The organism is Embleya sp. NPDC005971 (genome assembly GCF_040629175.1).
Taxonomy (GTDB): Bacteria; Actinomycetota; Actinomycetes; order Streptomycetales; family Streptomycetaceae; genus Embleya.
Map to the genome: position 1 here is coordinate 1 of NZ_JBEXUX010000019.1, position 56,978 is coordinate 56,978.

Here is a 56,978-nt window from a genome sequence, read left to right on the forward strand (position 1 = left end):
ATTCCTCACGCACGATGTCGCCGACTAACACCGCCCGCAGAGCGGGCAGCAGGTCGGCGAACCGGCTCAGGAGCGGTAGCGGGCCATCGGTCGACGGGGCCGGGGGCCCGCCGACCCGCGCCGGCCGGGCCGCGCCCGCCGAACACCACCGAACCCCCAGAACTCACAGGGAAGTCACCATGACCACCACCCCGACCACCGATCTCGCCTACCTCACCGCGACCGAGGCCCTGGCCGCCTTCCGCACCCGCGAGCTCTCCCCCGTCGAACTGCTCACCGCCGTCCTGGACCGGGCCGCCGCCGCCGAGCCCGTCGTCAACGCGGTCGTGGAGTCCCTGCACGACCAGGCGTTCGCGGCGGCGCGCGAGGCCGAGCAGCGCTACCTCGGCAAGGGTCGCGGCGAGGTTCGCCCGCTGGAGGGCATCCCGGTCGCGGCCAAGGAGGAGCACCCCATCGAGGGGCATTCGATCCGTCAGGGATCGCTGCTGCTCGTCGACGAGGTCGCCACCGAGACGCACCCGGTGATCCAGCGGATCACCGACGCGGGCGGCATCGTGCACATGCGCACCAGCACGCCCGAGTTCTGCGCCGCCGGGTTCACCAGTTCGAAGTTGTGGGGGGTGACCCGTAATCCGTGGAACCCCGAGTACTCGTGCGGCGGTTCGTCGGGTGGTTCGGGTGCCGCGCTGGCCGCCGGATACGCGCCGCTGGCCAGCGGCTCCGACATCGGCGGTTCGATCCGCATCCCGGCCTCGTTCAACGGTGTCGTGGGGTTCAAGCCGCCGTTCGGCCGGGTGCCGGCGATGCCGCCGTACAGCCTCGACCAGTACTGCCACGACGGCCCGATGGCGCGCACGGTCGCCGACTGCGCGCTGCTGGAGAACGTCATCGCGGGGCCGTGGAAGGGCGACGTCGTGTCGCTGCGTCCGAAGCTGGTACTGCCCGAGCAGTACGCCGGCGCGCGCGGCGCGGAGGGCCTGCGGATCGCGCTCAGCGTCACCCTCGGCGACCACCCGATCGACCCCGAGGTGGCCGCCAACACGCGCGCCACCGCCGAGGCCCTGCGCGCCGCGGGTGCGGTGGTCGAGGAGGTCGAGCTGAGCTGGACCCGCGAGTTGGTCAACCGGGCCCTGATGGCCCACTTCGCCGCGATCATGGGCGCCGAGGCGGGCGAGGCGATCAATGCCGCGCCGGACCTGGTCAACCCGTACCTGCGGGCGTTCCACGAGAAGGCCGCGGCCTGCCGGACCTCGTTCGCCGAGGGGCTCGCCCTGGAAGGCGCCATCTACGCCGAACTGGGCGAACTGCTCGACGGGTTCGACGCGTTGATCTGCCCCACCACGGCCATCCCGGCGTTCGTCGCGGACGACGACTACACCGAGACCAAGGTCGTGGTGGACGGCGTCGAGCTGGACTTCTACCTGGACGCGGCGCTGACCCCGCCGTTCAACATCTGCAGCCGGGTCCCCGTCCTGGCCGTGCCGTCGGGCTTCGCGTCCAATAGTGTGCCCACCGGTGTGCAGATCGTCGGCAAGACGTACGACGACGAGATGGTCTTCCGCGTCGGCGCGGCCCTCGAAGCGGTCCGTCCCTGGGCCTACACCCCGAACCGCCGCCCGACCCTCTGACGGGATCCCCGGTGCCCGCCCGACCACACCGGGCGGGCACCGGCGGGCTCACCCGGGCGCGGCCAGGACCGAGCGCAGGGTCGCGGCGATGGTGTCCCCGGCCGCGGCGGGATCCAGGCGGCCGGCGTCGACCTCGTCCGCGGCGGTGTGGATCACCCCGTAGTAGGTCGCGGTCAGCCACGCGGCCGGGAGGTCGGTGCGGACGGCACCCTCGTTCCGACCGCGCGCGACGAGTTCGTCGACCCGGGTCAGGACCCGGGCGTGGTGTCGGCGCAGGCTTGCCTCGCCCAGTGCCTTGAGGGCCGCCCGCCGCAGGCCGCGGGTGCGGTCCAGCACCTGCCAGCCCTCGCGGGCGAGTCGCACCAGTGCCTCGTCGGCCGACCCGGCGGTGCCCTCGACGTCGTCGAGCAGCGCGTGCATCTCGCCCAGCACCTGCCCGATCGTGGCTTCCAGGAGCACGTCCCGGGAGCCGAAGTGCCCGTACAGGGTCACCCGTCCGACGCCGGCGGCGCGTGCGATGTTCGTCATCGTGGCGTCCGGGTCGCGCCCGAAGGCGCCGAGCGCGGCGGCGAGGATGGCGGCGATGTTGCGTTCGGCGTCGGCTCGTCGCCGTACGGCCGGTGGTGATGTCGCACCCATGGTGGTCAACCCTACTGTCGAAGTCGTCCCGCCCGCGTGGCCGCGGTGCCGGCCCGGTGGCGAGGGTCAGTGCACGTGCCTCGGGCCGTCGGAGGCGGGCGGCCTGCCCGCGGGCACGAGTACCCATGCCACGAGCGCCGCGACCGCGGCCGTGCCCGCGCAGCCGAGGAACGCGTCGGTGTACCCGCCGACTCCACCGGCATCGCCGCCCGCGAGGCTGGGTGCGGCGATCGCCGAGACCAGGGCGACGCCCAGCGCGCCGCCGAGTTCGTGGAAGGTGTTGACGAGGCCCGAGGTGATGCCCGCCTCGTGGTGCCGCACCCGGGACATCGCCGTGGTGGTCGCCGCGACGAAGGCGGGTCCCAGGCCCGCCGCCGCCAGGGCCAACCCGGGGACCACGTCGGACGGTCCGCCGTGCTCGGGCAGCCGGCTCAGCCACAGGGCCCCGGCCGCGGCGATCGTCAGACCGCCCGCTCCCACCGGCCGGGCACCGACCCGACCGACCAGCAGGCTCCCGACATGGGCACCGACGGCCACCGCGACGGCCACCGGCAGGAAGGCCGCCCCGGTCCGCAACGGGCCGAAGCCCAGGGCGTGTTGCAGGTAGAGCGAGCCGAGGAAGAACAGCGGGATCAACAGTCCGCTCGCCACGAGCATCACGAACGCGCCGGAGACCACCGGTCGGCGGGTCAGCAGGGCCAGGGGCACCAGGGGGTCGGTGCGCGTGCGCTCGACGAGGACGAAGAGCGCGTAGCCGACCGCGGCCCCGGCCAGTGACGCCAACGTCCACGGCGACGTCCAACCGAGATCGCCCGCCCGCGTCACACCCAGGATCAACGCCGCCGTTCCCGCCGTGGCCGCGAGCGCTCCCGCCGGGTCCGGGCGGGTTCGCGCGGCGACGGGCGGCGCGACGGGGATCACCGACCCGGCCAGGGCCAGCACGAGCGCGCCGATCGGCACGTTGGCGAAGAAGATCCATTGCCAACCCGGGCCGGCCGTCAACAGCCCGCCGACCAGGACGCCGGCCGCCGCCCCGCTCCCGCCGATCGCCGCCCAGACGCCGAGTGCGCGGTTGCGTTCCGGGCCGTGGAAGGTGACCGTCACCAGCGCGAGCGCCGCCGGCGACAACAGCGCGGCCGCAGCGCCCTGCGCGACGCGGGCGCCGAGCAGCACCGCGCCGTTCGGGGCGAATCCGGCGGCCAGCGACGCGGCGGTGAAGACGGCCAGGCCCAGCAGGAATCCGGTCCGCCGGCCCAGCGTGTCCGCGATCCGCCCACCCAGGATCATCAGGCCGCCGAACGCGAGGGCGTAGGCGGTGACCACCCAGGTCAGCGGCTCCCGCCCGAGTCCCAGGTCCGCGCCGATGCTCGGCAGCGCGACGTTCACCACCGTGACGTCCAGGATCAGCATGAACTGTGCGACGCACACCAGGACCAGCACGAACCAACGCCGGGGCACCGGCGGGTCCTGCGCCTCGACCCGCGGATGCGCGTGGGTGTGCGGGTCGGGCACGTGGTGCGCGCCGACCGTGGACGGGCTGTCGTGGGACATCGTTTCGCTCCTCGAAGTGCCGGCCCGAGCGGGCGAGCCGGCGACCGGGTCCGGCCGCCGACACCCGCCGGACATCTCGTACAGGCGTGTTCGAGTAAGCGAAGCGCATCCAGGAAAGCGGTACAACTGTGTTCGAGTTACCTACGCCGAGCGCGTCTCGGGGCGGGGCGGATCGTGCGGGATCGTGCCGTCCCACTCGTCCAGCGGGGCACAGTGCCATCGCCAACCGGTCTGCCGGGCGCAGCCGGGCAGGTCCCGCCGGCCGTTCGCCCACAACAGCGTCTCCCAGGGGTCCGGGTGCGCCGGGGCCCACGGGAACAGCCGTGCCGCGGTGGCCCGCGCGAGGTCGCCGGCCGGCGTGAACTCCACCTCCAGGCCGCGCAGGGCGTCGTACGTGTGCACGAGCATCTCGTCGCAGGCCATCGCCGCGAAGCCGGAGGCGTCGGCCGCGCCGAAGGGGTGAAAGCCGCGCGCGTCGGCGGTGGAGCCCTCGATCACGCGGCCCAGCACGGTCGCGAACGTGTCCAGCGTGCGCACCAGGTCGGCGGGCGGCGTGGCGGGCCGGACCCCGAGGTCCATGGTGCTCAATTCCCGGGCCCCGCCCGCCAGATCGGTGGCATACCAGAGCAGGGTGTCGCCGACGTGCGCGACGGCCTGGGCAACCGTCCACGTCATGCCGGGGACCGGCCGATCCCAATCCCGCCCGACCTGACCTTCGAGGGCTGTCCGGCAGGTTTCCGTCACGACCGAGAGCGTCTTCGCATCCATGGCGTGATTATCTCGACACGGCGCGCGATTTCGGCGCGAAGCCCTTCCCGCGTCGGCATCACTCGTTGGAGCCACTCGGCTCGCGAGGGGTGCGGGACTCGGGTCTGCTGTGGGGTGGGCCGGGTGTCGTCCTCGGTTCCGGAAGGGCATGTGATGACGCCGAAGGCGGATACCAGGGTGCGCGATGCGGTGGGAGCGTCGCCTCGGGAGCGGGCCGATCGGGGGCGGGCGGCGCGGGCGAAGGCGCCCCGCTCCAGTCATGGCGAGTACGCGCCGGTTCGGCGGCGGCCGGATCCGATCGACGTGATCGAGGCGCAGTCGGCGTCGCGGGTGCCGGAGTTGGTGCCGATTCGCTATGGGCGCATGTCGGAGTCGCCGTTTCGGTTCTATCGGGGTGCCGCCGCGATCATGGCCGGGGATCTCGCGGGTACGCCCGCCTCGGGGCTTCGGGCGCAGTTGTGCGGTGACGCGCACCTGATGAATTTCCGCTTGTTGGCCTCGCCCGAACGGCAGCTGCTGTTCGATCTCAACGACTTCGACGAGACCCTGCCCGGTCCGTGGGAGTGGGACGTGAAGCGGTTGGCCACGAGTCTGGTCATCGCGGGGCGGGAGAACGGCTACACCGATGAAGAGCGTGCGCACGTGGTCGCCGCGACCGTTCGCACCTATCGGGAACAGATGCGCCGGTTCGCCGGGATGCGCAATCTCGACGTGTGGTACGCCAAGGCCGACGCGGACCTGCTCCAGGCCCTGGCATCGGGACGGTTGCACAAGCGCGGGCGCAAGCGGATGTCCCGGGCACTGGCCAAGGCGCGCACCCGGGACAGCCTCCAGGCGTTCGGCAAGCTCACCCACGAGGTCGACGGTCGGCCCCGGATCGTCTCGTCGCCGCCGCTGATCACTCCGGTCTCCGAACTCCTCCTCCCCGATGGCATGCACAACGCGCTGCGCGAGCGGCTCGACGAACTGATCGACCGCTATCGACGCACGCTGCGCTCGGACCTTCGGCGCCTGCTCGACCAGTACACCGTGGTGGACATGGCCCGCAAGGTGGTCGGGGTGGGCAGCGTGGGCACCCGTTGTTGGATCATCCTGCTGATGGGGCGGGACGGCCGGGATCCGTTGTTCCTCCAGGCCAAGGAGGCCGACACCTCCGTGCTGGCGGCGCATGCGGGCGCGAGCGCGTATCCGATGCAGGGCGAGCGCGTGGTCGCGGGTCAGCGCCTGATGCAGGCCGCGGGTGACATGATGTTGGGCTGGATCCGCCTGGATGGCATCGATGGTCGCGAACGCGACTTCTACGTACGGCAGTTGCGCGACTGGAAGGGCATCGCCGAGCCGTCCCTGATGGTGCCGCGCGGCATGCGCGCGTTCGGCGAGCTGTGTGGCGCGACGCTGGCCCGCGCGCATGCCAGGTCCGGGGACCGGATCGCGATCGCGGCCTACCTGGGCGGTGGCGACGTGTTCGACCGGGCCCTGACCACCTTCGCCGAGGCGTACGCCGACCAGAACGAACACGACCACGCGGCCCTGTTGGCGGCGGTGAAATCGGGACGGGTGAGCGCCGAGGACGCGTAGGGCGTCCGGCCGGACGCGAATCGGGGCCGCTGCCCGGCCGGCACCCGATGCCATCGGTCGAACGTCGACGCGCCGCCGCCCCCTGTCGCCCCGTGGTGGGGGCGACAGGGGGCGGCGGGTGAAGGGGGTGGTTACTCCTTCGAAGGGGTGGTCACTCCTTTGCGCCGACCGCGTCGATGGGTTCGATGCGCAGCAGGCGTCGGGTGACCGGGGCCACCGAGAGCGGCGCCAGGAGCAGGGCTGCGGCGCTGATGCCGAGGAGCAGCGGGATCGGGATGTAGGGGGTGCTCTCGCCGAAGGCGCCCTTGCCGAACGGGACGAGCGTGATCATCGCGATGGTCAGGCCCAGGGCCAGGCCGATGACGCCGACCAGGACCGCCTCGCCGCGCATCACCGCGCGCACCTGGGCGTGGGTGCTGCCGATCATCCGCATCAGGCCGAGTTCGCGGCGGCGGGCGGCGGTGGAGACGATCATCGTGTTGACGGCGGCGATGGTGGCGAAGCCGGCCAGGATGATCAGCATCACCTGGTTGGTCCACTTGTTGGTTTCCCGGGCCTGGTCGCGCTCGGCGGCGTAGCCGGCGCGGTCGGAGACCTTGGCGGCGGGGTGTTGCCCGGCGACCTTGCTCAGTGCGGCGTCGGCGGCGGCGGTGTCCGCACCGTCGGCGAAGCGTACGAGCAGGCGGCCGTCCATGGCGGCGTCGACGTGGTGTTCCACGGTGGCGCGCGGGAGGGTGACCGCCGCGGTGCCCAGGCCGCGGTCGTAGGTGGCCACCAGGGTCGGCTTGATCTTGGTGCCGTCGCCGAGGCGCATCTCGATGGGCTTGCCGACCCGTGCCTTGACGACGTCGGCGGTGAGCCGGTCCATCGCGACCGCGCCGCCGGGGGGCTGGGCCGCGCCGGGGCGCAGGGCGGCCAGGTCTCCGTTGCGGACGCCGAGGTCGAGGACCTTGGCGAGGTCGCCGCCGGTGCCGCCGACGGCCTGGGTGGGGTACTTCTCCAGCGCGTCGGAGGTGGACATGACCACGCTGGTGGTCAGGATCGAGGCGACCGCGTCGACGCCGGGGATGTGTGCGATGTCGCCGGCCGTGCGGGCCGGGAAGCCGGGGCCGGTGACCACCCGGTCGGCGGTCAGGGCGGCCTTGGACTGCTTTTCGCTGTAGTGGTCCTGCGCGGCGAACATGAACATGAGCGTGGTCGCGAAGGCGACGGTGAGCGTGATCGGGGTGATCGCGGAGGCGAGGCGGCGCGAGTTCGTGCGGGCGTTGTCGAAGGCGAGTTGCCCGGGGGCGCCGAACAGGCGCAGGACGACGCCGGTGAGCAGGACGAACAGGTGCGCGATGAGCGGGCCGAGCAGGCCGACGCCGAGCATGAACAGCATGATCACGCCACTGGCCGCCGCGACCGCCTGATCGCCGCTGACCTTCATCGCGAGGCCGGAGAGGACCGCCGCGCCGGCGAGCGCGACCAGGCCCAGGCCCAGGCGGAACCAGCCGACTCGGGCCCGCTCGACACCGGCTTCGCCGAGTGCCTCGGTGGGCTTGGTCCGGGCGCTTGCCCGGGCGGCCAGGAGCCCGGCGAGGACCGCGGACAGGATGCCGGCGCCGACCGCGGCGAGCATCGGGAACGGGCTGATCGACAGGCTCACGCCGTGCTCGACCATGCCCCGGTCGACCATCCGGTCGAACCACAACCGGGCGAGCAGGGTCCCGGGCAGCACCCCGACCAGGCCGGCGGCCAGGGCCACGCAGCCCGCCTCGGTGGCGATCATGCGGCGGATCTGCCAGGGGGTGGCGCCCACGGCGCGCAACAGGGCGAAGTCGCGGCGGCGCTGGGCCACGGACAGCGAGGTGGCACCGGCGACGACGAAGATCGAGACCATCGCGACGACGCCGCCGAAGGACCCGCCGACGGCGGTGAGCATGACCTTGGTGTCGCCCAGTGCGGGGTGGTCGACCTCGCCGCGCCCGTCCCCGGTGCGGACCTTGACGTCGGCGTCCTTGAGGGTCTTGCGCAGGTCGCCGGCGACCTTCCCGGTGGAGGCGCCGTCGGCGAGCAGGACGCCGAACGCGGTCACCTTGCCGGGATTCCCGGCGAGTCCGGCCGCCGCGGAGTCGGCGACGTACAGGTGGGCGCCCCGGCCCGGGACCACGGTCGCGACCTTGAGGGTGGTCTCGCCCGAGGGGGTGGTCACCCGCAGCGTGCTGCCGGGGACGATGCCGGTGCCGGCCCGGGCGGCGGCGTCGGTGGTCAGCACCGCCTCGCCGGCCCCGGGGGCGATGCCGACCTGGGTGGTGCCCGCCAGGCGGGCGGCGGACCAGGGGTGGGCGTCGAGGACCGCGGCGGGAGTCTGCGCGGGGAAGGTGAGGTCGGGCAGGACGGTGGCGACACCGGGTACGGCCGCGATGCGCGCGGCCAGCCCGGCGTCGATCCGGGAGCGCTCGGGCAGGGCGACGGTGGCTTCCTCCTTGTCCTCGCCGCTGCCGAAGGTCTTGTGCACGCTGTTCTGGCCGGCGACCACGATCGGCGTGTCCGCGTAACGACCGGGCGGTACGTGGGCGCGCAGGCCGCTTTCCAGGAAGATCCCGCACATCGTCACCAGCGTGGCGGCGAACAGCAGGGCGATGAAGGACCCGGCGAAGGACGCGGGTCGAAAGCGCACGGAGGTACGGGCGAGCCCGTTGCTGCGGAACATCAGGCGGCCCGCCCCTGCGCTCGGGCCGGCTGCGACAGGGCGACCATCCGGGCGGCGACCGCTTCGGGGGTGGGTGCGTGCAGGTGGCCGGCCAGGTGACCGGCGGCGAGGAAGACGACCCGATCGGCGTAGGAGGCGGCGACCGGGTCGTGGGTGACCATGACGATGGTGGCGCCGCTCTCGTCGACGGCCCGGCGCAGCAGCCCGAGCACGTCGGCGGCCGTGGTGGTGTCCAGCGCCCCGGTGGGCTCGTCGGCGAACAGCACGTCGGGCCGGGTGACCAGGGCGCGGGCGATCGCGACGCGTTGTTGTTGGCCGCCGGAGAGCTGCGCGGGGCGACGGTTCGCGTGCTCGTGCAGACCGACCATGGCGAGCACCTCGGCGGCGCGGCGGCGGTCGGCGCGTTCGCCGGCCAGGCGCAGCGGGAGCAGCACGTTCTTCTCGACGGTGAGCGAGGGCAGCAGGTTGAACGCCTGGAAGACGAAGCCCAGGCGGGTGCGGCGCAGCCGGGTGAGTTGGTTCTCGTTCATCGCGGTGAGGTCGTCGTCGCCCAGCAGCACACGACCCGAGCCGGGCTTGTCGAGTCCGGCGGCGCAGTGCAGGAAGGTGCTCTTGCCGGAGCCGGAGGGGCCCATCACGGCGGTGAAGGTGCCCTGGGGGATCTGCAGATCGACACCGCGCAATGCGTGCACCGTCTCCGCGCCGCTCCCGTAGGTCTTGACGACCCCTTCGAGTCGTACGGCGGGCGGGCCGGCGGGGGCGGGTGCCGGCGCCTGAGCGGCGGGTGCGTACGGGAAGGCGGCGGGCTCGCCGTGGTGCGGGGGGAGCCGGTGCGGTACGGACCGGTCCGGGCGGGGGGACGCGGCGGGCCCCGGATTCGCCCGTCGGTCGCCTCGTTTGCCTCGCCCGAACATGGTGCCTCCCGTAAAGATTTCGACCGTCGAGTGATTCGGCGACCACGACGCCATGGGTGTGCGGCGGCGGATGTCCGGGCCGGCCCGGGTGCGGGGTGATCCCGCACTCCGGCAGTGCGTTGGGCACTGGTGGCTCGTCGTGGGTCCGGCCGCGCCGAGACGGCGCGTCGGAAGCCGAATTCGGGGACTCGATCGGTGCCCCGAACCGCCCCCGTGCCTTGTGCTCACAACTGTGCCAGGGCATTCGGGGGCGGCCGTCGTACGGCGGGACGAGAATTTCGGGCGGGGGCGGTACCCGAGTACCGGTACCCGGACCGTGACTCCTTCGGGTCCGTGCCGCGCGCCGCGGTCAGGCCCGGACGGCCGGCCTGAGGATGTCGGCGCACCAGCGGCGGAAGTCGGTCGGCGCGGATTCGGGGGTGCCGGGCACATCGGCGCCGTAGCAGCCCGTCGCGTCCAGGGCCTGCACCATGTCGGCAAGTCCCCGAGCCCATGCCTCACTTGCCCCGTACCGCACCATGGTGGCCCGGTACTCCGCGGCGTCGGTGTGCCGGACGCGGACCGCGGCTTCGAGCACCTCGGAAACCACCTGCGCCATGCCTTCCGGGGACAGTGCGTCGGGTCCGACCACCGGGACGTCCTCCTGGCCGGCCCAGGTGTCGTCGAGCAGCAACCGGGCCGCGGTGTCGGCGACGTCACCGGTGCTGCAGGTGCGCAGGACCCGGTCCGGTGCCAGGGCCAGGAAGAACGTGCCCGCGTCGCGGATCGACTGCACCTGGCCCAGCAGGTTCTCCATCAGGAACGGGGCGCACAACGCCCGGTAGGGCACGCCGGTGGCCTCGATCGCCTCGTCCATGGCGAGCGACGCCGAGATCTGCCCGGCGTTCTCGGCCACGCCGCGGCCCAGGGTGGAGACGGCGACGACCCGCCGGATGCGCCCGTGTGCGATCTCGGCGCACAGCGGCTCGGTGAAGGCGCGGAAGTGGCCCTGCACGCTGTCCGCCCGCGGGCTCGGCGGCACCAGCCAGAAGACGCTGTCCGCGTCCGCGCACGCCTTCGTCAGCACGGCGGGGTCGGCATGCGAGCCCTGGACGACCTCGACGTGCTCGCGTACCCGCGGGGACAGCCGGGCCGGGTCGCGGACGATCACCCGGATTCCCGCGGTGGCGTGCTCGGGGGCGTCGAGAAGACGGTCGAGGACCTGCCGGCCGATCTGTCCGGTGGGGGTGGTGACGACGATCATGAACAACTCCAAGGAGGGAAGGTCGGGGAAGGCCGTGCCGCGCCGGAAGCGGTGCGGGCCGCCGGGGATGTCGTCGAGCCTGCCGCGCCCGGTGCCGGAACTGAAGGATCGTCCGGCTCTCGCTTGTTACCCTCAGGGCAATACCGTGAGGCGATCCGAACGGAGGGCCAAGCCATGGAATCCCGCCCGCTGCGCTACTTCGTCGCCGTCGCCGAGGAGCTCAACTTCACCCGCGCCGCCGAGCGATTGGGCATCTCCGCACCGCCGTTGTCCCGCGCCATCCGCGGCCTGGAGAGCGACCTGGGCGTCGTCCTCTTCGAACGAACCACCCACCGGGTGACGCTGACCCCGGCCGGAACGGTGCTCCTCGCGGAGGCCCGAATCGCCCTGGAAGCCCTCCAGGCCGCCGGTCGCCGGGCCCGGCGCGCGGCGGACCCGGAGCCGAAGCTGGTCCTGGCCGTCAAGGCCGACGGCGACGCGGGACTGCTCGAACCGATCCTGGACCGCTACGCCCGCGAGCCCGGCGCCGTTCCGGTCGCCGTCCGGCTGTGCGGGTGGCACGAGCAACCTCGGCTGCTGCGCTGCGGCGAGGCCGATCTGGCGCTGGTCCACGAGCCGTTCGACCGCACCGGTCTGGACGTCGAAACGCTGATCGCCGAATCGCGCGTCGTCGCGCTCGCCGCCGGCCACCCCTACGCCGACCGCGACCACCTCTCCCTGGCCGACCTCGGCCTGGAGGCCGGCGACCTGGATCGTTTCCTCGACGAGATCCGCCACGAGACCCGCGACCTGGCCCAACTCCTCGCCCTGGTCGGCCTGAACCGGGTCACTCCGCTGCTGCCCGCCTCCGTCGCGGCCCGATACCCGCGCCCCGGCGTGGTCTACCGCCCGGTCCCGGACGCCCCACCGGTGGTCCTCGCCATCGCCTGGCCGCAACAATCGCGCTCCACCGCCACCGCGGCCCTCATCCGCACCGCCGGCACCGTCGCCGCGGGCACGCGCGACCGCGCAGCGGGGCGGTAGCGGTAGCGGTAGCGGTAGCCGACTGGGAAAGCGCCGCGGCTCCGCTTCGTCACGGCTTTCGCAGGATCGGAGCCAGGTCCTTCAGCCAGGCGTCGCGTGCCCGCGCCCACTCGGTCGCGCATCCCTCGGCCCGTGCTCGGGGCAGCAGGCGGGCGCTCGCCGGATCGAGTTCTCGGCCGGGCGCGGATCCGTGCAGGTAGCACAGGTGATTGGCGGCGCGGACAAGATCCGGGGAGTGTTCGTCCTTCCCGTCGTCTCCGCCGCCTCCGGCGTCGGCGGCCGCGGCGAGTTCGTACTCCCGGGCGGCCATCCGCAACTGCCGTTCCCCGTCCGCGCCTTGGCGCAGCAGCAGCAGTGCGGCGAAGCGATCCGCGGCATCCTCCTCGGCCCGCTCGGTCACCGAGAGCCGCAGGACGTCGACGAGGTGGTGGGCGGCCTCGTGGTAGAGGGTCTCCACCAGGACGGCGACCACCTCGTCGTCGGCCGGGCGGTGTCCGGCGCGCTCGAAGAGTTCGCGTTCCTCGGCGATCTGGTCGTAACAGATCACGATGCGCTCGGCTTCCGGATCGTATTCGGATCCTTCTCCCGCGCACGATCGGCCGACGACGAGTACCTGATGATCGAGGTCGACGAAGGCGTCGAGGCGTCCGGCGGCCACCTCCAGCACCTTGCGGTCGCGCAGAAAGGCGGCATTGCCTCGATCCGCGTCGGCGGGTTGTTCGAAGCGGATCACGAAGCCGTGCCGGTTCGGGGGTCCGCTGACGTCCGCGTCGGTGCCGTCGCTCCTCTCGCCCGACGCGGTGCAACCGGCGAGCAGCAGGAGCACAAGCACCCCCACCAGGGCTCGGCCGCGCCCCGGTCCACGATCGCGCTCCGGCGAAATCCACACCGGCAATACCCTCCCCGCCTGCCGACGGCGACGAACCACCCGACGCCATCGGCGTGTACGGGCCATCCGGCTCAGTGGCCGACGGCGGGGCCCTCGCCGATGTACACCGCGACCTCGCCGTCTTCCGGGTCGTAGCGGTCGGACAATCCCTCGAAGCGCATTCCCGCCTTCTCGGCGACGCGCAACGACGCGGTGTTGGCCGGGTCGATCAACGCGACCAGTCGTGGCAGGCGGTGGGCGTGCGCGTAGGAGATCGCCGCCTTGGCGATCTCGGTCGCGTAGCCCTTGCGCCAATGGGCGGCCGCCAGGTGCCAGCCGATCTCGTACTCGTCGACCCGATCGCGAAACGGTCGGACGAACACGTCCCCGACGAAGGTCTCGGCCCCGGCTTCACCCGTCTCGACGAGAACCGCCCAGAAACCGCACCCGACGCCGTGCCCGCTCACCGCGCGCCAGCGCGGGATGTCCTGCGCTATCACCGCGAGGTCGGCGGGCGACTCGTCCCCGGTGAAGCGCGTCACCGCCGGGTCGGCCCACATCGCGAACGCCGCCGGCGCGTCGCCTTCCTCGAACTGCCTTGCGTACAACCGGGTGCTGCGAAACACCACGGGCCCTCGGGGTGCCCTCACCGCGACCATGCGGGCAGTGTAGTGCCGCACCGGGAACGTGCGCGGAGACGCTCGTCGAAACGCCGACCGCGACGGCCGGCCGGGCCACATCGCCCATCGCTCGATCGAAGGCCGGCCGTCGACGGCCCGCGGCGCGAACCGCCCCCGCCTCGGGGCGAGGGCCCGAGCGCCCGCACCCGTCACCCCGCGCGCGCGGCCCCGACCTCGTCCTCGGGCGGCAAAGCGGCGGCGGTCGACTCACGCGGCTTGGACGCCGTGCCGCAGAACGCCGATTCCAGGGTGTCGCCCAGGACCGTGTTCACGGTGCCGTTGTTGCTGGCGTTGGCCATCGAGGTGACGCTGCGGCGGCCGTCCCGCGTGGTGAACGCGTAGGTGTAGTAGCCCTGCATGGTGCCGGTGTGCCCGTAGACCGAGATGCCGCAGGAGAGGTCCCGTCGGCGCAGGCCCAACCCGTAGAAGCGGACGCCCGAGGAGTCGCTGGGCGTCATCTCCAGCATCCGGTCCAGCAGGTCGGCGCGCAGCAGTCGACCCCCGAGCAGCGCGGACACGAATCGGTCCAGGTCGGCCGGGCTGGAGATCATCGCCCCGGCCGACTGGGCCCAGGAGACGGTCTGTTCGGTCGAGTCGACCAACGGCGCCCCCGCCTCGTCCGGGGTTAGGTAGCCGTGGATGCTCTTCCCGGGGATGGTGGTCTCCGGGTGTACGTACATGGTGTCCCGCAGGTGCAGGGGACGGATGATGCGTCGTTCGTACTCCTGCCGCACCGAGCGTCCGGTCACCTTTTCGATCAGGGCGCCGACGACGACGAAGTTGGTGTTGGAGTACTGGTAGGTGCTTCCGGGCACCGCCGTCGCGGGGTGTGCGGTGGACAGGTCGATCAGTTCGCGCAGGCCGAACACCTTGTTGCGGACCGCCTCGAACCCGGGGACGGTCCGGGCGAACATGTCGTTCGAGTAGTCCCACAGCCCGCTCTTGTGCGTCAGCAGATGGCGCACGGTGATCCGAGCGTCCGGCAACACGCCCGGCAGGTACCGATCCACGGGCGCGTCCAGGTCGACCGCGCCCGAGCCGACCAGTTGCATGAGCACCACGGTCGAGAAGGTCTTGGTCACGCTGCCGATGCGGAAGCGGGCGTTCGTGTCCATGCCCGCGCCGGAGGTGGTGTCGCGCACGCCGGCCGTCTGGCGGTGGACGGTGCGGCCGTCGTCGATCCGGGTCATCGCCCCGGGAGCGCCCGCGGCGAGCGTACGGGTCAACACCTCGCGCAGTCCCGCCAGATCCGGCTCGGGCAGCGTCGTCGCACTGCCCGATCGGGTGGTCGCGGCGGTCTCGGCGGCCGACACCCCGGTCGCGGGTCCGACGGTAACGACCAATGTCACTAAGGCGGTTGCTGCGGCAGCACGTGTCACCAGGATGCGTCGCAAGGCATTTCTCCCATGATTTCAGGACGTTCACGGCCGGGACTGTCATGCCCACCGAGCGTGCCTCGACCCGAGGCAACCCGAAGTACACCCGGGCACTCGCTCGGGCCGGCGAAATCCCGTCGCTCCGACGGTAGTCGATCTCCATCAGCCCGCCGACCACACGACACGCCGGACCCCGTCCACCCCCCGACGGACGGTCGGCCGCAACGAACGCGCGAGAGGTCCCGGCCGACGAACTCCCCGAGCCACGCCGGGGAACCGCGGGCCGGCACCTTGTAGCCGCCCCCGCTCGCCCGTACCTTGCCGGGCATGGACATGGAATTACGCCATCTGCGCACCATTCGGGCGATCGCGGATGCGGGCAGTCTGACCCGCGCCTCCGCCGTGCTGGGCCTGGCTCAGCCCGCGCTCAGTACCCAGCTCAAACGCATCGAAAAGGCTTTGGGCGGCGCCCTGTTCGAGCGCGGCCGGGAGGGTGTGACGTTGACTCCGCTGGGCGAGTTGGTCCTGGATCGGGCCCGGGTGCTGTTGCCCGCGGCACGACAACTCCAGGAGGAGGCGGTTCGGTTCGCCAATCGGGGCGAGGTATCCCCCAGGTTCCGGCTCGGCGGCACGCACGGGCCGCTGCTCGGCGGCCTGGTCCACCGCCTCGCCGAGGAACACAGCGCCGACGCGGTCACCACGCACATCTCCTGGTCCAACCGGGAGTTGGCCGCCATGGTGGCGACCGGGCGGTTGGATTTCGTACTGCTGGGCGCGTGCGGCGAGAGCCGCCCGGCGTCCGACGGCGGCCTCGCGTGGCGTGAGGTCGGCACGGATCCGGTCTTCCTGATGCTGGCGCACGATCACCCGCTCGCCGGCGAGCCGGAGGTGGACCTCGCCGCGCTGGCCGGTGAGACGTGGGCGGTGGTGCCCGGCGAAGGTTGCTTCGGCGACTGCTTCTCCACCGCGTGTGCCCGGGCGGGCTTCGCGCCGAAGGCGATCTACGAGACGGACGTGGCCTCGTGCGTGTATCTCGCCCAGGTCGGCCGGGCGGTCGGCCTGTGCCGGGCGACGATGCCGCCGACGCCGGGCATCGTCCGCACCCCGCTGGCCGGCGTACCGCTGTCGTGGCGACATCTGATCGGCTGGCACCCGCACGCGCCCGCCGCGCACACGGCGGCCCTGGTGACCGCCCAGGTGCGCGCGGCACACGCGGCGGCGGTACGGAACGCGCCGCGCTACTCGGACTGGCTCGCCCGGCACGACGGCCGCGGCTACGGTACGGCGAACTGACACCATGTCATCCACCCCGCCGACGCTCGCCCCGCGCTCACCTGACGTGGCGTCAATCCCCATTGCCGACACGGCAGTCGACCTCTCGACGGCGTCGCGTACGAGCACCGCGCCGAACCGCCGCACGCCCGGCCATAACACGGCGACAGGGGGTTGTTGACAGGTACCTCGTCTGATCGCTCGAAGATACGTTTCTGTCGTCCCCACCGACAGGAGTCCCCATGCGCCTCAAGCGTGTCGCGGCCGCGTCCTGTGCCGCCGTGCTCACTGTCCTGACCCTCGCCGGCACCGCCTCCGCCTCCGGAACCGATCCCACTCCCCCACCCGCCGACGACGCCCTCGTCGTTCCCGTCGACCCCGCCCCCGCCGTCCCCGAGGGCCTCGTCGAAGCACTGCAACGCGACCTCGGCCTCACCGCCGACACGGCCAAGACCCGTCTGGCCAACGAATATCGGGCCGCGATCCGGGAGCCGGTGCTGCGCGCACGCCTCGGCGCACACTGGGCCGGCGCCTGGCTCAGCGGCGACAGCGCGCAGTTCGTCATCGCCACCACCGACCGGCGCGACGTCCGAGCCATCGAGGCGAACGGCGCCATCGCCCGCGTGGTCCCGCACTCGCTGGCCGACCTCGACCGGATCCGCGAGGCGCTCGACCGCTCCGCGCTGCGTCGAAGCCCGGTGGACACCCCGCTGTGGTACGTCGACATCGCCACCAACAAGGTCGTTCTCCAGTCCCACGACACCGCTCGCACCCGGGCGTTCGTCGTGTCCAGTGGAGTCGACGCGGCCGGCGTCGAGATCGTGCCCTCCACCGTGCAACCGCGCGCGCTGGCCGACCTGCGCGGCGGCGACGCCTACAACATCAACGGCAACACCCGCTGCTCGATCGGCTTCCCGATCACCCGCGGCACCCAGGGCGGCTTCGTCACCGCCGGCCACTGCGGCCGGGCCGGCGCCACGACCACCGGGAACGGCGCGGCGCAGGGTACGTTCCAGGGGTCGTCCTTCCCCGGCAACGACTACGCGTGGGTCGCCACCAACGCCAACTGGACCCCGCGCGGGCTGGTCAACCGCTACCCGGGCACGGTACCGGTCGCCGGATCCACCCAGGCCCCGGCCGGTTCCTCGATCTGCCGCTCCGGCTCCACGACGGGGTGGCACTGCGGCACGATCCAACAGCACAACACGTCCGTGACCTACCCGCAGGGAACCGTCACCGGCGTCACCCGCACCACCGTGTGCGCCGAACCGGGCGACTCGGGCGGGTCGTTCATCTCGGGCAGCCAGGCCCAGGGGGTCACCTCGGGCGGCTCCGGGAACTGCTCCTCCGGCGGTGAGACCTACCACCAGCCGGTCACCGAGATCCTGCAGACCTACGGTCTGACCCTGGTCACCGACGGCGGCACGCCGCCCACCGGTTGCGCGGGCGCCCAGAACACCTACTCCGGCACGCTCGGCTCGGGCGCGCAGGCAATCCAGCCGAACAACTCGTACTACGAGACCACCGCGTCCGGCACACACACCGGTTGCCTGACCGGCCCGGCCGGCGCGGACTTCGACCTCACCCTGCAGAAGTGGAACGGCTCCGCCTGGACCAAGGTGGCCGAAGGCACCACTCCCGAGGCCGACGAGACGATCTCCTACAACGGCACCGCCGGGCGATACCGCTACATCGTGCTCGCCTACAGCGGCTCCGGCAGCTACACCCTGGGGGTAAGCAAGCCCTGACCGCGACCGGCGGCAGCTCCCGCATCCGACCGCACGGGTACAGGCGTCGACCCGACGCCTGTACCCGTGCTCGCGTACTACCGCGCGGGTCGGGCGATATGCGGCTTGGCGTCGTCGTAGTCGGCGCTGCCCGGCGCCTCGGTCGGGCCGTAGACCAGGTGCAGCACCCCGGTCGGGAACGCCTCGGACGAGATCAGCCGCAGCGGGATCGAGGCGTCGCCCTCGTCGAACAGGCGCATACCCTTGCGCACCGCGATCGGGTGGACCAGCAGGTGCAACTCGTCCAGGAGACCGGTGGCCAGCAGTCGGCGCACGATCGAGACCGAGCCGCTCACCGTGATGTCCGCGCCCGGCTCGTTCTTCAGCGCGGTGACGGCCGCCACCAGGTCGCCGTCGAGCTGCTCCGAGTTGCGCCACGTGAAGGCGAGTCGCTGCCGCGAGACGACCACCTTGCGGACGTCGCCGAGCGCCTTCGCGAAGCCCGCGTCCTCGCCGCCGGCCGCCTCGCGCTCCGGCCACGCGCCCGCGAAGCTGTCGTAGGTCTTGCGGCCGAGCAACACGGTGTCGGCCGCGTCGAACATCGCGCCGACGGCCGCGCCCATCGCATCGTCGAAGTACGGGAAATGCCACTGGTCGGGCGCCTCCACGACGCCGTCCAGGGAGACGAACAGGCCGGCGGTGATCTTCCTCATGACGCTCTCCAGGTGAATCTTGCAGTGGCCGAACCCCCGCGGGGAACCGCGGGGGTGAACCCGTCACCGCATTAGACGCCGGCCACGTCCGGAACTCATCGGTGACGCGACGAGCAATCCCGACAAGCTCACGCCCCGTCCGCGAGCCGGCGGCCGGCGGCGAGGTAGCGGGTGGTCACCCGGTGCTGGATCGCGCGGGTGACCGGGCCGCCCAGGTACGACCACCACGTGCCGGGTCGGCTGAACGCGCGGATGGTGAACCACACGACGTCGTCGGGGCCGCACTCGACCACGAACGCCTCCTCGCCCGACTCGGGGTGCCCCCGCAGCGTGCCGTAGGCAAAGCCGGCCCGGTCGGCTTCGTCGAGTACCCCGACCACCCGACACGGCGCGGCGAACCGCACCGGCCCCAGCCGCAACGTCGACGTCACCTCGACCCCCACCGCGGCCCGGACCGCGTCCGCCCGCACATCCAGACCCGCCCCACGCGACACCTCCCACCCCAGCACGCCGTCCGCCACCCGCCGAAAGACCTCCGCCCCCTCGCCCACCCGCACCCGCCGCTCGACATGGTGATATCCGGACGGCAACGACACGCCATCACGCAAAGTCGCACCGACATCGGAATAAGTCAGAACCTCGGACATACGCCCCATCCTCCGCCCCCGCCACACTCCAGGAAGCCCCGGCCCCACCCACGACAGCCGCCACCGCCGCAACGCCGGACGTTGACGGCCGCCCGAAACCGTGCCACCTGGCCGGGCCGACCGGTGACCGGGCCGCGCACCCGCGTGGTCGTGGGGCGCGCGGCCCGGGACGGATCAGCCGGTCCAGCCTCGGTAGGCATACGTGAGGTCGGCGTCGGGTTCACCCAAGGTGGTGTAGGTGGTGTCGACCTGGGTGTTGTCGGGGTGTAGCGCGAACACGTCCGCGCGGTGGTCGCCGTTGACGTCGCCCGCGGCGAATCCGGCGTTCGCGAAGCCCGAGCCGCCCGGGAGGGAGTAGGTCCGCCTCGGGGCGGTGAAGCGCCCATTGGCGCCCGGGGTGAACGTGTGCACGTCGGAGGACGAGCCGTAGTCGTACATCGCCGCCACGTCCGCCCGCCCGTCGCCGTCGAAGTCCCCGCTGGTCAACCGCACTCGGTTGAACTCCCACGCGCCCGGACCCGCCGACCAGCCTTCCGCCGGCTGCTCGAAGCCGGTGCCGGTGGAGAACGCCGTGTGCCACTGCACTCCGCCGTTGGAGTAGCCGTAGAACCCGGCGATGTCCGCCTTCCCGTCACCGTTGAAGTCACCGGCCACGTACTTCGCGCTGTTGAACCACCAGCCACCCGGTGCGGCCATCCAGCCGAGTTGCGGTGCCGCGAAGTCGCCGGCGGCGTTCGCCGTGAAGGTGAACAGCCCGATCCGGCCGTCGTCGTAGCCGTAGACCGCGCCGACGTCGGTGCGACCGTCGCCGTTGAAGTCGCCGCTCAGCAGGACCACCTTGTTGTAGTCCCAGTTGCCCGCCGGGACACCCCAACTCTCGTGCGGCTGGGCGAATCCCGCCCCCGTGGACAACGCCGTGTGCAGTTGCACGCTGCCGTCCGCGTAGCCGTAGAAGCCGGCGATGTCCGCCTTCCCGTCGCCGTTGAAGTCGCCGGACACGTACTTGGCGCTGCCGAACCACCAACCGCCCGGCCCCGATTCCCAGCCGAGCACCGGCCGGTCGAAGCTGCCGTCGGATCGCCCCGAGGAGCGGTACAGGCCGATCCGGCCGCCCGGGAAGCTCTGCACGACGCCCATGTCGGCGCACCCGTCCCCGTCGAAGTCGCCCCCGAGCACCGCCCGCGCCCCGTCCGGAAGGCCGTTGGCACCGCCGGGGTAGGTGCGCCCGGCGCCGTCGCAGTAGGGCGTCGGGAAAGGCACGTGGTAGACCACCCGACCGGTCATCCGGGGCTGCGCCTCGCCGGCTCGGTAGGGCGATTCGTTCGCGATCCACAGTTGTCCGGTGGACGGGTCGAAGGAGACGTTCTCGATCCCCGCCGGGGTCTGTGCCCAGAGCGACAGGGGCCGGCCCACGCTGCCCCGGTAGATGCAGTTCGGTTCACCGAAGGCGTCGGCCTCGTTCGGGCAACCGCCGGTGACCACGAACTGTCCCGCGCGCATCGCGACGCCGGCCGATTTGCCGAACGGCACGTTGTAGGCGGCCTCGGCCCGGACCGCGCCGGACGCGTCCTGTTTGAACAGCGACGTCGCCGGATCCAGCGGCCAGCGCACCGCGCGGCTTTGCACATCGAGGGTGCGCTCCAGGGTGACCAACGCCGGTGTCGCGCCGCTGTGATCGATGGAACCACTCGCGAAGCACGGCGTCTGGTCGGCGTTCTCGCCGCAGGTCCCGCCCCGATAGGTGTATCGGGCGACCTGGGGCAACACGCCTTCCTGCAGGTCGGCGGAGACCGATCCGTTCGCGGCGACCCCGACGGCCGTGCCGCGCACGGTGGTGGACCACAGGTGGTTCAGGTCGAAGACGCGCACCTCGCTCTGCGCGAAGACGAGCAGATTGCCCCCGTACCAGGCGAGCGTGTCGGCGTGGCCCTCCATCGGCTGGAAGCCGCCGCCGGCGCCGGTGGGGGTCGCCAACAACGCGCTGCGGTAGGTCGGGTGCGCGGGATCCGTGACGTCGGTGAAGGAGACCCGCATCCGCGAGTTCGGCTGGTTCGGGTGATCGTAGGAGGCCGCCCAGGCGACCGCGACGATGCGGCGCCCGTTCCACAGTCCGGTCGCGGGCGAACTCTCGCCCGACGTGGCCAGCCCCTGGGGTACGTAGCGCCACGACGTCTCGTCCGAGCTGCCCGGGGTCCAACAGAAGCCGTCCGCACCGGACATGGGCACCGCGGTCTTGCAATCGGCCAGCCGGGCACCGACGTTCGGGGTGCGCCCGAGCCACGTGGTCAGGGCGACCGGCGCGAGTTGGGCGTAGCTCTGCTCGGCCGCGACCACCTGCTGTCGGGCGGAGCCGTCGAAGGCGAGCCCGAAAGTGCTCGCGTCCGTCACCGTGATCGGCGCGTCGGGATCGGTGATCAGCGCCTGGGCCGATCCGGGTAACACGACCGCCGCGGTCGCCCCCAGCAGGAGGCTCACCGCCGCAGCCACGAACCCGCGTCTTGTTCTGCCGGTACTCCGCATCGAATCCGCCTCGCCTTCGCGTTCTCCAGGCGGAGCAAGGGACTCGATCCGCCTGCTGCTACGGCGAACAACCTACCGGTCGGACGGCGCCCGGCGCCGCGACGAACTTGCGAATCGCATGGGAATTCCCTTGCGCCCAAAGCCCGTTCACCCCGATCGAAAACCCGCAAAGCACCGACAACACCGACGAACCCCACAACCGGCTCACCGAACCGGCACGTCGTACACCACCAGCATCGTCGCGGCCGACCGGCACGCAGCGGCGCCCCGAGGCGGCTCGGACAGGGTCAGCGCCGGCACGCCGTCCGGGCCGACGTCGACCCGCGTCCCGACCTCGACCGCCGCGGCGGGCGTGCGGCAGTACGGCACCGCGAACGCGAAGCGCCGGTCCCGGGTGCGCGGCGGCAGCACCGGCACCGCGTCCCGAGGCAGACCCAACTCCGCGCTCCAGCCCGACAGTTCCGCCGCATCGGCCAGCTCCCGCGAGCGCACCCCCGGGGGCGGCGACTGCGTCGGTGTGTCGAAGACCCGCTGGGCGACCAGCAGTCCGGTCCCCGGATCGCGCGGCTTCCGGCCCTGGAAGTGCGGTTGGGCCGGCAGCTTGTCGCGCGGCACCTCGAAGCGCGCCACCAGCGGCATCTCGTCGAAACACTCGCGCTGCTCCGGACCGGTTTCCAGGTCCAGGGCCAACGCGGAGCCGTCCAGATACAGTCGCGCGCTCTTCGTCTGGGCACACCTGGTGCCCATCGAAATGCTCACCACGGCGCTGCGGGCGAAGTCCACCCCGGGCTCAGCGGCGGCCGGGCGGCCCGGCGTGAGGTGGGACAGGATCACCCGGTCCTCCTGGGGGGTGCGCGCGACATACAGGCCGTGCACGGCCGAAACGGAACCCACGGTCAGGGTCCGCACGTCGATCCGCACCCCGGGCACCGGCGCGACGACCGCCCGGGCCGGCGTGTCCCGCGCCTCGATCACCCCGACGGCGATCCCGACCGCGACCACCATCGCGACCACGACCCACCAGGCCCGCCGCCGCCTCGTCCTTGCCGCACCCGTCTCGATCATGCCGATGCGACGCACGCTCCCCCGCCCCGGTTCCCCGCTCCGCTCGGATCGTTCACCGCACCCGGGTGGGCGGCGCCTTCCGCCAGACGAGGACCTCGGTGCTCGGCTGCCGTTCGGAGAACCGCCCCGACGCGGACGCCTGCCGCAGGAGCCGACGCAGGTCCGCCTCGAAGTCGTCGCGCCGGGCACCGAACAGGTGCGGGGCCGAGAACGACATCGAGAACACCCGGGCGACCACATCCGCACAGGTGCGTTCGAGTTCCTGCCCGCCGGGAACGACCAGGCGCCGATCCGGGACGAAGCCCGCGCGGGCGAACACCTGCGCCTCACCGCCGGGTGTTCCCTCCCGCAGCAACCCGCGGCCGGCCCGCCGGATCGGCCCCAGGTAGTGCCCGACCAGCTCGTCCACCGCCGCCCGGGGCACCGCCGGATGCGGCAGGCCGTCGACGGTGCGTGGTTCGGACTTCAGGTCGCAGATGTGTACCAGCGCCCCGCCCGGCGTGAGCATCTCCCGGATCGCGGCCGCCACCCGGTCGCGCTCCATCCAGTGGAACGACTGCGCGAAGGTCGCGACCGTGAACACGCCGAGTCCGGCGGGCAGTTCCTCGGCCCGCGCCCGCACCCAGCGGGTCTTCCCGGCGACGCCCCGCGCGGCGGCACCGCGGCCGGCCCGGGCGATCATCCCGCTGTCCGGATCCACGCCGACGATCTCGCCGAACACGTGTGCCAGGCCCAGGGCGACCGTGCCGGGACCACATCCCACGTCGATCAGCCGCCCACGCCCGTCGAGCGTCAACGCCTCGGTGAGGGCGTCGGCCAGGCCGGGCGCGTACGGAAGGCGCCCTCGCTCGTAGTACTCGGCCGTGCCCGCGAACAGGCTCTCGTCCCACTCCCAACCGGCTTCCACGCGGCCCTTTGTACCTCGAAGCGGGCCGCCCGCGCCGAGTCGGCGTGACCGGGTGGGCCCCGAGGCGGTTGATGGGGCATGGGTGGCAGGAGCCGGGTGCGGGGCGGGGTGCCGGCGTTCACCGCGCCGCCACCGACCCCGATCCGCGCCGACCTACGCCTTGGTCGCGCGCAACGAGTAGATCAGCGGCACCCGCGGATGACCTGCGGGGAAGCGATGGATCCCGTGCTCCTGCTCCAGGATCGGAAAACGAGCGAAGAGGGAGAAGGCGTGTTCGTGCAGGAACTCCAGGCGCAGCCCGGCCGCCGTCAGCGCGCTGACCACGTCGCCGATGCCGTGTTGCCACTCGACCGTGACGTTCGCGGAGGTCGGCGCGGCCAGGTCGGCATAGGTGCCCGGCTCGTCCCACACCAGCGCGTCGCGGCGGAAGTAGTCCAGTTCGACGGTGCGGCCGTCCTCGGCCAGGACGTCGGCGAACGGGTGGAACTCGGCCAGGTACAGAAAGCCGCCCGGGGCCACCAGCGCGGCCACCGTACGGGCCCAGCGTTCCACGTCCGGGAGCCAACACAGCGCGCCCAGGCCGGTGTAGACGATGTCGAAGGTCCGGCCTTCGAGGGTGTCGACGGCGTCGTACACGTCGGAGGTGACGAATCGGGCCGTGTCGACCCCGATCCGCGCGGCGAGGTCGCTCGCGGCGGCCACGGCCGGCTCGGAGAAGTCCAGGCCGGTGACGGTGGCGCCGCGGCGGGCCCAGGACAGGGTGTCCAGACCGATGTGGCACTGGAGGTGGAGCAGTGTCCGACCCGCGACGTCGCCCACCTCGGCGAGTTCGAAGTCGCGCAGGGCGTCCTTGCCGGCAACGAAACCGGCCACGTCGTAGAACTCGCTCGCGGTGTGGATCGGGACCCGCTCGTCCCAATTGGCCTGATTGAACGCGCGCCAGTCCGCCGTGTCGGGGGTCTTCGTCATGACCGGCCACGCTAATCGGCCGCCCGGCCGGTCTCAACCGAAATTCCGCCGGTGCCCGCCCCGCCTACCTGGCCGGCTCGGCCTTCGGAGTCCCCTCGGCCGGTTTCGGGATGTCGACCACAGGCGCATCGCCCTCCCGGCTCTCCCGGCCCTCCCCGCCCACGGCCGGCCGCGACGTCGGTTCGGCGGCGCGGGAGCGGGTGGCGACGATCAGGGCCACCGACCCGACGATGATCAGGCCGCCGAGGTAGACGTTCGGGCCCACCGACTCGCCCGCGATCGCGGCGCCGAGCAACACCGCGATCACCGGGTTGACGTACGCGTAGGTCGCCACCGTGTCGTTGGGCAACACGGTGTTGACGTAGAGGTACGCGCTGAACGCGACGATCGAACCCGCGAACACCAGCCAGGTCAGGCCGAGCCACGAGGCGGTCGAGATCTCGGCCACGTGCAGCCGGCCGAACTCGCCGCGCAGCGCGGCCAGCACGAGCAGGGCCACGCCGGCGGTGATCATCTCCAGCGAGGCGACCACGAGCGGGTGCCTGGGCAGCGGCGCGGTCCGCGCGTACACCGAGCCGGCCGCCCACAACACGCACGCGATCAGGACCATCACGGTGCCGCCCGCGTGTACGTCGCCGCCCGGGCCGCCGACCAGGACACCGATCCCGACGGTGCCCAGGAGCAGTGCGAGCAGGACCGCGCCCGACACGCGGGTCCGGGTCACCAGCGCGTTGATCAGCACCATCCACACCGGCACCGTGGCCACGATCAGCGCGGCGAACCCCGAGTCGAGGTGTTGTTCGCCCAGGCTCACCAGGCCGTTGCCGCCGACCAGGAGCAGACCGCCGATGATCGCCGCCGAGCGCAGGTGCGGCCAGGTCGGTCGCTGGGCACCTCGCGCGTGCCGGGGGCCGACGACCGCGAACATCAGCAGCCCCGCGATCAGGAACCTGGCGCCGGCCGCGAGCAGCGGCGGGATCGTCTCGATCGCGTACCGAATGCCCAGATACGTCGAACCCCACAGGATCCAGACGGTCACGAGCGCGGCCCACGGCAACAGTCGATCCCTCATTAGAGGAGACAAGGCGATCCCCATACCTCAGTAAGTTAAGTAGAAGCGGCTGATAGCCTTTTTTAGAGTAGGTCCCACTCATTCGCAGAAACAAGGGGATTCGATGACACGGCCACTGGACGACATCGACCGGACGCTGCTTCGCGCGCTGAGCAACGACGGACGGCGCACGGTGCGCGCGCTCGCCAAGTCGGTGGACCTGTCCGAACCGGCGGTCCGCGATCGTCTCCAGCGGCTGGAGCGGGACGGGGTGATCACCGGCTACCACGCGGCCTTCGCGCCCGAGGCGGTCGAGGCCGGCACCGCCGCGTTCATCGCCTTGCGCTTCGATGCCGGAAAGGTGGCCCGGGACCAGGTGGAGGCGGCGATCCGACGCGAGCCGGCCGTACTGGAGGCACACGAGGTCGCGGGCGAGGACTGCTTCTGGATCAAGGTCCGGGTGGCCTCCACGGCCGACCTGGCGGAAACCCTCGACCGCATCCGGTCGGTCCCGGTGATCCGCGGCACCGGCACCACGATCGTGTTGCGTACCGTCTTCGAACGGCCGCTGCTGTCCGCCGAGATCGACGCCTCGGCACCGTCCACCGCGCGGCCCGAGGAGGATCCGGCGTCCTGAGCGAGCGCGGTCACGGTGCCCGCCGTGCCGGCACGCGGGCGCGCACGGAGGGACAGTGGAAGGCAGCACCGCATTCGAGGCGGGTTCCCCAGGGTGATCGGGAGCTGTCATGACAACCGGACGCCGGCCCGTGGTGGTCGGAGTGGAGAATTCGGCGGCGGGCCTGCTCGCCGTCGACTGGGCCGCGGACGAGGCCGTACGACACGGGTTGGCGCTGCGGCTGGTACACGCGTCGGAATGGCCGGCCGAGCCGGCCGGAGTGGAGGCCACGTATCAGGCCGCCCGGCACGACGGTCGATTGAACACCGCACACGCCTTCGACTGGTCGGTCGACACCTATCACGAGGCCGGCGCCGGGGCCACCGTCCCGCGCCTGAGTTGGGCCGAGCGGCGCCGGGAGGCCCACGACGCGCTGTTGGAGCGGGCCAGGACCGTGGCGGTCACCGGCCGACCGGGGTTGTCGGTGAGCATGGCGACGGTCGAGGGCCGCCCGGTGGACGTCCTGCGTGCCCAGGCCCCCGAAGCCGCCATGCTCGTGCTCGGCTCGCGCCGGTTGTCGGCGCTGACCGAACTGTTCACCACGGGCAGCATCGCGATTCCGGTGAGTGCGCACGCGCCGTGCCCGGTGGCGGTGGTGCGCGGACCCGAACCCGCCGCAGGTGTGCCGCCGACGGTGGTGGTCGGGGTCGACGGATCGGCCGGCTCCGAGCCCGCCGTCGGCTACGCGTTCGAGACCGCCTCGTTGCGCGGCGCGGGCCTGCGGGCGGTTCTGGTACGCCCGCCGACGCCGAACATGGTCGCCGCGTTCGGCAGCGAGTCCGAGGTCGACGAGGCGCTGATCCGCCTGGGCGAGACGCTCGCCGGGTGGGGCGAGAAGTACCCGGACGTACCGGTGGAGCGGGTGACGATCCTCGGCCACCGGGTCCGCGGCCTGGCCGACGCCGCCCAGGACGCGCTGTGCCTGGTGGTCGGCTCGCGCGGGGTGGGCGGCTTCCGCGGCATGCTCCTCGGCTCGGTCACCCACGGTCTGATCCACCACGCGCCCGGGCCGCTGGTGATCGTGCCGCGATCGGGGGACCCGCGGTGACCGTGCGCGGGCCGGCGACGCGGCTGCGGGCCGGGTGGTGGGCGAGCAAACCGGCCCGCCTCACGCCGCGGCGTATGCGCAGGCCCGTTCGGCGATGGTGACGGGCACGCCCTCGGTGCCGGTGAGCAGGGTTCGGCAGGCCGATACGCCGGCCGGACCGTTGCCGCCGTAGCCGCAGGCGGTGCCGCCGATCATCGAGTCGTATCCCGCCACGGCGAGGTAGGCCACGCACGCGGATGGAGTGGCGTGGGCGGTGGGGGCGGTGGCGAAACCGGCCAGGATCACGGCCGACGTGCCGAGGGTTGCGGCGATGCGACGGGAAGTGCGCACGAGTCACCTGCTTCTTTCGGTCGCGGACACGAACAAAGCGGCGTCGCCCACGTGTTCGGGCGGCGGACCCGGGCCGACCCCACACCGGCCCGCCCGTCACCGTAGGGCGATCCCCGGGTCCGGACAAGCCCTGCAATCACGCCTGTTGTCGGCCGAAACCCGCTCTTTCCGCGCCCACTTCGCGTGCGCGCGGCGCCTCCTGCACGCGCTTCGCCCCCATCTCCCCCATCGCCCCCACCGCCTCGCTCGCCTCCATCGCTTGCTTCGTGTACTTCCCGGGAAGCATGCGTGCGCAGTCGTCCTGCCTCCCGTGGAGGCTGCGGAAAGCCTCCTCGGGTCGGACGCGGGGACGATGGCCTGCGGGCGAGAGTTGTCCGGGTAAGGAATCAACCACGCGGGGCGCCCGATCCGGAGAGGGCGGGCGCTTCCCTCCACCGACGGGGCGCACGCTGTGGACCACGCGGCAACGCACGACAAGACCGGCAACGACCGCAGCAGGGGCGAGGATGCGAGTGGCGACGGCCATGCGGAAGCCGGCGGTGCCGCCGAGGCCGGGGCCGATGTCGACGCAGGGGCCGGAGCCGCCGACACCGGCGTCGCGGTCGCCGACGAAGGCGGGGGCGGCGACGCCGGCGCGGGCCGGGAAGCCGCGACGCCCGTCCCCGACCGGCCGCCCCGGTCCCGGTTGCGCCGCTGGACCCGCCGGATCGCGTTGACCTGTGCCGTCACGCTGGTTGCCGTGACCATCGCGTCGTTCGGCTACAACGCCTTCACCGACGACCGCGCCGATCCCCCGGCGGGGCTGACCTACGTACAGGCGGCCGACGTCCGCACCCGCTACCAGACCTGGGGCACCTCCGGATCGCCGGTGGTCCTGGTGCACGGGGCCTTCGAGTCGGTCGACACGTGGTCGCGGCTGGCTCCGTTGCTGGCGCGCAATCATCGGGTCTACGCCCTCGACCTCACCGGCTACGGATACAGCCAACGGCGCGGGCCGTACACGGTCGACCACCTGACCCGCCAACTCCTGGGCTTCCTCGACGCCATGCACCTGGGCGGCCCCGACGAACGACCATTGCTGGTGGGGCATTCCAGCGGCGCGGCGATGGTCGCCGAGGCCACGCTGCGCGCGCCGGAGCGGATCGGCGGCGTCATGCTCCTGGACGGTGACGCACTCGACACCGGCGCCGGGCCCCCGGCCGCGTTGCGGTACCTGCTGATCGATCCGTTTCGCACCAGCCTGCTGCGGATCGGGCTCGGCACCGACTGGTTGATCCGCAAGGTGTACGGCGCGCAGTGCGGCCCCGAGTGTCCCCGACTCGACCGGGCCGGTGTCGAGGAATGGCGGCGGCCCTTTCGGGTGGCGGGCGCCGAGGGCGCGTTGTGGGACATGCTCGGCGAGGGCGTACTCGGCATCTCCGCCCGGCGGTTGGCCCTGTTGCACGACCTGCGGTTGCCCAAGTCGGTGGTCTTCGGCGCGAACGACGACGTCTTCGACGACGACACCCCCGTCGACACCGCGACCCGGATCGGCGCACCGCCACCGACCCTGATCCCCAAGTCCCGCCATCTGCCGATGATTTCCGCCCCCGAAGCGGTCGCCTCCGCAATCGACGCCCTGATACCCCCACCACCCGCCGCAGCAGCCGCCCCGGCCGGCTGAGCCCCGGGCCCACGTCCACGCTCCCGCCCGCGATCGCATGGCACGGGCAAAGAGGACGAATGTGCCCGCCCGGTTGTCCGATCCCGAACCCGCTTATACGTTCCATGGATGCAGGCCAGGACGCGAACCGATCCCAGCGCGTCACCGGCGGGAAGACAGGAGTGACCGACGATGGTTCAGGTGGACACGACGGTTCCACACTCGGCTCGGATGTACGACTACGTCCTGGGCGGCAAGGACAACTACCTCGCCGACCGCGAGGCGGCCGAGGAAGCCCTGAAGGTGTGGCCCGAGTTGTGGACGAGCATGCGGGTCAACCGGGCGGTGATGCGGCGGATGGCGCACTGGCTGGTCACCGAGGGCGGCATCCGCCAGTTCCTCGACATCGGTACCGGCATCCCCACCTCGCCGAATCTGCACGAGGTCGTGCAGGACACCGCGCCCGAGTCGCACGTGGTGTACGTCGACAACGACCCGATCGTGCTGGTCCACGCCCGCGCCCTGCTCTCCAGTGCGCCGCAGGGCCGCACCGCCTATGTCGAGGCCGACATGCGCGACGCCGACCGGTTGTTCTCGACGCCCGAGTTGCGCGAGACCCTGGACCTCGATCGGCCGGTGGGGGTGACGGTGATCGCGATGCTGCAGTTCGTCGAGGATGCCGCCGGGCTGATCGACAAGCTGACGGCACCTCTCGCCCCGGGCAGCTACCTGGCGATCACGGCGGCGACGGCGGACCTGGCGGTCGGCTCCACCGCGTTGGCCGAGGTGTACACCCGCCGGGGCATACCGATGTACCTGCGCACCCGCGACGAACTGGCCGCCCTGTTCGCCGAGCGCTGCGATCTCGTCGAGCCGGGCGTGGTACCGATGCAGCACTGGCGCCCGGCCGACGGCGAGCAGCCGGTCGGCGTCGAACAGACCAACATGTTCGCCGCCGTCGGCCGGATCCGCTGACCCGCCCACGGCCTGCCGCCCACCGCCGACCGGGTCCGGAATGACCCGGTTCGGAAGTGTGTTCCGACGATGGAATCATGGAGGGAACGCTAAGGAGTCGATCGCATGGGATTCATGGTGTGGCCGTGCACGCTCGGTAGCCGAAGCGTTCTCGAACGTGCGGAACACGTGCTGATCGGGCTCAGTCCCTGGAACAGCTATTACAAGCCACGCAGAGTCGAGGCCCTGGTGCGGTGGGGGTGTGCGAACTTCGTGCGGGTCGACGTCTTCGTCCCCGGCGACGAGGCGGCACACACCCTGACCGCCGCCGGCGTCCAGCCCGCGGAGGCCGCCCGGCGCGCCCGGTATGCCGTCGGCCGGCTGCGCAGCCCCGCGCGGCGCGGCCTGCGCAACGCGGGCGTGGCCGAACCGGAGCACCACCTGCACACCTGGACGCAGTTGTCCGAACGACCCGCGTATCAACATTCGCTGAAGCGGGTCCGCGACGCCTACGACATGGACGAGGCGGTGCGTGCGGCCTGTCGAGACACCGCGCGCGGAGCGGTCCGGCGGGTCGCCGGGCAAGAGCCGACCGAGGAACAGATAGACCACGCCGTGAGCTACGCGCTCGCCGAGTTGCCGCTGGTCCTGGACGGGCCGGCGATATTCGGGACCACGACGTCGCTGTTCGTCTACCACCGCGAAATGGATCTCCTGGCGCCGTTCATCAACGGCGAGTCGACCGACCTTCGTCCCGCACCCGGTCAGGGATACGCCGTGGTACGGCCGCCCGACCAGGACGCGACGCCCGCCTGGCTCTCCCAGCACTCGCCCGAGGGCCGAGCAACCCCACCCGCGGCCGGCGCCACCGAGTCGACCCCGAATCCGCTGCCCCGTCCCTGACACCCGACACCGGACCGTTCCTCCCGACACCCACCCGACCCCGACCCGGACACCGCCGGACACCGCCCGCACCATGATCCGGGCCTTGTTTTCCACGCGCGTCGACAATAGATTCCGCCCCCGCAGACAATCAGGCCCGAGCCTGCGCGAGGCCGGGCCGATATCGGTTCCGCCTGCCCCGGCGCCCGAGAAGGGAGATCCTCGTAGGACGGGGGCGCGACACCGCGGCGGCCGTGCAGCAGGGGGGCGACGATCGGGGTCAGGGGGACGCCGCGCGGGCAGGGGGGCGCGGAGGGGCGCGGGCCACTACGGGTGTTGCTGGTGGTGGACGACCTGCGCATCGGCGGCGCACAGCGGCAAGTCGCGGGATTGGCAGGCGCGTTGGCGTCGTGTGGGCACACGGTGGTGCTGGCGTGCACCGAGGACGGGCCGGCCGGTGCCGAACTCGCCGCCGCGGGCGTGTCGATCGTCGTGCTGGGCCGGCACCGGGTGGCCCGCCTGGTCAGTCCGATGCTGGCGCTGCGGATCGCGCGCTTGGCCAGGGTGGGCCGCTTCGACGTGGTCCATGCGCACGTGCATGCCGCCACGATGGCCGCGGCCCTCGCCGGCCGACTCGCCCGGGTCCCGGTGGTGGTGACCGAGCACAGCATGGCGTCCTGGCGCGGGCCCCTGGCCCGCGCGTACAGCCGCCCGTTGTACCGCCGATGTGCCCTGGTCCTGGCCGTCTCCGAGCAGATCGCGGACCGGCTGCGCCGGCTCGACCGGGTGCCCACCACACGTGTCCGAGTGGTGGGCACCGCGGTGTTCGGCGCCACACCGGCGGCCCTCCCGGACCGACACGATGCGCCGGTGACGGTCGGGGTGGTCGGCCGGCTGGAGCCGGAGAAGGGCGTGGAGTTCTTCCTGCGCGCCGCCGCGTGCCTCGCGGATCGACACCCTCGGGTGCGCTTCACCGTCGTGGGCGACGGCCGACTGCGCGGGGAACTGCACGCGCTGACACGGCATTTGCGACTGGGCGACCGGGTGCACTTCGGCGGCATGTGCACCGACGGCCCGGCGGCGGTGGCCGCCCTGGACATCCTGTGCGTCCCGTCCCTGACCGAGGGCGCCCCACTGGTCGTCCTGGAGGCGATGGCCGCGGGCGTACCCGTGATCGCCACCACCGTCGGCGCCATCCCGCACCAACTCGGCCACGGCCATGCGGGCATCCTGGTCGAACCCACCGACGTGGCCGCCCTGGCCCGGGCCCTGGACACGCTGCTGACCCACCCGCACGAGCGCCGACGCCTGGGCCGAGCCGGCCGACACCGCCTGTCCGGCCTCGCGAACGCCGACGCGGTGACCGCCGCCGTCTGCACGGCCTACCGCGACGCACTCCACCCCGCGGACGACGGCGGCAGGCCCGACCGGCACGGGTGAGCGTGCCGGCCGGGCCTGCCGCGCCGCGCGTGGCCCACGGCTACCCGGCAACCCACGGGACGTTGCCCGTGTTGCCCGCCCGACCGTTCTCGGTGCAGTGTGCGGGCGGCGTGCTCCCGTACACGTACTGGACGAAGTCGCGCAGGTCGTTGCGCCAGTAGTCCCAGGTGTGTTCACCGGGACCCGTGCAGTAGCGGGGCGTGAACGAGCCGCCGATGACCGTGCGCAGTCCATCGTTCCACGTCTTGATGTCGGACTCCCCCTGACCGCTGGGCACGCCCTGGCCGTTGGCGCCGCCGGAGTACATCGCGAACTTGCCCGCGTAGCCCGCGTACTTGCCCGCCGCAGCCATGCCCACCGGGGTGATCGCCGTCCAGTTCGCCTGCGGCCCGTAGACCGCTTCGGCGCGTTCCAACGGGGTACCGAACACCCGGTAGTTCGGATCGGCCAGACCGTTCCAGGAGGTGGCCGCACCGTAGCCGAGCATCGAATCGGCCACCCGGTTCAACGCACGATCGTCGGCCAGCGTGGTACCGCCCGAGAACGCCCCCACGGCGGAGAACTCGTCCCGCAGGTCGGCGGCGTAGCGCAGCGCGCCGAGCCCGCCCATCGACACACCCGCGATCGCACGTCCCGAACGGTTGTCGACGGTGTTGAAGTTCGCGTCGATCCAGGGCACCAACTGCCGCAGGTGGAAGGTCTCCCACTGCGGCGCGAAGTTGCCCCGGGTCTGTCCCGCCCAATCCGTGTACCAACCGGCCTTGCCGCCCTCGGGCATGACCACGATGCCCTTGAACGTGCGCCGATCGATCGTGTTCAGGATGTCGCCCGCGTCGGACTTGGACCACTGCTCGAAGTCGCCGAACCCGCCGTGCAACAGGTAGAGCACCGGATACGCCTCGGCCGGATCGTTCACGTAGTCGTCGGGCAGCCAGATCCGCACCTTGACCGGCACCTCGACCGGGTCGATCGAGGGCGTACCGCCGCGCGGCCGCATGATCGCCGAGGTGGTCATCGTCGCGTCGAACATCCTGCGGTCGCTGAGCAGATTCGAGTTCGTCCACTGGGTGAGTGTGATGCCGTGCGAGTTCGCCGCCGGCAACGGCGGTGCCGGCGGCGGCGGAAATGCCTGCGCCCGGGTCGGCAGGCCCAGTACGGCCGCCACCAGCGCCACCGCGACCGCGAACACCGTCGCGACGCGGCGGGCCGGTCGACCGGTTTGCCCCGGTCCCTGCGCTCGCTTCGTGCCGACTGTTGCGTTCGTGCCGATGGTTCCGTCCGTGCCGTCCACGACCACCCCCGACGGCTGTTCGCCGTATCGATGTGCCCCACGCGGGCCCGACCTGGCGCAACCCTGGCCGAGCCGACCCCGGCTGTCCTCCCGCACACGGTGGACATCCCGGGTAAACCTGGGCGGTAGCCCCGGTGCCGGCTGCACCGACCGCGGTACGGCAACGACCCGCCGCACCCGAACGCGGCGTTGCCCTCACGCCCGCGTCAATGTCTACGGTCGTACGAACGCAGCCCCGGGTCCGCGCCCGCCCACACCCGCGCACCCCTGAGCCGCCGCACCCACGCACCCTCATCCGACGATTCGAGGACACCCATGCCTTTCCTCCTGCACCTGGACGCCAGCATCCGCCACACCGGCTCGGTGTCCCGCGAACTCTCCGCCCACTTCGCCGCACGCTGGCGGGCCACCCACCCCGACGGCGGCTACACCCACCGCGATCTGGCCGCCGAACCCGTCCCGCACCTCACCCACGAGGTCCGCGAAGCCCTGCTCGACCCCAGCCGAGGCCACGGCGAACCACCGCACGAACGAGCCCTGACCGAGGCATTGAACGCCGAGCTGCGCGCGGCGGACACCATCGTCCTGGGCGTGCCCATGTACAACTACTCGATCCCGTCGACGGTCAAGTCCTGGTTCGACCGCATCGTCACACCGGCCAACATGGTCCCGCCCGACGGCACTCCCGGCCCACTGGCGGGCACCTCGGTCGTGGTGGTCACCGCGAAGGGCGGCTCCTACGCACCCGGCACACCACGCGAGGGCTGGGATCACCAGGAGCCGTACCTGCGGGCGGTGCTGCGCTCGATCGGCCTCGCGGACGACCTGGAGTTCGTGCACGCCGAGCTGACCCTGGCCGCGGTCGTCCCGGCGATGTCCGCACTCGAGCCGCTGGCCGAGGAGTCGCTGAGCCGGGCCTACGCGACCCTCGAAACACTGGCCGCCCGCACCGGCTGACCGGGATCGGCGGGTAGGTGCCGAGGGCGAACCACCACACCGGGCCTCGACGACCGCGCCCCCGCGATCCGATCCCGCAGACAGCGGGTCGGGCACCCGGCACCGGATGGACGCACGCGACGTCGATCGGTTCCCGGCGGATCAGCCGCCGTTCACCGTCACCTTCGAGACGGCGCCTTCCGAGAGTTGCCACCGGTCCACGATCCGCCGGTACTCGCCGGCGGCGATCAGCCGCTCCAATGCCTGCCGGACCGCGTCGCGCAATTGCGGATCGGTGTTGCGGAAGGCGATGCCGTACGGCTCGGCCTCGATCTGTCCCTGCGCGACCCGGAGGCCGTCGGCCGAGTTCCGGGCGGCATACACGGCGGCGGGGTAGTCGAACAGGCCCGCGTCGGCTTCGCCCTGCCGGATCCGTGTGGTCGCTTCGACCATGGTGGCGACACCGACCTTGGTCACGCCGCCGCCGGATCCGCACTTGCCGCCCGCCTCGGTGGCGAGATCGTCCTGGAACGCGCCCTTGAGGATCACCACCCGGCACCCGCACAGGTCGGAAAGGCCCTGGATGCGCCGAGGATTGTCCTTGGCGACCAGGATCGCGGTGCCGGCCCGGAAGTAGTCGACGAAGTCGATTCCGTCCGCCCGCCGCGCCGGTGTGTCCACCATCGAGGACATGATCAGGTCGATGCGGCCCGACTTGAGCGCGGGCACCAGCGCATCGAAGGTCGAGGGCCGCAACTCCAGGGCGACCCCGAGTTGTTCCCCGATCGCCTTGGCCAGATCGGCGGTCATCCCGATCACCGTCCGGCCGTCGGCGTCGAGGAACTCGTTGGGCGGATAGGCGGCGTCCACCCCGACGGCGAGCGGTTGCCCGTTCCGGTACTTCTCCGGCAGCAGCCCCGCCGACGGAGCACCGGTGTTCACACCGGAACCCACCGGCGGCTGCGAGCCGTTCGCGCCCGGCGCACCCCCCGATACCTTGTTTCCCGGCGAACTCGCACCCGGCGACTCCTTGTTCGCCACCGCGCCGGTACGCCCGCCCTCGTCGCGGGTGAACAGGTACGCGCTCCCGCCCGCGAGCGCTGCGGCCACCACCGAGCCGCCGATCAACAACCGACGGCGCGGCATGCCGGAATCCTTCGTGACCGGCGCGAACGGCACGGCCGGCGCCTGGTCCGGAACCGGCGACCATCCGGGAACCGGCGCCCGCGCGGGTCGGGGCGGCGGCGGTACGGCAGCGGGCGCCCGCGCGGGTCCGGGCGGCGGCGGCACCGGCCCGGCCGGCGCAGTCGGCGCGCCGGCCACGGCCTCCGGCGGCTGCCTCGGGTACGTCGGCGGCACACCCCCCGCCCCCGCCTCCGTCGGCCCCGCCTCCGTCGCCCCGTCTCCCCCGGCCGGTTCCGCACCAGCGCCGAATGCGCCGCCGGCAGCCAGTCGTCGGCCGCCGGCCGCGCCGACTCGCCCAGCAGTTCGAGGAGCCGTTCCGGCGTCGGCCGCTCCGCCGGATTCTTGCGCAGACAGGCCGCGACCAGGGGCCGCAGCCCCGCCGGCACCGCGTCGAGCCGAGGCTCCTCGTAGACCACCCGGAACAGCAGTTGGGCCGGGTCCCCCGTCCCGAACGCCGGCACGCCCGCCGTGGCGTAGGTCAACACCAGGCCGACCGCGAACACGTCGCTCGCGGGCCCGACCTCGTCGCCCCTGGCCTGTTCCGGCGACAGGAAGCCCGGCGAGCCGACCAGATGCCCGGTCCGGGTCAGCTCGCTCGTCCCGTGCACCTGTCGGGCGATGCCGAAGTCGATCACCCGGGGGCCGTCGGCGGTGAGCAGCACGTTGGACGGCTTGAGGTCGCGATGCACCAGGCCGACCGCGTGGATCGCGGTCAGCGACTCGGCCAACCCGGCGGCCAGCAGCCGCGCGCTCGACTCGGGCAGCGGACCGTGTGCGGTCACCGCCTGGGTCAGCGAGGGTCCGGTGAGGTATTCGGTGGCCAGCCACGGTGTCTCGGCCTCGGCGTCCGCGTCCACGAACGCGGCCGTCCAGAAGCCGCCGATCCGCCGCATCGCCGCGATCTCGGCCGCGAACCGCCGCCGAAAGTGCGGATCGGCGGCCAGTTCGGCGTGCACGGTCTTGACCGCCACCAGCCGCCCGCCGGGCGATCGGGCCAGGAACACCCGCCCCATGCCGCCGGCCCCCAACCGGCCCAGTACCGCGAACGAACCGATCCGCTGCGGATCCTGTGCCTCGACCGCGTCCACCACGTGCCCCGACTCCCACCTGTCGATACGTCGAAGGCATCACCGTACGGGATCGCCGATCACCCGACGGATCGCCCCGATCGGGTCGGGCGGCCCCTCCGCGTTACTCCGCCCGGCCCACCGTCGGCGCGGCTCGACGTGCAGGGGGGCATCGCAGGCCATCGAATGTAGGGGCCAGCTTTTCCCTGCCGAGGAGTTCGACGTGAAGCCCGTCGCCCTGTCGCCGAAGGCCCGCGAAGATGCCCTGACCGCCCTGGGATCCGGCCGCGAGCTGGACATCCTGGTCATCGGCGGAGGTGTCGTCGGCGCCGGATGCGCGCTGGACGCCGTCACCCGGGGCCTGAGCGTGGGCCTGGTCGAGGGTCGGGACTGGGCCAGTGGTACCTCCAGTCGCTCCAGCAAACTCATCCACGGCGGGCTGCGCTATCTGGAGATGCTGGACTTCCGGCTCGTCCAGGAGGCGCTGCGCGAGCGCGGTCTGCTGGTGCAACGGTTGGCTCCGCACCTGGTGCGCCCGGTGAAGTTCCTGTATCCGCTGACCCATCGCGGGTGGGAGCGGTTGTACGTGGGCGCCGGGGTGCTCCTGTACGACACGATGGGGATGACCTCCGGCAATTCCCGGGGCCTGCCGCATCACCGGCATCTGAGCAGACACCGGGCCCTGGACGAGGTGCCCGCCCTCAAGTCGGACGCGCTGATCGGCGCGGTGCAGTACTGGGACGCGCAGGTCGACGACGCCCGGCACACCATGACCATCACCCGGACGGCCGCCGCGTACGGCGCGCAGGTGGCCAACCGGACCCGGGTCACCGGCTTCCTCCGCCAGGGCGAGCGGGTCACCGGCGCAACCGTCGTCGACGTCGAGTCGGGCCGGGTGTTCGAAGTGCACGCCAAGCAGGTGATCAACGCGACCGGCGTGTGGACCGACGACACCCAGGCGATGGCCGACACCCGGGGCCAGTTCCATGTGCGCGCGTCCAAGGGCGTGCACATCCTGGTGCCCCGGGATCGGGTGAACTCGCGGTCCGGGTTGATCCTGCGCACCGAGGCCAGCGTGTTGTTCGTGATCCCGTGGGGCCGGCACTGGCTGATCGGCACCACGGACACCCCGTGGGACCTGGACAAGCAACATCCGGCGGCGAGTTCGCGCGACATCGACTACCTGCTGGAGCACGTCAACCGGGTGCTGGCCACGCCGCTGTCCCGGGACGACGTGGAGGGCGTGTACGCGGGGCTGCGACCGTTGCTGGCCGGCGACGCGGCCGAGACCAGCAAGTTGTCCCGGGAACACCTGGTCGGCCATCCCGTGCCGGGCCTGGTGGTGATCGCCGGCGGCAAGTACACCACGTATCGGGTGATGGCCAAGGACGCCGTCGACGAGGCGGTACGCACCCTGGACGGCGCGCGTCCGGGCCCGTCGGTGACCCACGACGTGCCGCTGCTGGGCGCCGACGGATACCAGGCGCTGCGCAATCGCCGGCACAGCCTGGCCCGGGCGTCCGGGCTGCACGTGGTGCGCATCGAGCATCTACTCGCCCGGTACGGCTCGATGATCGGCGAGGTACTCGAACTCATCGAAAAGGACCCGGAGTTGGCCACACCATTGCCCGGCGCGGACGACTATCTGCGGGCCGAGGTGGTGTACGCGGTCACCCACGAGGGCGCGCATCACCTGGACGACGTGCTCACCCGGCGCACCCGGGCCTCGATCGAGTCGTGGGATCGTGGCGTGGAGGCCGCCGAGATCGCCGCGCGGCTGATGGCCGGGCCGCTGGGCTGGGACGAGCAACAGATCCGCAACGAGGTCACGCACTACGGAAAACGGGTCGAGGCCGAACGCGACGCCCAGCGACAACCGGACGACCTCACCGCCGACGCGGCCCGGCTCGGCGCCCCCGACATCGTCCCGGCGCCGTGAGCGCGGGCGCGGGCGCGGTCCCGAAGACCGGCGCCCGACGGGCGCAGCCGGCCCCGCCGCCGAGCGAACGATGGGCGCTCGGCGGCGAGATGGTCGCCGAGTTCGTCGGCACCATGGTGCTCATCCTGTTCGGCGTCGGCGTGGTGGCCCAGGTCGTCGCGGCCGACCTGGGCAACCACGACAGCATCGCGTGGGCCTGGGGCTTCGGGGTGACGTTCGGGGTGTACATCGCCGCGCGCACCTCGGGCGCCCATCTGAATCCGGCGGTTTCGGTGGCGCTCGCGGCCTTCCGCGGCTTCCCGTGGCAGAAGGTGGCGCCGTACGTGCTCGCGCAGACCGCCGGAGCGTTCGTCGCGGCCCTGCTGGTGCGCTGGAACTACACCGAGGTACTGGCCAAGGCCGATCCCGGGCACACGATCAAGACCCAGAGCGTCTTCTCGACACTGCCGGGCAACGGCACGTTCCCGGTCAGCGAGTGGGGGGCGCTGCGCGACCAGATCATCGGCACCGCGATCCTGCTGCTGGTGATCATGGCGTTGACGGACGTGCTCAACACGGCGCCCAAGGCCAACCTCGGCGGGTTGCTGACCGGCCTGTTGGTGGTCGCGATCGGGATGGCGTTCGGCACCGACGCCGGTTACGCGATCAACCCGGCCCGGGACTTCGGCCCTCGGCTGGCCAGCTTCCTGACCGGTTACGACGGGGCGTGGCGCGACCAGTACGGCAATCTGTACTTCTGGGTCCCGATCGTCGGACCGTTGATCGGCGGCCTGATCGGCGCGGCGCTGTACCGCGTGCTGATCGCGCCGTTCCTGCCCCTCGGGGAACAACCGGCGGGCAGGGTGGTCGAGACCGACTGACGCCGTACGGCACATCCGATGCGGCGCGGACAGGTTCGGGCGTCGCCACAGTGGAGGTTCGAGATGGCGGATTTCGTCGCGGCAATCGATCAGGGCACCAGCAGCACCCGGTTCATGGTCTTCGATCACGCCGGCGGGGTGGTCGGGCGCCAGCAGTTGGAGCATCGGCAGATCATGCCGAGGGCGGGGTGGGTGGAACACAGCCCGGTGGAGATCTGGGAGCGCACCCGCTCGGTGGTCGCCAGTGGGCTCAACCACTACAACCTCACGCCCGCCGACTTCGCCGCGCTGGGCATCACCAACCAGCGCGAGACCACGGTGGTGTGGAATCGGCACACCGGCCGGCCGTACTACAACGCGATCGTCTGGCAGGACACCCGTACCGACCGGATCGCCCGCGCGTTGGACCGGGATCATCGGGGCGAGGTGATCCGGGCCAGGGCGGGTCTGCCGCCGTCGACGTACTTCGCGGCGGGCAAGGTGCAGTGGATCCTGGAGAACGTCGACGGGGCGCGCCGGGACGCCGAGCGCGGCGACGCGATCTTCGGCACCATCGACACCTGGTTGTTGTGGAATCTGACCGGTGGGGTGCGCGGTGGTGTGCATGTCACCGACGTCACCAACGCCTCGCGCACGATGCTGATGGACCTTCGCACGCTGGACTGGGACGACGAGTTGTTGTCGTTCTTCGACATCCCGCGCGAGATGTTGCCGACGATCCGCCCGTCGAGTTGTCCGGACGGCTACGGTCGATCGCCCGACGAGAGTCCGCTGGTGGGTATCCCGCTGACCGGCACGCTGGGAGACCAGCACGCGGCCACGGTGGGCCAGGTGTGCTTCGCCGAGGGCGAGGCGAAGAACACCTACGGCACCGGCAACTTCATGCTCCTCAACACCGGCAATCGCATCGTGCGCTCCGAGCACGGTCTGCTCACCACGGTCGCCTACCACTTCGAGGGCCAGGACCCGGTGTACGCGCTGGAGGGGTCGATCGCGGTGACCGGGTCGGCGGTGCAGTGGCTGCGCGACCAGTTGCACATCATCAAGACGGCTCCGGACAGCGAGACGCTGGCCCGGCAGGTCGAGGACACCGCCGGGGTGTACTTCGTGCCGGCCTTCTCCGGCCTGTTCGCGCCGTATTGGCGCAGCGACGCGCGCGGCGCGATCGTCGGGCTCGCCCGCTATCACCACGTGGGCCACATCGCCCGGGCCACGCTGGAGGCGATCTGCTACCAGAGCCGGGACGTGGTGGACGCGATGGCCAAGGACTCCGGTGTGCAACTGAGCGTGTTGAAGGTGGACGGCGGGGTCACCGACAACAGCCTGTGCATGCAGATCCAGGCCGATGTGCTGGGTGTTCCGGTGATCCGGCCGACGGTCCCCGAGACCACCGCGCTGGGCGCGGCGTACGCCGCCGGTCTCGCGGTCGGTTTCTGGCGGGACACCGACGAGTTGCGGGCCAATTGGAATCAGGACGCCCGCTGGGAGCCGGAATGGGATCGCGAGCGCCGGGAGAGCGGCTACGCCGACTGGAAGCGGGCGGTGCACCGCACGTTGGACTGGGTGCCCAACGGGTGACCCGGTCGGGCCGGGAACGGCTCGTGCCCGCCCCCGGCCCGGGGGTCAGGCCACGCGGGCGCCGCCGGCGGGCTGCCCGGTCGGGGTGATGCCCAGGTTCTCGCGCAGGGTGGCGCCGGTGTAGTCGGTGCGCAGCGAGCCGCGCTCCTGGAGCAGTGGGACGACCTTGTCGACGAATTCGTCCAGGCCGGTGGGGGTCAGGTGGGAGCCCACGATGAAGCCGTCCGAGCCGTCCTGCTGGACGAACGTGTCGATGCGTTCGGCCACCTGCTCGGGGGTTCCGACGAACTCGGTGCGGCCGAACACGTGGATGGCCAGGTCGCGCAGCGAGAACGCGTTGGCCTCGGCCAACGCGCGCCACTCGGCGACCCGGCGGTGCGCGTCCTCGCCGATCCGGGCCCGCCCCTGGACCAGCGGCGGCCCGTCGGGATCGGGGTCCACGTCGGGCAGCGGGCCGTCCGGGTCGTAGCCGGACAGGTCGCGGTTCCAGACCGTCTCCAGCAGGATCTGCGCGGTGCGTCCGCCGATTTGGCGCCGGGTGATGTCGCGGTGTCGCTCGGCCGCGTCGGCCTCGCTGGTACCGAGCACGAAGGACGCGTGCGGCAGCAGCTTGACCGAACCGGGGGGCCTGCCCTTGCGGCCGGCGCGGGCCTGGATGTCCCGGTAGAACGCCTGTGCCTCGTCGAGGTGGTGGTAGGGCGAGAAGATCGCGTCGGCACCGCCGGCGGCGAAGTCGCGGCCCTGTGGCGATACGCCGGCCTGCAGGATCACCGGCCGGCCCTGCGGGCTCCGTGGGGTGTCGAATCGCCCCGAGATGTCGAACTGCTCGCCGGTGAACGCGAATTCACCGGCCTTGGCGTCGCGCAGGAAGATCCCGGTGTCCCGGTCGGCGGCCACCGCGTCCGCCGCCCAGGAGTCCCACAGTTCGCGGGCGGCGGCCAGGAACTCGCCGGCCCGGGTGTAGCGGTCCTTGCGGTCCAGGAAGCCGCCCCGGCGGAAGTTCGCGCCGGTGAACGCGTCGAAGGAGGTGACCACGTTCCAGCCCGCCCGACCGCCGGACAGGTGGTCCAGGGTGCTCAACTGGCGGGCCAGTTCGTAGGGTTCGTTGAAGGTCGCGTTGACCGTGCCGATCAGGCCCAGGTGTTCGGTGACGGCGGCCAGCGCGCTGAGCACGGGCAGTGTGTCCGGGCGTCCGACCACGTCCTGATCGAAGATCAGGCCCAGGCGTTCGCGCAGGGCCAGGCCCTCCGCGAGGAAGAAGAAGTCGAATCGGCCGCGTTCGGCGGTGCGGGCGACGTGTTCGAAGGTGCTGAAGTCGATCTGGCTGCCGGCCGCGGGATCGGACCACACGGTGTGATGGTTCACGCCTCCCACGTAGGCGCCGAGAATGATCTGCTTGCGCGATGTGCTCATCGGGATGGGTCCCTTCGGACGGTGGCCGGGACGACGGTGGGGTGGGCGGTGGCGGGGCGGGTCACGAGGCCGCCGCCGCGGGCGTGGCGTAGCGGCTGTCCGGGCGCGGCAGGCCGAGTCGGGTGCGCAGCGAACCGGCCGGGTAGCCGGTGCGGAAGACGCCTCGGCGTTGCAGTTCGGGGACCAGTTCGCGGGTGATGGCGTGCAGGTCGTGCGGCACCGCGGCCGGGCGCAGCCGGAATCCGGTCAGTCCGGCGCGTTGCCAGTCCTGGAGGGTGTCCGCGAGGTCGGCGGCGGTGCCGGTGAACACGAGTGCGTCAGCGGCGTATTCGGCGCCGTCGAGTTCGTCCAGTCGGGCCTTGCGGTCGCGGGCCGCGGCGGTGCTCTCGGCAAGCAGCACGACCAGGTCGCCGAAGACGTGCACCGTCTCCGATTCCCGTCCTGCGGCGAGCTGTTCGGCGCGGATCTCGGTGACGATGGCGCGTGCGTCGTCGTGGTCGCGCGGTGTCACGTACACCACGTCCGCGGTGCGCGCGCCGAGCCGGTACGGCACCGTGGCGTGGGCCAGTACGGTGACCAGCGGTTGGCCCTGTGGCGGGCGCGGCACGATCGAGGGGCCGCGGACCTTGAACCCGGGCCCGACGAAGTCGATGTAGTGCAGCTTGTCCCGGTCGATGAACCGGTCGGTGGCGGCGTCGCGGATCTCCGCGCCGTCCTCCCAACTGTCCCACAGCCGGCGCACCACCTCGACGAAGTCCTGTGCCTCGGCGAAGCTTTCCCCGACCGCGGCCACCACGTCCGGCCGGTCCAGGTCCTCGACGGTGAACGGCACCTGCTCGCGCCGGCCGAAGTGTGCGTTCTCGACCGGCCGCGACACCCGGGCGCGCCAGCCGGCGCGGCCGAGGCTGATGTGGTCGAGCGTGGCGATGGCCTTGGAGACGTGGAACGGCTCGGTGTGGGTGACGGTGGCGGTCGGGATCAGGCCGATGTGTCGGGTCAGCGGTGCGACCCGCGAGGCGATCAGCACCGCGTCCAGGCGGCCGCGGACCTGGTCGGTGCGGGTGTCGTCGGCGTCGAATCGGGAGGATTGCAGCGCGAGTGCGTCCTCGATGGTGACGAAGTCGAGCAGGCCCGCCTCCGCCTCGGCGACCAGGTCGCTCCAGTAGCGGGCGGTGAACAACTCGCCGGGGCGGGCCTCGGGTTCGCGCCAGGCGGCGGGATGCCAACCGGCGCCGTCCAGGGCGACGGCCAGGTGCAGCGGGCCAGGAGTGTGCGGGGTGCTCATGGGTGGTCTCGCTTTCCGGTTCGGTGGGCGCGGGTGATCGCGGCCGGACGTCACGGCACGACCCGGCCCGCGGACGGTGGTCCGTCGGCGGGTTCGAGGCGGCGGTGGGCCCGGGGCGGGTGTCGGTGCCGGTGATCGGCGCGCGGTGTCGGTGGTCGGGCACGCCTCGGACGGCGAACTCGGGCCGCTTTGCGCCGGGTTCACCCGGGGCGACGGAATCGGCGCGTGTTCGAACGCCGGGCGCGGCCCGCCGGTGGACCCGGCACACGACGCGCGACGGCGGGCGCGCGGCTAGCGCGGATTACGCCCGGGACGGTGTCGGTGGGTCAGTGACAGAGCGAGCCGGCGGAGCGGCGCAGATCGATGAACAGGCGCCGGGTCAGTCGGGTGCGGGGTGAACTCTCGCGGTGATCAAGGGAGTTCACCCGGTGGGTGGCCGGGGTCGGCACGGCGGACGTGGCGGCACGGTGTTGCGCCGCGTTCACCCACCCGCTCATGACATCGTCCCCTTGCCCCTGGGCCCGTCGAGGCGGGCCCCGCGTTGCCACGCGAAAGACGCGCGACCGTGTCCTCACCCGGGGCACCCCGTCGCGAAGGAGGGTTGCCGACCAACAAGCCGGGGCTGAACGTTGGCACTCGTGACACGTACTGCGGCGACGACCGATCCCGGCCGTCATCGCGACGCTAACGCAGCCTGCGGGTCTTGTCCATCGACCTTGTGCGCGGTAACAACCGGTCGGAGCAGGCGTCTTCCCGCCGCCGGGGCCGACGCCCCGAAGGGGCGGGGCCGACCGGCCGGCGTCGACGCGTCGCACTCCGGACACCCTTTGACGGGGCGCGATCAAGCTCGTAACCTGCCGATCATGCAGGCTCGGATCCGGTTGGCGACCCGCAGGCACATCGACCTGCTGCGGGTGAGCAGTGCCGCGTGTCGATCCGCGCTGCCCGGCTCGCCCTGAGCCGTCCGGGAAGACCGACCGTTCGCCCGTCGGCCGCTGCCGGGACGAGCCCTGCGGCCGGGCCCCGGAAGTGCGATGTGTCGCCGCCGGGTTCGGCGCGTCGGCGTTCGCCCGGCGACCCTGCTTCAGTCGACGCGAGAGCGGAGTGAATCGACGATGTCCCCATCCCGAGTGAGGATCGGCACGGCATGAACGACGTGCGTGTGTTGGACAACGTGGCCTATGCGTCCCTGACCGGCGCACACGCCGGCCTGGCCGAACGCCGGGGCCGGGTGGTGCGCTACCTCGCCGAGGTGGCGCCGTTCGCGGCCCTGCCCGACGATCCCGGCCCGGCGGACTGGGCGGATCTGGCCGCGCTGGCGACTCCGGGCGCGGTCCTGCCGCTCGCGGACGGCGACGGGTTGCGCCCGCCGCCGCCGTGGGAGGTGGTGATGCGGATCGGCGCGGTGCAGTTGGTGGGCGACGCGGTCGTCGGCCGGTCCGACGATTCGCTCGTCCGGCTGGTCGCCGCGGACGTGCCCGAGATGCTCGACCTGGTCGGGCGTACCCGACCGGGTCCGTTCCTGCCCCGGACCATCGAACTGGGCACCTATCTGGGCGTTCGTCGCGACGGTGCGCTGATCGCGATGGCCGGGGAACGGTTGCGCCCGCCCGGCTGGACCGAGATCAGCGCGGTGTGCACGGATCCGGCGTGGCGCGGGCACGGTCTGGCGAGTCGCCTGGTCCTGGCCTTGGTGGCCGGGATCACCGCCCGGGGCGAGACGCCGTTCCTGCACGCTTCGGCCGACAACGTGAACGCGATCCGGCTGTACGAGTCGTTGGGCTTCCGGTTGCGGCGCACGCCGTCCTTCGTCGCGGTGCGGGTTCCGGCCGGCGAGCCCGTCGAACCGGTGGTCGCCGGGTAGGCGAGCCGCCCGCTCCGGGTGCGGCTCGCCGGTCCGGTCAGCCCGGCGGGGTCTCGGGCGCCTCGGCGTCCCGGTCCGCGCGGTCGGCCGCCTGCTCCGCCTCGTCGACGATGGACGCGAGGCTCGACGGCGGGTCGGTGGGTGTGGCCCGGCTGCCCGCGGGCGCCGAGCCGCCGCCGCGGTCGTCGTTCGATCCGCCGCACGCGTTGAGCGTGGGGCCGAGCACGAGCACCGCGAGCAGCACCGCGGCGGCCCGCCGGCGCGGTGTGCCGATCACTTGCCCGCGGCGGGCTGCTGCGTATCGCACCAGGTCTTCACGTTCGCCAGGTCGGTGCGCCGCTGCTGCAGTTCGGGCAGCAGACGCTGACGAGTGGTCAGCTTGTCGTTCAGGTAGGTCTTGACCGCCGGGCGGTTCAGCTTGTCGGCGGTGGCGATCCGCGCCTGGAGGTGGGCGATGGAGCCCTTCGCGTCGGCGCCGCCGTTCAGCCGGTCGATCGCCTTGCCCAATCGGGTGTCGATGGCGGGGACGCGCTTGCAGATGCCCGGCTTGTGCTTGTCGGCGCCGGGCATGGCGCCGGCCTGCGCGGCGGGTGCCGCGGCCAGGGCCGCGATGGTGGTCAGGGCCGCGAAGGCGCCGAGTGTCGCGAATCGTCCGGGTGCGGTCGTGCTACGGCGAGGCATGGTGGTTCTCCCGAGTTTCACGGTTCACCGCCCCGCTGCGGGGTGGCGTGCCGCGACGGTAGGACCCTGTTCTGTGGGCATCATGTGGGCTGTCTGTGGGGTTCTTGTGGGCCCGCCCCGGACTCCGTCGGTTCGCGGGTCAGCCAGTCGCGTCGGATCTGTCCGGGTGCGCCCGTCGGCTCGTCCGCGCGCCGTCCAGGCAGCAGCACCTCGACGCGGGTACCGGATCCGGGCGGCACGGTACCGATCGCGACGTGCCCCCGGTGCAGCGCCACCTGCTGGGCGACCAGGGTCAGGCCCAGGCCGGCCCCCGGGCTGTCCGGGCCGCGACGGAACCGCTCGAACACCTGGTCGCGCCGCTCGATCGGTATCCCCGGTCCGTCGTCGTCCACCCGAATCCGGGCGGCCCCACCGGCGTCGGCGTGCACCCCGATCCGGATCGAGGCCGCGCCGTCCGGTCCGCGTCCGTGCACGAGCGCGTTGCCGATCAGGTTGTCCAGAAGCAACCGCAGCCCCGGCCGCAGCCCGTGCACCCGGATCTCCTGCGGGGCGGACACCAGCACGTCCGCGCCGGGATGCCGCGTCCGCGCGTCCCGGGCCGCCTCGTGCGCCAGTTCGCCCAGGTCCACCCGTTCGAACGCCTGCTCGTCGGCCAGGTCCCCCTGGGCGAGCGCGCGCAGCGACGCGAGCAACGACAGGATGCGCTCCTGCCCGGCCGTGAGGTCGCCCAGGATCTCGCCGCGCTCGGCCGGCGTCAGGTCGGGATAGGCCGCGAGCACGTCCAGGTCGGTGCGGATGCCGGTGAGCGGCCCACGCAGTTCGTGGTCCACCGTCGCGGCGAACGCGCGGGCCGTCTCCAGTGCTTCGCGGGTGCGGGCGGTCTGCGTGTCGTAGCGACCGAGCACCACCGCGAGCGTGCGGCCGAGGTCGTCCACCTCGGCGACGCCGGACGGCACGTGCACGTCCGGGCGCGCGTCGTCGTCCGGTTCGATCGCCGCCGCGCGCCGCCGCAGCGCCCCCAGCGATCGGGTCGCGCCGGCGCCGACGACCAGGCCGGCCAGCGCGGAGATCGGTACCGCGAACGCGGCCACGACGAGCACGCGCCGACGCAGCAACGCGGACCGCGCGTCGGTCTCGGTGGTCGGCTGGAACACCCGCAGGATGCCCGTGCCGCCTCGGGCCGCGCCGAGCGGGCGGGAGACCACGCGCCATGCCTTGCCGTCGGCGCGGACCGTGACCGGGCCGCGATGCCGGGCGTCCGGCAGCGGCACGTTCGCGGGCGGTTGCGGTCCCGCGGACACCGGTCCGCCGGGCAGTTCGACCCGCACGCCCAGGTCGAGCGCGCCGTCGAGCAGCTTGTTCTCCCGGGCGCGGACCGCGTTCTCCCGCTCGTTCTCCACGGCGCGCAGCAGCGCTCGCGCATCCGGTGCCAGGTGCTCGGCACGTTGCCGCAGGGCGATGTCCTGGCGGCGGGTCACATCGGCGGTGACCCAGCGCACGACCAGGATTCCGGCGGCGATCACCAGCAGCGGCACGAGCACACCCACCGCCAGCGCGATCCGGGTGGACAGCCGCATGGTCGGCCGGCGACGCGCCCGCTCCCGGGGGAGGTTCATCTGCGCCCGTCCGGCACCCGCAGCACGAAGCCGACCCCGCGCACCGTGTGCAGCAGGCGCGGCCGGCCGCCGGCCTCCAGCTTGCGGCGCAGGTAGCTGACGAAGGTGTCCACCACGTCGGTGCGGACCTCGAAGTCGTATCCCCAGACCCGGGCCAGCAGTTGATCACGGGTCAGCACCTGGCCGGCGTTGCGCACGAACACGTCCAGCAGGGCGAACTCGCGCCTGGTCAGGTTCACCGGCTCGCCCTCGTGGGTGGCCAGATGCGCGCCGGCGTCCAAGACCAGCGGGCCCGCCCGGAGCACCGCGTCGTCCGGGGTGGTCGGGGGTCGGCGGCGCAGCAGCGCACCCAGCCGAAGTTCGAGTTCGCGCAGGTCGAACGGCTTCACCAGGTAGTCGTCCGCGCCCGATTCCAAGCCGGTGATCCGGTCGGCCGTCTCGTCCCGGGCGGACAACATCAGCACCGGGGTCTCGATGCCCCGGGCCCGCAGCGTGGCGCACACCTCGATGCCGGAGCACCCGGGCATGGCCACGTCCAGCACGATCACGTGCGGTGCGCGGGGGTCGGGTTGCTCGGCGGTGCCGGTCACGGCGAGCGCCGCGGCGCCGTCGGAGGCGAGCAGCACCCGGTAGCCGGCCAGCCGCAGGCCGCGTTCGAGGGCGCGGCGGATCGCCGGGTCGTCGTCGACGACGAGGATGCGCGGCGGCTCCCCGCCGTCCCGGCCCTCGTCGTCGATTCCTGGAGTCGTGGTCATCGTGTGCCGTCCCGCGTTCGCCGGCCCCCCAAGCTTGGGAGACTCTACGTCGATCCGCGGTGGGGGACGCGGCCGGCCGACCGACAGTTCCACCCGGACACGGCGACGCCCCGCACCGGGGTCCGGTACGGGGCGCGGTCACCCACGATCAGGCGTCGGCGCGCCGCGGCAGCTTCCAGCCGGGTCGCGGGAAATGGCACGTATAGCCGTGCGGGTAGCGCTCCAGGTAGTCCTGGTGCTCGGGCTCGGCCTGCCAGAAGTCGCCCACCGGCTCCACCTCGGTCACCACCTCGCCCGGCCACAGCCCGCTGGCCTGCACGTCCGCGATGGTCTCGACGGCCGTGGCCCGCTGCTGCTCGTCGGCGTAGTAGATCGCCGAGCGATAGCTCCGCCCGATGTCGTTGCCCTGGCGGTCGCGGGTGGTCGGGTCGTGGATCTGGAAGAAGAACTCCAGGATGTCGCGGTAGGTCGTCACCGACGGATCGAAAACGATCTCGATCGCCTCGGCGTGGTCCCCGTGGTTGCGATACGTGGCGTTCGGCACGTCACCACCCGAGTAACCGACCCGGGTCGCCGTCACACCCGGTTGCTTGCGGATCAGGTCCTGCATTCCCCAGAAACATCCGCCGGCCAGAACCGCCTTCTGCACCTGAGCACTCATCTCACAACTCCTGACTGATTCGCCTACTCACCCGCGAAGAGAACAAACGACGCCGCATGGGTGTTCCCGTCAGCCGATCCGCTCGTATCCCTCGTCGAAGCCGGGGCCGGCCACACCCGCCGAGCGCGCCGCACCGGGTGTGGTCGTCGGATCCACCTCGTCCGCGCAGACGCTGCCCCGCGGCGGCAGACGCAGCTCGCTCAGGTAGGCCGTCGCCGCCGCCTTGGCACACGCGCTGCGCCCGAACGCGGTGTGCCCCTCGGCGCGGAAGGTGAGCAGCCGACCGTTGTCCAGGCGTTCGGCCAGCGCGACCGCGTCCCGGTACGGGGTGTCCGGGTCGCCGGTGGTGCCCAGTACCAGGATGGGCGCCGAACCACGCGCCCGGTACGACCCCTGATGCCGGCTGACCCGCTCGCCGCTCCACTGCACACAGGCCGGCGCGTGGTTGTGGTCGTAGGTGGGCGGCCCGAACCCGATGGCCGGACCGAGCAGGGGCGCGTCGCGCACATTGGCCCGTACGTTGCGCTCCAACTCGGCCGGGTCCCGCGGATAGACCCGGTCGACGCACTCGACCGCGACGTTGGCGGTGAGGAAGTCGAAGCTCGCCGCCGACGGCGGCCGGAGCACGAACGCGGTGCCGTCACGCAGTTCCGCCTGCCGCAGCGCCGCGCCGAACGCGGGCCAGATCGCCTTGCCCTCGTTGATGTTGAACATCAGCCGATAGACCAGCGTGTAGCCGTTGGCGAGCGCTCCGGAAGGGGTGGCCACCGGGTGTGCGTCCAGTTCGTCGATCAGCCGGGCGAACGCACCGCGCGCATCGCCGGCGCCGAATCCACAACCGGCCGGATCGCTCGTGCACCAGTCGAGGAAGCGGCCCATCGCGGCGTCCAGCGCCAGATATTGCGGCCGGTCGTACGCGTAGGGTCGGCTCGCGTAGCGCACCGGATCGTAGGCGCCGTCGAGCACCATGGCGCGCACCCGACGCGGATATCGGTCCGCGTAGACGGTGCCGACGAAGCTGCCGAACGAGCGTCCGTAGAACGAGAGCCGGCGCTCCCCCAGGGCCTGACGCAGCAGGTCCAGGTCCCGAGCGACATAGTCGGTACCCATGAACGGCAGCACGTCACCGGCCTTGGCCGCACAGGCGGCGTCGAAGTCCCGCGCGGTGGCAACCGCCCGTTCGAACCCGGCCGCCCCCGGGTGCCCCGGCGACCGACCGACCTCTTCGGCATACCGGGCGTCGTCCCAGCATTCGTACGGCGCGCTCCGCCCGATCCCGCGCGCATCGAAGCCGAACACATCGAACCGCTCCCGCAGTTCCGCAGGCAGCGCGGCGTAGTTGCCGCGCACGAAGTCCACCCCGGAGTTCCCCGGCCCACCCGGCTGCATGACCAGCACACCCAGGCGCCGCTGCGAATCCACCGCCCGGTGACGAATCACCGCAAGCGTCAACGTACGCCCACCCGGCTCGCGATAGTCCAGCGGCACCACGACATTCGCACACTCGAACGCCGCATCCTGAACACAGGCCGCCCAGTCCGGCACCGGCACCACCGGCCCACCCGGCTCACCCGCCGAGGCCGGCACCACCCCGACCCCGACCACCGACAACCCCGCCGCGACGACCCCGACCACCCGCACCCACAACGCACGCCGCCGACCACGCCCCCGGCCGGCACCGACCATACGGCGATCAGACCTCATGCTCACCAATCCCCTTCCGGGTAAGGGCAATCGACCTCGTCCGCAATATCCCGGACCGATCCACCCCCCGCAACCATCCCGAGGGACAAGCCCCAGTACCCGCACGCACGTTCGCGCTACCTTTCACCCGTCTCGACAACCGTGGGGGGAACCACAATGGCCGGCATCGCAACGAATCCCGCTTCCGGGCGAAGACCAATCGCCCGCGCACTGTCCGGTATCGCGCCGGCCCTGGCCGCCCTGACGGTCGCCGCCTGCTCCATGACACCGACCATGTTCGACGGCCCGGTCCACGACGTCACCCGCGACTACCTGCGCGCCGTCGCGGCCGGCACGTCGCCCGCGCCCTTCTACGGCGACTGCGGCGGCACACACGGCGGCAACGCCGAGCGGGTATTGGCAGGCGAGGGCGCCGGGTTCACCTTCTCGATGGACAGCTCCGTCCGGGAGGACGACATGGCGACGGTGAATGTGAACGTCACGGGACAGGACCATTCGGCCTCTCCCTATGCCGTTGAGCTGCGGCGCGAGGGTGGGAAGTGGTTCGTCTGCGGGGTCGATGGCCGGCATCTGCAGATCCCAATGGATCACCCATAAGTGTTACTTAAGGCTACTTAGGGTGATTTTCGCACCCCAAGAGGCAACTTTCCGTTTTGCCGCCGCGTCCTCCATCGGACCACCGATCACGCGTCGGCTGCAAAGGAGAGATTGTCCCTGATGCGTACCACTCGTGTCTTTTGCAGCACCGTAGCCGCCGGCCTGTTGGCCGTTGCCATGGGCGGCACCGCCGCCGCCTCCGAAGGCCCCGGGGCGCAGACCAAGGACATCAAGGCCGAGGCGTCAGGCGCCACCAACGGATCCGCCGACGAGCCGGGCGCCAAGCGGGGCGAAGGCGCCCCGACTTGCCCCCGTCCGGCGCACGACTGCTCGACCAAGCCGGCGCACAAGCCTGCCGAGAAGCCCGCCCACAAGCCCGCCGAAAAGCCCATGGACGACAAGCCCATGGACAAGCCGGCTCACAAGCCGGCCGAAAAGCCCAAGGACGAGAAGCCGAAGGACGACAAGCCCATGGACAAGCCGGCCCACAAGCCGGCCGAAAAGCCCAAGGACGACAAGTCGGACGACAAGTCGGACGACAAGTCCGACCACAAGTCGGACCACAAGTCGGACGACAAGTCCGACCACAAGTCCGACCACAAGTCCGACCACAAGTCGGACCACAAGCCCGGCCACAAGCCGGGTCACAAGCCGGGTCACAAGTCGGACGACACGCCGACCGTGATCATCGGTGACGTCACCAACACCGTCGTCACGAACAACCACGTCACCAACAACCACATCCACACGACCAACGTGGTGAACAACCACAAGACCGTCGTGGTCGACCACAAGCCCGGCAAGAAGCCCGAGTGGAAGCCCGCACCGCACAAGGCCAAGCACGTGACGCCCAACCGTCACCACGAGGCCCGCCCGGTGGCGGCCACCCACACCACCCACACCACGCAGACCAGGACCGTCCCGGTCGGCTCCGTCGCCGGCGGCGCCGGTGGCACCTCCGGGGCCGACGACAACCTGATCGGTCTCGGCGCCGCCCTCGCCGTCACCGGTGCCGGTGTCGGCGCGTTCGTGCTGCGTCGGGGCAGCCTGCGTGGCTGACACACCTCCCGTCCACCGTGCCGGCCGCCGCCTCCTCCTGGCGGCGGCCGTCGCGGTGCTGATCTGTGGCATCGTGCTGGCCGTCATGGGATACCGGGCGCAACGACCACCGGCCGCGGCCACCGCCGCCCCCAAGGTCGTGTCCACGGCAGCCCCCTCCCCGACCGACACCGCGCCGGCCGCACCCGCGGTCGAAGGTCCGCTCCTGGCCCGCTCCGAGCCGGCCGCGATCGACATCGCGGAGATCGGCCTGCACGCTCCCCTGACCGCCGTCGGCCTCGACGCCGCCGGCGCCGTTCAGGTACCGCCCCCCGACCCGGAGCGGCGAGCCGGCTGGTACGACCAGGGACCGACCCCGGGCGAACTGGGCCCCGCCGTGCTGGTCGGCCACCTCGACTCCACGACCGGCCCCGCCGTCTTCTACGACGTGGGCACCGTGCGCGTCGGCGGCACCGTCGAGATCCGCCGCGCCGACCGGAGCATCGCGGTGTTCACCGTCGACACCGTCGAACGTTTCGCCAAATCCGACTTCCCCACACAGCGCGTGTACGGCGACCTGAACCGGGCCGAACTGCGTGTGATCACCTGTGGCGGCGACTACGACCCCGAGCAGGGCGGCTACCAGGACAACACGGTGTTGTTCGCCCACCTGACCGGCTCCCGCTGACCCCCGCGGCTCGGCCCGCCCTCGCGCGGCCGAGCCGCAACCGGGGCCGTGGCGCGGCGAGTTCGGGTGGCCGGGCGGTTGGTCGAATCGTTGCGCTGCCACACTGATCGGATGGGCGGCGGCAGGTCGGCGCCCGCGCGCCGGGGGTCGGCGCGGACGGAAGGGGCGAAGGACCGTGCTGAGCAGGGCCATCTCGACGCTGTGGCGGCACGCCGATCCGAACCTGGTCACCCGACTCGCGGCCCGCTGCGACCCGGGCGGACGCGGTCGGTTGCTGGCCGAACTGTCGGATGTCCCGGCCGTGGTCGACTACGCGCTGACGCACGGCGAGCGCAGCGACCATCTCGCGCTCGCCCGGCACGATCGGCTGCGGCGCGCGGTGCTGGAGCAACTGGTGGCGCTCGACGACCCCGAGGTGGATCGGCACGTCTTCGTCAATCCGCGCGCCGACACCCGTCTCCGGCGCCGGATCCTGAGCCGCGATCGCGCCCCGGATCCCGCGCTGTACGAGCTGTTGTCGACCACCCGGACCCGGATATACGCGATGGCCCTGGCCCATGCGCGCGACGCGCGACTGCTCCGGCACGGGCTGAGCGTGCTGGGTCGGCTGCCGGATCTGCCCCATGTCGAGCAGGCCCGCCTCCGGGCCCTGGCCGGGTTGTGGCGGGCCGAGGGACCGGCGGCGGTGTTCGCCGCGTTGTCCGTCGGGCGATACCGCACCCGGGTGATCGCCCCGGTCGTGCGCGCGGCCCTCGACGCGCCCGAGGGCCTGATGTTGCTGGAGGTCGGAGCCTGCGCCGAACCGGACGGCGACGAGCTGATCGCCCTGTTGCGGGCCCGCGGCATCCGGCGGGCCGAGGCCCGACACGTGCTCTCGACCATGGACGGGCCGCCGGACTGGGACGCGTTGTTGCGTGCGCATCGGCAGACCCCGTTCACTCCTGCGGTGGCCGCCGCGCTGGCCGGCACCGAGGGCTGCCCGCCGGAGGCGGTGGTCGAGTTGGACTTCACGGTCGACCACAACCACCGCCCGTTGGAGCGGGCGCTGTTGGAGCAGGTGGTGACTCCGGAGCGTTTCCTGCACACGGCCCGCCCCGCGTGGCATGTGCTGCGCTCGGTCGACGACTTCGCCCCGCGCTCCGCGCAGACCGCCACGTTCGGCCCCTTGTTGACCGCGCTCGGCCCCCTGCTGCCCGAGGACGTGGCCGGCTGGTTGCGCCTGGCCCGGCTGGGACCGGGATATCCCGGCACGGTCCCCGAACTGCTGGGCCACGTGGCCCGGCCGACCGGCCCACCCGAACCGGGGGCCGACGCGGCGGAATCCCGCGCACCGGCGCCGCCGATCGACGTGCCCGCCGGCACCGGCGATCCCCTGCGCGGCGCCGCGAGTCCGTTGTCGCTGTTGCTGAGCCGGGCCGCGCCGGAATTGGCGGCCGAGGTGGTGGCCGCGCTGGATCCGGCGGACCTGCGCGCGTTCGCCGCCGGCCGGCACACCCCGGCGCCGGCCGTCGCGGTCGCGCTCGCCCGCCGGTGGCCCGGCATGCTGCCGCACCGGCTGGCCCGGCGGATCACCGCACGGCACGACGCCGTTCGGGCCCTGGAGGCGATGGGCGACGAGCTCACCCCCGAGGTGGTCAAGACCCTCTCGGACGCGGACGAGGGCATCTGGTTCTTCGATCCCCGGTACGGCCGGATCCACTACCGGGTCGAGGGTTGCGCGTCGGCGGCGGACGTGGCGACGACCTGGCCGGCCCCGGGACCGCTGCGCGCGCTGCCGCCCCGGGTGCCCCCGGCGTTGTGGACGCGCCTGGCCGAGGAACCCGATCCCACGCCCGCCCCCACCCGGGACCCGGCCGTCGCCATCGCGGCGTATCACCCGGACTGCCCCGAAGCGCTGATCTCCACCCTGGTCCGGCGCCAACCGGGCTTCTTCTCCTCCGGGTCGATCCGATCACCCGCGGTGGCACGCACCCTGGTCACCGACCCGCCCGTGCGCGACCTGCTCATCTGGGAGGTGGGCGACCTGCTGCGCGACGGCCTGCTGACCCCGGCGGAGATCCTCTCCGGGGCCCGGCCGGCCGCACACGCCCTGCTCGTCTGCGGCGACTACGCCGGCGACCTGGTGCGCGGGCACCTGCGCGAGGACGTCGACGCCTGGATCGTGGCGTCCCACCTGCTGCCCGACTTCACCGGCACACCCGACGAACTCCTGGCCACCGCGGCGGCCGTGACCCACTGACGCGACCCGAACTCCGAAAGCGCCCACCGCCCGGGCGCGCTCCGGACGCCACAGGTCATCGCGGCCCGTCCCCCCGTTCGACCAAGGCCCAGGCGTCGGTGAACAGTTCGGGCAGCGTGCGCTCCGGCACGACATGGCGCAGGATCTCGCCGGTGTGCCGGGAGACCTCGACGTCGAGGAAGGCGGCCTTCCAGGTCTCCATCGGCCGGTACGGCTTGTCCGCGGGCGCCCACGGGCCCGGCAGGAAGGTGCCGCGCCCGGCTCGGGAGCGCTTGTCGGCGACCGCCAGGCCCGCGTCCACGAGCGCCGCGGCGGCTCTGCGGTGCCGCGTCGGCGTCCAGCCGTTCCAGGTCCGCACGCCGCGGTCGGTGGGCGCCTCCAGCGCGAGCAGTTGCAGATGGAGGGCGGCCGAATCCGGAGTCAGGTCGAGCGCCTTCGCGACGCGTTCGACCAGATCGGGCACACTCGCGGCGGGGTTGGCCTCGTAGGCGCCCACCGGCAACGCGTCCGACTCCACCCGGGCGACGATCCGGGTGAAGTGCTCTGCGCGCAGCCGTCGCACGGACGCGATCACGCCTTGGCCGCTGCGGCCGAGCGTGTCCTGGAGCCGCTGCGCGCGGGCGTCGTCGCCGAGCAGCGCGGGCCGGAAGAACAGGCGGGGGTGGTGTCGGTGTCGACCGAAGTAGGACGGCGGCGCGGCTTCGACGGCCACGGTCAGCCCGTCGTCGAACGCGGGCACCGACAGCGGCTCCGGGCCGTGGTACGGGTGCGGCCC

The 56,978-nt window shown here is 72.3% G+C and carries 51 protein-coding genes and 1 riboswitch (1 of these 52 running past the window's edge); of the genes, 21 read left to right on the plus strand and 30 right to left on the minus strand.

The genetic code is table 11. The annotated features are described in order from the left end of the window. Nucleotides 1-179: 179 nt before the first annotated feature. Nucleotides 180-1,628, plus strand: a complete 1,449-nt coding sequence (locus tag ABZ374_RS18525; RefSeq protein ID WP_360312202.1) for an amidase family protein — start codon at nt 180-182, stop codon at nt 1,626-1,628. A 48-nt stretch (nt 1,629-1,676) separates the two neighbouring features. On the opposite strand, the gene ABZ374_RS18530 is transcribed toward ABZ374_RS18525, so the two are convergent. The 3 genes from ABZ374_RS18530 to ABZ374_RS18540 all read right to left on the minus strand — a co-directional run bounded on the left by ABZ374_RS18530 (nt 1,677) and on the right by ABZ374_RS18540 (nt 4,847). Then, nucleotides 1,677-2,267, minus strand: coding sequence for a TetR/AcrR family transcriptional regulator (locus tag ABZ374_RS18530; RefSeq protein WP_360312204.1), 591 nt, complete (start codon nt 2,265-2,267; stop codon nt 1,677-1,679). Between the two features lie 66 nt (nt 2,268-2,333). Continuing rightward, nucleotides 2,334-3,818 (minus strand): MFS transporter, encoded by a 1,485-nt coding sequence (locus ABZ374_RS18535; protein ID WP_360312206.1) that lies wholly within the window; start codon nt 3,816-3,818, stop codon nt 2,334-2,336. Between the two features lie 141 nt (nt 3,819-3,959). Beyond that, a complete protein-coding gene (locus ABZ374_RS18540) occupies nt 3,960-4,847 on the minus strand; it encodes a maleylpyruvate isomerase N-terminal domain-containing protein (RefSeq protein WP_360312208.1) in 888 nt (295 codons plus the stop codon). Between ABZ374_RS18540 and ABZ374_RS18545 the strand changes: the two genes are divergently transcribed. Next, a complete protein-coding gene (locus ABZ374_RS18545) occupies nt 4,740-6,164 on the plus strand; it encodes a DUF2252 domain-containing protein (RefSeq protein WP_360312210.1) in 1,425 nt (474 codons plus the stop codon). The genes ABZ374_RS18540 and ABZ374_RS18545 overlap by 108 nt on opposite strands. Before the next feature lie 151 nt (nt 6,165-6,315). Here the strand turns inward: ABZ374_RS18545 and ABZ374_RS18550 are convergent, their stop codons facing one another. From ABZ374_RS18550 to ABZ374_RS18560, 3 genes are all read right to left on the minus strand, one after another. Then, the gene (locus ABZ374_RS18550) at nt 6,316-8,859 is read right to left on the minus strand and encodes an ABC transporter permease (RefSeq protein ID WP_360312212.1); all 2,544 of its coding nucleotides are present in this window, start codon (nt 8,857-8,859) and stop codon (nt 6,316-6,318) included. Continuing rightward, nucleotides 8,859-9,773 (minus strand): ABC transporter ATP-binding protein, encoded by a 915-nt coding sequence (locus ABZ374_RS18555; RefSeq protein WP_360312214.1) that lies wholly within the window; start codon nt 9,771-9,773, stop codon nt 8,859-8,861. The genes ABZ374_RS18550 and ABZ374_RS18555 overlap by 1 nt, the downstream gene beginning before the upstream one ends. A 349-nt stretch (nt 9,774-10,122) precedes the next feature. Next, complete coding sequence (locus ABZ374_RS18560) at nt 10,123-11,016, minus strand: NAD(P)H-binding protein (protein ID WP_360312466.1); 894 nt, start codon at nt 11,014-11,016, stop codon at nt 10,123-10,125. A gap of 174 nt (nt 11,017-11,190) precedes the next feature. Between ABZ374_RS18560 and ABZ374_RS18565 the strand changes: the two genes are divergently transcribed. Then, the gene (locus tag ABZ374_RS18565; protein ID WP_360312216.1) at nt 11,191-12,039 is read left to right on the plus strand and encodes a LysR family transcriptional regulator; all 849 of its coding nucleotides are present in this window, start codon (nt 11,191-11,193) and stop codon (nt 12,037-12,039) included. 49 nt (nt 12,040-12,088) lie between these two features. Here the strand turns inward: ABZ374_RS18565 and ABZ374_RS18570 are convergent, their stop codons facing one another. The 3 genes from ABZ374_RS18570 to ABZ374_RS18580 form a co-directional block, all read right to left on the minus strand. Next, nucleotides 12,089-12,928, minus strand: coding sequence for a DUF4344 domain-containing metallopeptidase (locus ABZ374_RS18570; protein ID WP_360312218.1), 840 nt, complete (start codon nt 12,926-12,928; stop codon nt 12,089-12,091). Nucleotides 12,929-12,999: 71 nt separating this feature from the next. Beyond that, entirely contained in the window at nt 13,000-13,566 is a 567-nt protein-coding gene (locus tag ABZ374_RS18575) for a GNAT family N-acetyltransferase (RefSeq protein ID WP_360312220.1), read from the minus strand. Nucleotides 13,567-13,736: 170 nt separating this feature from the next. Then, a complete protein-coding gene (locus ABZ374_RS18580; RefSeq protein ID WP_360312468.1) occupies nt 13,737-14,930 on the minus strand; it encodes a serine hydrolase domain-containing protein in 1,194 nt (397 codons plus the stop codon). A gap of 360 nt (nt 14,931-15,290) precedes the next feature. Between ABZ374_RS18580 and ABZ374_RS18585 the strand changes: the two genes are divergently transcribed. Both ABZ374_RS18585 and ABZ374_RS18590 read left to right on the plus strand, forming a co-directional pair. Next, nucleotides 15,291-16,256 (plus strand): LysR family transcriptional regulator, encoded by a 966-nt coding sequence (locus ABZ374_RS18585; protein WP_360312222.1) that lies wholly within the window; start codon nt 15,291-15,293, stop codon nt 16,254-16,256. A 221-nt stretch (nt 16,257-16,477) separates the two neighbouring features. After that, nucleotides 16,478-17,983 (plus strand): S1 family peptidase, encoded by a 1,506-nt coding sequence (locus ABZ374_RS18590; RefSeq protein ID WP_360312224.1) that lies wholly within the window; start codon nt 16,478-16,480, stop codon nt 17,981-17,983. 77 nt (nt 17,984-18,060) lie between these two features. On the opposite strand, the gene ABZ374_RS18595 is transcribed toward ABZ374_RS18590, so the two are convergent. The 7 genes from ABZ374_RS18595 to ABZ374_RS18625 form a co-directional block, all read right to left on the minus strand. Beyond that, nucleotides 18,061-18,675: a dihydrofolate reductase family protein gene (locus ABZ374_RS18595; protein ID WP_360312226.1), complete on the minus strand. Its 615-nt coding sequence runs from the start codon at nt 18,673-18,675 to the stop codon at nt 18,061-18,063. Between the two features lie 128 nt (nt 18,676-18,803). Beyond that, on the minus strand, nt 18,804-19,331 hold the full coding sequence (locus ABZ374_RS18600; RefSeq protein ID WP_360312228.1) for a DUF1990 domain-containing protein: 528 nt from the start codon (nt 19,329-19,331) through the stop codon (nt 18,804-18,806). A gap of 165 nt (nt 19,332-19,496) precedes the next feature. Next, entirely contained in the window at nt 19,497-21,797 is a 2,301-nt protein-coding gene (locus ABZ374_RS18605; RefSeq protein WP_360312230.1) for a VCBS repeat-containing protein, read from the minus strand. A 249-nt stretch (nt 21,798-22,046) separates the two neighbouring features. Further along, nucleotides 22,047-22,907, minus strand: coding sequence for a hypothetical protein (locus ABZ374_RS18610; protein ID WP_360312232.1), 861 nt, complete (start codon nt 22,905-22,907; stop codon nt 22,047-22,049). A gap of 52 nt (nt 22,908-22,959) precedes the next feature. Continuing rightward, complete coding sequence (locus ABZ374_RS18615; protein ID WP_360312234.1) at nt 22,960-23,814, minus strand: class I SAM-dependent methyltransferase; 855 nt, start codon at nt 23,812-23,814, stop codon at nt 22,960-22,962. 153 nt (nt 23,815-23,967) lie between these two features. Next, nucleotides 23,968-24,783 (minus strand): class I SAM-dependent methyltransferase, encoded by an 816-nt coding sequence (locus ABZ374_RS18620; protein ID WP_360312236.1) that lies wholly within the window; start codon nt 24,781-24,783, stop codon nt 23,968-23,970. Between the two features lie 64 nt (nt 24,784-24,847). After that, on the minus strand, nt 24,848-25,855 hold the full coding sequence (locus ABZ374_RS18625; protein WP_360312238.1) for an EamA family transporter: 1,008 nt from the start codon (nt 25,853-25,855) through the stop codon (nt 24,848-24,850). A 103-nt stretch (nt 25,856-25,958) separates the two neighbouring features. Here ABZ374_RS18625 and ABZ374_RS18630 point away from each other — a divergent pair, with 103 nt between their 5' ends. Together ABZ374_RS18630 and ABZ374_RS18635 are read left to right on the plus strand one after the other, a co-directional pair. Continuing rightward, complete coding sequence (locus ABZ374_RS18630) at nt 25,959-26,471, plus strand: Lrp/AsnC family transcriptional regulator (protein ID WP_360312240.1); 513 nt, start codon at nt 25,959-25,961, stop codon at nt 26,469-26,471. 109 nt (nt 26,472-26,580) lie between these two features. Further along, nucleotides 26,581-27,558 carry a universal stress protein gene (locus tag ABZ374_RS18635; RefSeq protein WP_360312242.1) on the plus strand — a complete coding sequence of 326 codons (978 nt, stop codon included), beginning with the start codon at nt 26,581-26,583 and terminating at the stop codon, nt 27,556-27,558. 60 nt (nt 27,559-27,618) lie between these two features. Here the strand turns inward: ABZ374_RS18635 and ABZ374_RS18640 are convergent, their stop codons facing one another. Beyond that, a complete protein-coding gene (locus ABZ374_RS18640) occupies nt 27,619-27,888 on the minus strand; it encodes a hypothetical protein (protein ID WP_360312244.1) in 270 nt (89 codons plus the stop codon). Nucleotides 27,889-28,339: 451 nt separating this feature from the next. On the opposite strand from ABZ374_RS18640, the gene ABZ374_RS18645 reads away from it, so the two are divergent. From ABZ374_RS18645 to ABZ374_RS18660, 4 genes are all read left to right on the plus strand, one after another. Further along, nucleotides 28,340-29,551 carry an alpha/beta hydrolase gene (locus tag ABZ374_RS18645; protein ID WP_360312246.1) on the plus strand — a complete coding sequence of 404 codons (1,212 nt, stop codon included), beginning with the start codon at nt 28,340-28,342 and terminating at the stop codon, nt 29,549-29,551. A 171-nt stretch (nt 29,552-29,722) separates the two neighbouring features. Beyond that, complete coding sequence (locus tag ABZ374_RS18650; RefSeq protein WP_360312248.1) at nt 29,723-30,505, plus strand: SAM-dependent methyltransferase; 783 nt, start codon at nt 29,723-29,725, stop codon at nt 30,503-30,505. A gap of 105 nt (nt 30,506-30,610) precedes the next feature. Next, entirely contained in the window at nt 30,611-31,387 is a 777-nt protein-coding gene (locus tag ABZ374_RS18655) for a tRNA-dependent cyclodipeptide synthase (protein WP_360312250.1), read from the plus strand. Nucleotides 31,388-31,708: 321 nt separating this feature from the next. Continuing rightward, a complete protein-coding gene (locus ABZ374_RS18660; protein ID WP_360312252.1) occupies nt 31,709-32,806 on the plus strand; it encodes a glycosyltransferase family 4 protein in 1,098 nt (365 codons plus the stop codon). Nucleotides 32,807-32,846: 40 nt separating this feature from the next. Here the strand turns inward: ABZ374_RS18660 and ABZ374_RS18665 are convergent, their stop codons facing one another. Next, nucleotides 32,847-33,995: an alpha/beta hydrolase-fold protein gene (locus ABZ374_RS18665; RefSeq protein ID WP_360312254.1), complete on the minus strand. Its 1,149-nt coding sequence runs from the start codon at nt 33,993-33,995 to the stop codon at nt 32,847-32,849. A gap of 417 nt (nt 33,996-34,412) precedes the next feature. On the opposite strand from ABZ374_RS18665, the gene ABZ374_RS18670 reads away from it, so the two are divergent. After that, entirely contained in the window at nt 34,413-35,054 is a 642-nt protein-coding gene (locus tag ABZ374_RS18670; protein WP_360312256.1) for an NAD(P)H-dependent oxidoreductase, read from the plus strand. A 141-nt stretch (nt 35,055-35,195) separates the two neighbouring features. Here ABZ374_RS18670 and ABZ374_RS18675 read toward each other — a convergent pair whose 3' ends face one another. Both ABZ374_RS18675 and ABZ374_RS18680 read right to left on the minus strand, forming a co-directional pair. Next, entirely contained in the window at nt 35,196-36,179 is a 984-nt protein-coding gene (locus ABZ374_RS18675) for an ABC transporter substrate-binding protein (protein ID WP_360312258.1), read from the minus strand. Beyond that, nucleotides 36,158-37,309, minus strand: a complete 1,152-nt coding sequence (locus tag ABZ374_RS18680) for a serine/threonine-protein kinase (RefSeq protein ID WP_360312260.1) — start codon at nt 37,307-37,309, stop codon at nt 36,158-36,160. Before ABZ374_RS18680 ends, ABZ374_RS18675 begins: the two co-directional genes overlap by 22 nt. 214 nt (nt 37,310-37,523) lie before the next feature. On the opposite strand from ABZ374_RS18680, the gene ABZ374_RS18685 reads away from it, so the two are divergent. The 3 genes from ABZ374_RS18685 to glpK all read left to right on the plus strand — a co-directional run bounded on the left by ABZ374_RS18685 (nt 37,524) and on the right by glpK (nt 41,662). After that, a complete protein-coding gene (locus ABZ374_RS18685) occupies nt 37,524-39,224 on the plus strand; it encodes a glycerol-3-phosphate dehydrogenase/oxidase (protein ID WP_360312470.1) in 1,701 nt (566 codons plus the stop codon). After that, complete coding sequence (locus tag ABZ374_RS18690; protein ID WP_360312262.1) at nt 39,221-40,084, plus strand: MIP/aquaporin family protein; 864 nt, start codon at nt 39,221-39,223, stop codon at nt 40,082-40,084. Before ABZ374_RS18685 ends, ABZ374_RS18690 begins: the two co-directional genes overlap by 4 nt. Nucleotides 40,085-40,147: 63 nt before the next feature. Then, nucleotides 40,148-41,662 (plus strand): glycerol kinase GlpK, encoded by a 1,515-nt coding sequence (gene glpK, locus ABZ374_RS18695; protein ID WP_360312264.1) that lies wholly within the window; start codon nt 40,148-40,150, stop codon nt 41,660-41,662. Nucleotides 41,663-41,707: 45 nt separating this feature from the next. On the opposite strand, the gene ABZ374_RS18700 is transcribed toward glpK, so the two are convergent. The 3 genes from ABZ374_RS18700 to ABZ374_RS18710 all read right to left on the minus strand — a co-directional run bounded on the left by ABZ374_RS18700 (nt 41,708) and on the right by ABZ374_RS18710 (nt 44,857). Beyond that, nucleotides 41,708-43,075 carry an NtaA/DmoA family FMN-dependent monooxygenase gene (locus ABZ374_RS18700; RefSeq protein WP_360312266.1) on the minus strand — a complete coding sequence of 456 codons (1,368 nt, stop codon included), beginning with the start codon at nt 43,073-43,075 and terminating at the stop codon, nt 41,708-41,710. Between the two features lie 61 nt (nt 43,076-43,136). Beyond that, the gene (locus tag ABZ374_RS18705) at nt 43,137-44,360 is read right to left on the minus strand and encodes an LLM class flavin-dependent oxidoreductase (protein WP_360312268.1); all 1,224 of its coding nucleotides are present in this window, start codon (nt 44,358-44,360) and stop codon (nt 43,137-43,139) included. Between the two features lie 326 nt (nt 44,361-44,686). After that, nucleotides 44,687-44,857: a hypothetical protein gene (locus ABZ374_RS18710; RefSeq protein ID WP_360312270.1), complete on the minus strand. Its 171-nt coding sequence runs from the start codon at nt 44,855-44,857 to the stop codon at nt 44,687-44,689. A 36-nt stretch (nt 44,858-44,893) separates the two neighbouring features. After that, a riboswitch (SAM riboswitch) is annotated at nt 44,894-45,004 on the minus strand. 219 nt (nt 45,005-45,223) lie between these two features. Between ABZ374_RS18710 and ABZ374_RS18715 the strand changes: the two genes are divergently transcribed. Continuing rightward, a complete protein-coding gene (locus ABZ374_RS18715; RefSeq protein ID WP_360312272.1) occupies nt 45,224-45,319 on the plus strand; it encodes a putative leader peptide in 96 nt (31 codons plus the stop codon). 188 nt (nt 45,320-45,507) lie between these two features. Next, nucleotides 45,508-46,224: a GNAT family N-acetyltransferase gene (locus ABZ374_RS18720; RefSeq protein ID WP_360312274.1), complete on the plus strand. Its 717-nt coding sequence runs from the start codon at nt 45,508-45,510 to the stop codon at nt 46,222-46,224. Nucleotides 46,225-46,261: 37 nt separating this feature from the next. Here ABZ374_RS18720 and ABZ374_RS18725 read toward each other — a convergent pair whose 3' ends face one another. The 6 genes from ABZ374_RS18725 to ABZ374_RS18750 form a co-directional block, all read right to left on the minus strand. Then, nucleotides 46,262-46,501, minus strand: a complete 240-nt coding sequence (locus tag ABZ374_RS18725; RefSeq protein WP_360312276.1) for a hypothetical protein — start codon at nt 46,499-46,501, stop codon at nt 46,262-46,264. Then, nucleotides 46,498-46,905: a hypothetical protein gene (locus ABZ374_RS18730; protein ID WP_360312278.1), complete on the minus strand. Its 408-nt coding sequence runs from the start codon at nt 46,903-46,905 to the stop codon at nt 46,498-46,500. The genes ABZ374_RS18725 and ABZ374_RS18730 overlap by 4 nt, the downstream gene beginning before the upstream one ends. A gap of 80 nt (nt 46,906-46,985) precedes the next feature. After that, entirely contained in the window at nt 46,986-48,521 is a 1,536-nt protein-coding gene (locus ABZ374_RS18735; protein WP_360312280.1) for a HAMP domain-containing sensor histidine kinase, read from the minus strand. Next, complete coding sequence (locus tag ABZ374_RS18740) at nt 48,518-49,276, minus strand: response regulator transcription factor (RefSeq protein ID WP_360312282.1); 759 nt, start codon at nt 49,274-49,276, stop codon at nt 48,518-48,520. The genes ABZ374_RS18735 and ABZ374_RS18740 overlap by 4 nt, the downstream gene beginning before the upstream one ends. Nucleotides 49,277-49,424: 148 nt before the next feature. After that, nucleotides 49,425-49,937 (minus strand): peptide-methionine (S)-S-oxide reductase MsrA, encoded by a 513-nt coding sequence (msrA, locus tag ABZ374_RS18745; RefSeq protein ID WP_360312284.1) that lies wholly within the window; start codon nt 49,935-49,937, stop codon nt 49,425-49,427. 69 nt (nt 49,938-50,006) lie between these two features. After that, nucleotides 50,007-51,623, minus strand: a complete 1,617-nt coding sequence (locus ABZ374_RS18750) for an alpha/beta fold hydrolase (protein ID WP_360312286.1) — start codon at nt 51,621-51,623, stop codon at nt 50,007-50,009. Between the two features lie 174 nt (nt 51,624-51,797). Here ABZ374_RS18750 and ABZ374_RS18755 point away from each other — a divergent pair, with 174 nt between their 5' ends. The 4 genes from ABZ374_RS18755 (at nt 51,798) to ABZ374_RS18770 (ending at nt 56,203) form a co-directional block, all read left to right on the plus strand. Then, entirely contained in the window at nt 51,798-52,238 is a 441-nt protein-coding gene (locus tag ABZ374_RS18755; protein WP_360312288.1) for a hypothetical protein, read from the plus strand. A gap of 120 nt (nt 52,239-52,358) precedes the next feature. Continuing rightward, nucleotides 52,359-53,297 (plus strand): hypothetical protein, encoded by a 939-nt coding sequence (locus ABZ374_RS18760; RefSeq protein ID WP_360312290.1) that lies wholly within the window; start codon nt 52,359-52,361, stop codon nt 53,295-53,297. After that, nucleotides 53,290-53,964 carry a class F sortase gene (locus ABZ374_RS18765; protein ID WP_360312292.1) on the plus strand — a complete coding sequence of 225 codons (675 nt, stop codon included), beginning with the start codon at nt 53,290-53,292 and terminating at the stop codon, nt 53,962-53,964. The genes ABZ374_RS18760 and ABZ374_RS18765 overlap by 8 nt, the downstream gene beginning before the upstream one ends. A 175-nt stretch (nt 53,965-54,139) precedes the next feature. Beyond that, a complete protein-coding gene (locus ABZ374_RS18770; protein ID WP_360312294.1) occupies nt 54,140-56,203 on the plus strand; it encodes a hypothetical protein in 2,064 nt (687 codons plus the stop codon). Nucleotides 56,204-56,258: 55 nt separating this feature from the next. Here ABZ374_RS18770 and ABZ374_RS18775 read toward each other — a convergent pair whose 3' ends face one another. After that, nucleotides 56,259-56,978: the end of a hypothetical protein gene (locus ABZ374_RS18775; protein WP_360312296.1), read on the minus strand. The gene runs 1,278 nt beyond the window's last position; only the last 720 of its 1,998 coding nucleotides appear in the window; its start codon lies off the right edge, out of view; the stop codon is at nt 56,259-56,261.

Excerpts from the sequence above, each read along its gene's own strand:
- ABZ374_RS18545 (WP_360312210.1), top strand. The coding sequence starts at position 4,740 with ATGACGCCGAAGGCGGATACCAGGGTGCGCGATGCGGTGGGAGCGTCG.
- ABZ374_RS18635 (WP_360312242.1), top strand. The coding sequence starts at position 26,581 with ATGACAACCGGACGCCGGCCCGTGGTGGTCGGAGTGGAGAATTCGGCG.
- ABZ374_RS18555 (WP_360312214.1), bottom strand. The coding sequence starts at position 9,773 with ATGTTCGGGCGAGGCAAACGAGGCGACCGACGGGCGAATCCGGGGCCC.
- ABZ374_RS18650 (WP_360312248.1), top strand. The coding sequence starts at position 29,723 with ATGGTTCAGGTGGACACGACGGTTCCACACTCGGCTCGGATGTACGAC.
- ABZ374_RS18630 (WP_360312240.1), top strand. The coding sequence starts at position 25,959 with ATGACACGGCCACTGGACGACATCGACCGGACGCTGCTTCGCGCGCTG.
- ABZ374_RS18535 (WP_360312206.1), bottom strand. The coding sequence starts at position 3,818 with ATGTCCCACGACAGCCCGTCCACGGTCGGCGCGCACCACGTGCCCGAC.
- ABZ374_RS18655 (WP_360312250.1), top strand. The coding sequence starts at position 30,611 with ATGGGATTCATGGTGTGGCCGTGCACGCTCGGTAGCCGAAGCGTTCTC.
- ABZ374_RS18760 (WP_360312290.1), top strand. The coding sequence starts at position 52,359 with ATGCGTACCACTCGTGTCTTTTGCAGCACCGTAGCCGCCGGCCTGTTG.
- ABZ374_RS18525 (WP_360312202.1), top strand. The coding sequence starts at position 180 with ATGACCACCACCCCGACCACCGATCTCGCCTACCTCACCGCGACCGAG.
- ABZ374_RS18575 (WP_360312220.1), bottom strand. The coding sequence starts at position 13,566 with ATGGTCGCGGTGAGGGCACCCCGAGGGCCCGTGGTGTTTCGCAGCACC.
- ABZ374_RS18755 (WP_360312288.1), top strand. The coding sequence starts at position 51,798 with ATGGCCGGCATCGCAACGAATCCCGCTTCCGGGCGAAGACCAATCGCC.
- ABZ374_RS18670 (WP_360312256.1), top strand. The coding sequence starts at position 34,413 with ATGCCTTTCCTCCTGCACCTGGACGCCAGCATCCGCCACACCGGCTCG.
- ABZ374_RS18595 (WP_360312226.1), bottom strand. The coding sequence starts at position 18,675 with ATGAGGAAGATCACCGCCGGCCTGTTCGTCTCCCTGGACGGCGTCGTG.
- ABZ374_RS18530 (WP_360312204.1), bottom strand. The coding sequence starts at position 2,267 with ATGGGTGCGACATCACCACCGGCCGTACGGCGACGAGCCGACGCCGAA.
- ABZ374_RS18705 (WP_360312268.1), bottom strand. The coding sequence starts at position 44,360 with ATGAGCACCCCGCACACTCCTGGCCCGCTGCACCTGGCCGTCGCCCTG.
- ABZ374_RS18620 (WP_360312236.1), bottom strand. The coding sequence starts at position 24,783 with ATGACGAAGACCCCCGACACGGCGGACTGGCGCGCGTTCAATCAGGCC.
- ABZ374_RS18750 (WP_360312286.1), bottom strand. The coding sequence starts at position 51,623 with ATGGTCGGTGCCGGCCGGGGGCGTGGTCGGCGGCGTGCGTTGTGGGTG.
- ABZ374_RS18675 (WP_360312258.1), bottom strand. The coding sequence starts at position 36,179 with ATGCCGCGCCGTCGGTTGTTGATCGGCGGCTCGGTGGTGGCCGCAGCG.
- ABZ374_RS18610 (WP_360312232.1), bottom strand. The coding sequence starts at position 22,907 with ATGATCGAGACGGGTGCGGCAAGGACGAGGCGGCGGCGGGCCTGGTGG.
- ABZ374_RS18540 (WP_360312208.1), bottom strand. The coding sequence starts at position 4,847 with ATGACTGGAGCGGGGCGCCTTCGCCCGCGCCGCCCGCCCCCGATCGGC.
- ABZ374_RS18625 (WP_360312238.1), bottom strand. The coding sequence starts at position 25,855 with ATGAGGGATCGACTGTTGCCGTGGGCCGCGCTCGTGACCGTCTGGATC.
- msrA (WP_360312284.1), bottom strand. The coding sequence starts at position 49,937 with ATGAGTGCTCAGGTGCAGAAGGCGGTTCTGGCCGGCGGATGTTTCTGG.
- ABZ374_RS18585 (WP_360312222.1), top strand. The coding sequence starts at position 15,291 with ATGGACATGGAATTACGCCATCTGCGCACCATTCGGGCGATCGCGGAT.
- ABZ374_RS18710 (WP_360312270.1), bottom strand. The coding sequence starts at position 44,857 with ATGAGCGGGTGGGTGAACGCGGCGCAACACCGTGCCGCCACGTCCGCC.
- ABZ374_RS18740 (WP_360312282.1), bottom strand. The coding sequence starts at position 49,276 with ATGACCACGACTCCAGGAATCGACGACGAGGGCCGGGACGGCGGGGAG.
- ABZ374_RS18730 (WP_360312278.1), bottom strand. The coding sequence starts at position 46,905 with ATGCCTCGCCGTAGCACGACCGCACCCGGACGATTCGCGACACTCGGC.
- ABZ374_RS18550 (WP_360312212.1), bottom strand. The coding sequence starts at position 8,859 with ATGTTCCGCAGCAACGGGCTCGCCCGTACCTCCGTGCGCTTTCGACCC.
- ABZ374_RS18560 (WP_360312466.1), bottom strand. The coding sequence starts at position 11,016 with ATGATCGTCGTCACCACCCCCACCGGACAGATCGGCCGGCAGGTCCTC.
- ABZ374_RS18735 (WP_360312280.1), bottom strand. The coding sequence starts at position 48,521 with ATGAACCTCCCCCGGGAGCGGGCGCGTCGCCGGCCGACCATGCGGCTG.
- ABZ374_RS18590 (WP_360312224.1), top strand. The coding sequence starts at position 16,478 with ATGCGCCTCAAGCGTGTCGCGGCCGCGTCCTGTGCCGCCGTGCTCACT.
- ABZ374_RS18720 (WP_360312274.1), top strand. The coding sequence starts at position 45,508 with ATGAACGACGTGCGTGTGTTGGACAACGTGGCCTATGCGTCCCTGACC.
- glpK (WP_360312264.1), top strand. The coding sequence starts at position 40,148 with ATGGCGGATTTCGTCGCGGCAATCGATCAGGGCACCAGCAGCACCCGG.
- ABZ374_RS18700 (WP_360312266.1), bottom strand. The coding sequence starts at position 43,075 with ATGAGCACATCGCGCAAGCAGATCATTCTCGGCGCCTACGTGGGAGGC.
- ABZ374_RS18600 (WP_360312228.1), bottom strand. The coding sequence starts at position 19,331 with ATGGGGCGTATGTCCGAGGTTCTGACTTATTCCGATGTCGGTGCGACT.
- ABZ374_RS18715 (WP_360312272.1), top strand. The coding sequence starts at position 45,224 with ATGCAGGCTCGGATCCGGTTGGCGACCCGCAGGCACATCGACCTGCTG.
- ABZ374_RS18565 (WP_360312216.1), top strand. The coding sequence starts at position 11,191 with ATGGAATCCCGCCCGCTGCGCTACTTCGTCGCCGTCGCCGAGGAGCTC.